The sequence below is a fragment of the Synechococcus sp. HJ21-Hayes genome (assembly GCF_024345835.1).
GTDB lineage: Bacteria > Cyanobacteriota > Cyanobacteriia > PCC-6307 > Cyanobiaceae > Vulcanococcus.
The window spans coordinates 1-45,501 of the sequence record NZ_JAGQBW010000022.1; the positions used below are offsets into that span (position 1 = coordinate 1).

General features: G+C 66.0%; 45 protein-coding genes and 1 rRNA gene. 23 read left to right on the plus strand and 23 right to left on the minus strand.

The features are described 5' to 3' along the window. The coding region (locus KBZ14_RS13980; protein ID WP_488657343.1) for a photosynthetic reaction center family protein at nucleotides 1–515 on the plus strand (515 nt) is incomplete at its 5' end. A 376-nt stretch (nucleotides 516–891) separates the two neighbouring features. On the opposite strand, the gene KBZ14_RS13985 is transcribed toward KBZ14_RS13980, so the two are convergent. The 4 genes from KBZ14_RS13985 to KBZ14_RS14000 are packed head-to-tail and all read right to left on the minus strand — an operon-like array spanning nucleotide 892 to nucleotide 7,285. Then, nucleotides 892–1,857, minus strand: coding sequence for a lysylphosphatidylglycerol synthase transmembrane domain-containing protein (locus KBZ14_RS13985; RefSeq protein WP_255118958.1), 966 nt, complete (start codon nucleotides 1,855–1,857; stop codon nucleotides 892–894). Between the two features lie 24 nt (nucleotides 1,858–1,881). Beyond that, complete coding sequence (locus KBZ14_RS13990) at nucleotides 1,882–3,276, minus strand: glycosyltransferase (RefSeq protein WP_255118959.1); 1,395 nt, start codon at nucleotides 3,274–3,276, stop codon at nucleotides 1,882–1,884. Continuing rightward, nucleotides 3,273–5,732 (minus strand): ArnT family glycosyltransferase, encoded by a 2,460-nt coding sequence (locus KBZ14_RS13995; protein ID WP_255118960.1) that lies wholly within the window; start codon nucleotides 5,730–5,732, stop codon nucleotides 3,273–3,275. The genes KBZ14_RS13990 and KBZ14_RS13995 overlap by 4 nt, the downstream gene beginning before the upstream one ends. Further along, nucleotides 5,732–7,285: an ArnT family glycosyltransferase gene (locus KBZ14_RS14000; RefSeq protein ID WP_255118961.1), complete on the minus strand. Its 1,554-nt coding sequence runs from the start codon at nucleotides 7,283–7,285 to the stop codon at nucleotides 5,732–5,734. Before KBZ14_RS14000 ends, KBZ14_RS13995 begins: the two co-directional genes overlap by 1 nt. Nucleotides 7,286–7,382: 97 nt before the next feature. Between KBZ14_RS14000 and KBZ14_RS14005 the strand changes: the two genes are divergently transcribed. From KBZ14_RS14005 to KBZ14_RS14015, 3 genes are all read left to right on the plus strand, one after another. Beyond that, nucleotides 7,383–9,068, plus strand: coding sequence for an iron uptake porin (locus KBZ14_RS14005; protein WP_255118962.1), 1,686 nt, complete (start codon nucleotides 7,383–7,385; stop codon nucleotides 9,066–9,068). A 227-nt stretch (nucleotides 9,069–9,295) separates the two neighbouring features. Next, nucleotides 9,296–11,077, plus strand: a complete 1,782-nt coding sequence (locus KBZ14_RS14010; protein WP_255118963.1) for an iron uptake porin — start codon at nucleotides 9,296–9,298, stop codon at nucleotides 11,075–11,077. A gap of 152 nt (nucleotides 11,078–11,229) precedes the next feature. Further along, the gene (locus KBZ14_RS14015; RefSeq protein ID WP_255118964.1) at nucleotides 11,230–11,916 is read left to right on the plus strand and encodes a J domain-containing protein; all 687 of its coding nucleotides are present in this window, start codon (nucleotides 11,230–11,232) and stop codon (nucleotides 11,914–11,916) included. A 15-nt stretch (nucleotides 11,917–11,931) separates the two neighbouring features. Here KBZ14_RS14015 and ndhO read toward each other — a convergent pair whose 3' ends face one another. Then, nucleotides 11,932–12,174 carry an NAD(P)H-quinone oxidoreductase subunit O gene (gene ndhO, locus KBZ14_RS14020; RefSeq protein WP_255118965.1) on the minus strand — a complete coding sequence of 81 codons (243 nt, stop codon included), beginning with the start codon at nucleotides 12,172–12,174 and terminating at the stop codon, nucleotides 11,932–11,934. 54 nt (nucleotides 12,175–12,228) lie between these two features. Between ndhO and KBZ14_RS14025 the strand changes: the two genes are divergently transcribed. Then, the gene (locus KBZ14_RS14025; protein WP_255118966.1) at nucleotides 12,229–13,470 is read left to right on the plus strand and encodes a cation:proton antiporter domain-containing protein; all 1,242 of its coding nucleotides are present in this window, start codon (nucleotides 12,229–12,231) and stop codon (nucleotides 13,468–13,470) included. 33 nt (nucleotides 13,471–13,503) lie between these two features. Continuing rightward, on the plus strand, nucleotides 13,504–14,457 hold the full coding sequence (locus tag KBZ14_RS14030; RefSeq protein ID WP_255118967.1) for a TIGR01777 family oxidoreductase: 954 nt from the start codon (nucleotides 13,504–13,506) through the stop codon (nucleotides 14,455–14,457). Here KBZ14_RS14030 and KBZ14_RS14035 read toward each other — a convergent pair. The 4 genes from KBZ14_RS14035 to KBZ14_RS14050 are packed head-to-tail and all read right to left on the minus strand — an operon-like array spanning nucleotide 14,402 to nucleotide 16,821. Continuing rightward, entirely contained in the window at nucleotides 14,402–14,686 is a 285-nt protein-coding gene (locus KBZ14_RS14035; RefSeq protein ID WP_255118968.1) for a DUF8620 family protein, read from the minus strand. The genes KBZ14_RS14030 and KBZ14_RS14035 overlap by 56 nt on opposite strands. Next, the gene (locus KBZ14_RS14040; protein WP_255118969.1) at nucleotides 14,679–15,920 is read right to left on the minus strand and encodes a lipid-A-disaccharide synthase-related protein; all 1,242 of its coding nucleotides are present in this window, start codon (nucleotides 15,918–15,920) and stop codon (nucleotides 14,679–14,681) included. Before KBZ14_RS14040 ends, KBZ14_RS14035 begins: the two co-directional genes overlap by 8 nt. Next, nucleotides 15,905–16,351, minus strand: a complete 447-nt coding sequence (locus KBZ14_RS14045; protein ID WP_255118970.1) for a hypothetical protein — start codon at nucleotides 16,349–16,351, stop codon at nucleotides 15,905–15,907. Before KBZ14_RS14045 ends, KBZ14_RS14040 begins: the two co-directional genes overlap by 16 nt. A gap of 59 nt (nucleotides 16,352–16,410) precedes the next feature. Then, entirely contained in the window at nucleotides 16,411–16,821 is a 411-nt protein-coding gene (locus KBZ14_RS14050; RefSeq protein WP_255118971.1) for a HesB/IscA family protein, read from the minus strand. A gap of 99 nt (nucleotides 16,822–16,920) precedes the next feature. On the opposite strand from KBZ14_RS14050, the gene zds reads away from it, so the two are divergent. The 3 genes from zds to KBZ14_RS14065 all read left to right on the plus strand — a co-directional run bounded on the left by zds (nucleotide 16,921) and on the right by KBZ14_RS14065 (nucleotide 19,362). Then, nucleotides 16,921–18,414, plus strand: coding sequence for a 9,9'-di-cis-zeta-carotene desaturase (gene zds / locus KBZ14_RS14055; protein WP_255118972.1), 1,494 nt, complete (start codon nucleotides 16,921–16,923; stop codon nucleotides 18,412–18,414). An 11-nt stretch (nucleotides 18,415–18,425) separates the two neighbouring features. Then, the gene (locus KBZ14_RS14060; RefSeq protein WP_255118973.1) at nucleotides 18,426–18,875 is read left to right on the plus strand and encodes an SRPBCC family protein; all 450 of its coding nucleotides are present in this window, start codon (nucleotides 18,426–18,428) and stop codon (nucleotides 18,873–18,875) included. Nucleotides 18,876–19,008: 133 nt separating this feature from the next. After that, a complete protein-coding gene (locus KBZ14_RS14065) occupies nucleotides 19,009–19,362 on the plus strand; it encodes a hypothetical protein (RefSeq protein WP_255118974.1) in 354 nt (117 codons plus the stop codon). Here the strand turns inward: KBZ14_RS14065 and KBZ14_RS14070 are convergent. Genes KBZ14_RS14070 through KBZ14_RS14090 form a run of 5 tightly spaced genes read right to left on the minus strand, consistent with a single transcriptional unit; the run spans nucleotide 19,325 to nucleotide 23,642 of the window. Continuing rightward, nucleotides 19,325–20,155, minus strand: a complete 831-nt coding sequence (locus tag KBZ14_RS14070) for a uroporphyrinogen-III synthase (RefSeq protein WP_255118975.1) — start codon at nucleotides 20,153–20,155, stop codon at nucleotides 19,325–19,327. The genes KBZ14_RS14065 and KBZ14_RS14070 overlap by 38 nt on opposite strands. Next, nucleotides 20,156–21,352: a glycosyltransferase gene (locus KBZ14_RS14075; RefSeq protein WP_255118976.1), complete on the minus strand. Its 1,197-nt coding sequence runs from the start codon at nucleotides 21,350–21,352 to the stop codon at nucleotides 20,156–20,158. 49 nt (nucleotides 21,353–21,401) lie between these two features. Further along, nucleotides 21,402–23,030, minus strand: a complete 1,629-nt coding sequence (locus tag KBZ14_RS14080) for a glycoside hydrolase family 3 N-terminal domain-containing protein (RefSeq protein ID WP_255118977.1) — start codon at nucleotides 23,028–23,030, stop codon at nucleotides 21,402–21,404. Beyond that, complete coding sequence (gene rbfA, locus KBZ14_RS14085; protein ID WP_255118978.1) at nucleotides 23,020–23,433, minus strand: 30S ribosome-binding factor RbfA; 414 nt, start codon at nucleotides 23,431–23,433, stop codon at nucleotides 23,020–23,022. The genes KBZ14_RS14080 and rbfA overlap by 11 nt, the downstream gene beginning before the upstream one ends. 2 nt (nucleotides 23,434–23,435) lie before the next feature. Continuing rightward, on the minus strand, nucleotides 23,436–23,642 hold the full coding sequence (locus tag KBZ14_RS14090) for a DUF751 family protein (RefSeq protein ID WP_255118979.1): 207 nt from the start codon (nucleotides 23,640–23,642) through the stop codon (nucleotides 23,436–23,438). 62 nt (nucleotides 23,643–23,704) lie between these two features. On the opposite strand from KBZ14_RS14090, the gene KBZ14_RS14095 reads away from it, so the two are divergent. Beyond that, a complete protein-coding gene (locus KBZ14_RS14095; RefSeq protein WP_255118980.1) occupies nucleotides 23,705–24,415 on the plus strand; it encodes a glutathione S-transferase family protein in 711 nt (236 codons plus the stop codon). Here the strand turns inward: KBZ14_RS14095 and KBZ14_RS14100 are convergent. Continuing rightward, nucleotides 24,412–25,101, minus strand: a complete 690-nt coding sequence (locus KBZ14_RS14100; RefSeq protein ID WP_255118981.1) for a DUF6816 family protein — start codon at nucleotides 25,099–25,101, stop codon at nucleotides 24,412–24,414. The two genes, KBZ14_RS14095 and KBZ14_RS14100, sit on opposite strands and share 4 nt — an antisense overlap. 53 nt (nucleotides 25,102–25,154) lie before the next feature. On the opposite strand from KBZ14_RS14100, the gene KBZ14_RS14105 reads away from it, so the two are divergent. Continuing rightward, nucleotides 25,155–25,418 carry a CRR7 family NDH-1 assembly protein gene (locus KBZ14_RS14105; RefSeq protein ID WP_255118982.1) on the plus strand — a complete coding sequence of 88 codons (264 nt, stop codon included), beginning with the start codon at nucleotides 25,155–25,157 and terminating at the stop codon, nucleotides 25,416–25,418. A 16-nt stretch (nucleotides 25,419–25,434) separates the two neighbouring features. On the opposite strand, the gene KBZ14_RS14110 is transcribed toward KBZ14_RS14105, so the two are convergent. Continuing rightward, the gene (locus tag KBZ14_RS14110) at nucleotides 25,435–26,061 is read right to left on the minus strand and encodes a shikimate kinase (protein ID WP_255118983.1); all 627 of its coding nucleotides are present in this window, start codon (nucleotides 26,059–26,061) and stop codon (nucleotides 25,435–25,437) included. Nucleotides 26,062–26,123: 62 nt separating this feature from the next. Between KBZ14_RS14110 and KBZ14_RS14115 the strand changes: the two genes are divergently transcribed. Both KBZ14_RS14115 and KBZ14_RS14120 read left to right on the plus strand, forming a co-directional pair. After that, nucleotides 26,124–27,065: a 6-carboxytetrahydropterin synthase gene (locus KBZ14_RS14115; RefSeq protein WP_255118998.1), complete on the plus strand. Its 942-nt coding sequence runs from the start codon at nucleotides 26,124–26,126 to the stop codon at nucleotides 27,063–27,065. Beyond that, entirely contained in the window at nucleotides 27,052–27,741 is a 690-nt protein-coding gene (locus tag KBZ14_RS14120; RefSeq protein ID WP_255118984.1) for a RibD family protein, read from the plus strand. The genes KBZ14_RS14115 and KBZ14_RS14120 overlap by 14 nt, the downstream gene beginning before the upstream one ends. Here the strand turns inward: KBZ14_RS14120 and KBZ14_RS14125 are convergent. Further along, nucleotides 27,695–28,087, minus strand: a complete 393-nt coding sequence (locus tag KBZ14_RS14125) for a hypothetical protein (RefSeq protein ID WP_255118999.1) — start codon at nucleotides 28,085–28,087, stop codon at nucleotides 27,695–27,697. The genes KBZ14_RS14120 and KBZ14_RS14125 overlap by 47 nt on opposite strands. Before the next feature lie 51 nt (nucleotides 28,088–28,138). On the opposite strand from KBZ14_RS14125, the gene KBZ14_RS14130 reads away from it, so the two are divergent. Then, on the plus strand, nucleotides 28,139–29,332 hold the full coding sequence (locus tag KBZ14_RS14130; RefSeq protein WP_255118985.1) for a GNAT family N-acetyltransferase: 1,194 nt from the start codon (nucleotides 28,139–28,141) through the stop codon (nucleotides 29,330–29,332). A 50-nt stretch (nucleotides 29,333–29,382) separates the two neighbouring features. Further along, nucleotides 29,383–29,781 carry a DUF4346 domain-containing protein gene (locus KBZ14_RS14135; RefSeq protein ID WP_255118986.1) on the plus strand — a complete coding sequence of 133 codons (399 nt, stop codon included), beginning with the start codon at nucleotides 29,383–29,385 and terminating at the stop codon, nucleotides 29,779–29,781. A 15-nt stretch (nucleotides 29,782–29,796) separates the two neighbouring features. On the opposite strand, the gene KBZ14_RS14140 is transcribed toward KBZ14_RS14135, so the two are convergent. Further along, the gene (locus KBZ14_RS14140; RefSeq protein WP_255118987.1) at nucleotides 29,797–31,407 is read right to left on the minus strand and encodes a B12-binding domain-containing radical SAM protein; all 1,611 of its coding nucleotides are present in this window, start codon (nucleotides 31,405–31,407) and stop codon (nucleotides 29,797–29,799) included. Between the two features lie 149 nt (nucleotides 31,408–31,556). On the opposite strand from KBZ14_RS14140, the gene petL reads away from it, so the two are divergent. Next, nucleotides 31,557–31,649 (plus strand): cytochrome b6-f complex subunit PetL, encoded by a 93-nt coding sequence (petL, locus tag KBZ14_RS14145; RefSeq protein WP_255118988.1) that lies wholly within the window; start codon nucleotides 31,557–31,559, stop codon nucleotides 31,647–31,649. A 40-nt stretch (nucleotides 31,650–31,689) separates the two neighbouring features. On the opposite strand, the gene KBZ14_RS14150 is transcribed toward petL, so the two are convergent. Beyond that, nucleotides 31,690–32,919 (minus strand): MFS transporter, encoded by a 1,230-nt coding sequence (locus KBZ14_RS14150; protein ID WP_255118989.1) that lies wholly within the window; start codon nucleotides 32,917–32,919, stop codon nucleotides 31,690–31,692. Further along, a complete protein-coding gene (gene rimO, locus KBZ14_RS14155) occupies nucleotides 32,916–34,319 on the minus strand; it encodes a 30S ribosomal protein S12 methylthiotransferase RimO (protein ID WP_255118990.1) in 1,404 nt (467 codons plus the stop codon). Before rimO ends, KBZ14_RS14150 begins: the two co-directional genes overlap by 4 nt. Nucleotides 34,320–34,483: 164 nt before the next feature. Here rimO and KBZ14_RS14160 point away from each other — a divergent pair, with 164 nt between their 5' ends. Then, on the plus strand, nucleotides 34,484–35,425 hold the full coding sequence (locus tag KBZ14_RS14160) for a vitamin K epoxide reductase family protein (RefSeq protein WP_255118991.1): 942 nt from the start codon (nucleotides 34,484–34,486) through the stop codon (nucleotides 35,423–35,425). Here the strand turns inward: KBZ14_RS14160 and nadB are convergent. The 3 genes from nadB to KBZ14_RS14175 all read right to left on the minus strand — a co-directional run bounded on the left by nadB (nucleotide 35,401) and on the right by KBZ14_RS14175 (nucleotide 38,374). Continuing rightward, on the minus strand, nucleotides 35,401–37,041 hold the full coding sequence (nadB, locus tag KBZ14_RS14165; protein WP_255118992.1) for an L-aspartate oxidase: 1,641 nt from the start codon (nucleotides 37,039–37,041) through the stop codon (nucleotides 35,401–35,403). The two genes, KBZ14_RS14160 and nadB, sit on opposite strands and share 25 nt — an antisense overlap. Nucleotides 37,042–37,127: 86 nt before the next feature. After that, the gene (gene psbU, locus KBZ14_RS14170; protein WP_255118993.1) at nucleotides 37,128–37,505 is read right to left on the minus strand and encodes a photosystem II complex extrinsic protein PsbU; all 378 of its coding nucleotides are present in this window, start codon (nucleotides 37,503–37,505) and stop codon (nucleotides 37,128–37,130) included. 110 nt (nucleotides 37,506–37,615) lie between these two features. Further along, complete coding sequence (locus tag KBZ14_RS14175; RefSeq protein WP_399219665.1) at nucleotides 37,616–38,374, minus strand: DUF3120 domain-containing protein; 759 nt, start codon at nucleotides 38,372–38,374, stop codon at nucleotides 37,616–37,618. Between the two features lie 113 nt (nucleotides 38,375–38,487). Between KBZ14_RS14175 and KBZ14_RS14180 the strand changes: the two genes are divergently transcribed. From KBZ14_RS14180 to KBZ14_RS14205, 6 genes are all read left to right on the plus strand, one after another. Continuing rightward, on the plus strand, nucleotides 38,488–39,360 hold the full coding sequence (locus KBZ14_RS14180) for an undecaprenyl-diphosphate phosphatase (RefSeq protein WP_255118994.1): 873 nt from the start codon (nucleotides 38,488–38,490) through the stop codon (nucleotides 39,358–39,360). 27 nt (nucleotides 39,361–39,387) lie between these two features. Beyond that, nucleotides 39,388–40,779, plus strand: coding sequence for a TIGR03279 family radical SAM protein (locus KBZ14_RS14185; protein WP_255118995.1), 1,392 nt, complete (start codon nucleotides 39,388–39,390; stop codon nucleotides 40,777–40,779). A 94-nt stretch (nucleotides 40,780–40,873) separates the two neighbouring features. Further along, the gene (locus KBZ14_RS14190) at nucleotides 40,874–42,559 is read left to right on the plus strand and encodes a TolC family protein (RefSeq protein ID WP_255118996.1); all 1,686 of its coding nucleotides are present in this window, start codon (nucleotides 40,874–40,876) and stop codon (nucleotides 42,557–42,559) included. Nucleotides 42,560–42,639: 80 nt separating this feature from the next. Further along, the gene (locus tag KBZ14_RS14195; RefSeq protein ID WP_315856155.1) at nucleotides 42,640–43,992 is read left to right on the plus strand and encodes a BCD family MFS transporter; all 1,353 of its coding nucleotides are present in this window, start codon (nucleotides 42,640–42,642) and stop codon (nucleotides 43,990–43,992) included. Then, a complete protein-coding gene (locus KBZ14_RS14200) occupies nucleotides 43,992–44,798 on the plus strand; it encodes an inositol monophosphatase family protein (protein ID WP_399211291.1) in 807 nt (268 codons plus the stop codon). The genes KBZ14_RS14195 and KBZ14_RS14200 overlap by 1 nt, the downstream gene beginning before the upstream one ends. Nucleotides 44,799–45,416: 618 nt before the next feature. Beyond that, nucleotides 45,417–45,501: ribosomal RNA gene (locus tag KBZ14_RS14205) — 16S ribosomal RNA — on the plus strand; the annotation flags it as partial.

Consider the following 45,501-nt stretch of genomic DNA (forward strand, 5'->3'; position numbering starts at 1 on the left):
TGCTGTTCCTGCAGGGCTTCCACAACTGGACCCTCAACCCCTTCCACATGATGGGAGTGGCCGGCATCCTCGGCGGTGCTCTGCTCTGCGCCATCCACGGCGCCACGGTGGAGAACACCCTGTTCGAGGACTCCGAGCAGGCGAACACCTTCAAGGCGTTCGAGCCCACCCAGGAAGAAGAGACCTACTCGATGGTGACGGCTAACCGCTTCTGGAGCCAGATCTTCGGGATCGCCTTCTCCAACAAGCGCTGGCTGCACTTCTTCATGCTGTTTGTGCCGGTGATGGGTCTGTGGACCAGCAGCATCGGCATCATCGGCCTGGCCCTCAACCTGCGCGCCTACGACTTCGTGTCGCAGGAAATCCGCGCCGCTGAGGACCCCGAATTCGAGACCTTCTACACGAAGAACATTCTGTTGAATGAAGGTCTGCGTGCCTGGATGGCACCGGCTGACCAGCCGCACGAAAACTTCGTCTTCCCTGAAGAGGTTCTGCCCCGCGGTAACGCCCTCTGATTGGCCCCCAACTGTGGCGACATGCCCATCCCACTGGCGCCCTGCGGGGCGCCTTTTTTATTGCCCGCGTTCTGGCACTTGGCCGCTGGGCGCCGCTAGAGTTTCCCAGTCCCGTCAGCAGTGATGTGGAGCCGCTGAATCCCTTGGGTTGAGCCGGTTTCGAATGCATCGCCGGTTGGCAACAATTCCCCAAGGAGGAGGTGCTCATGAGTTCCAGTTGTTCTATGCAGGGTCTGCTGATCGCGGAGAACGCCGGCTGATTTCGGCGACTGATTCCTGATCATTCGGTTCCGCGCCAAAGCGGACCCGGCGAGAGCCCCCGGTGAGCCAGGCCCAGCCTGTGCTCACCGGGGGCATCGTTTTGCAGGCCTTGATATCAGATTGCCCGGTCTGGCTTGGGCTGGCTGGAGCTCGCCACCAGATCCGGTTGACGCATCAGGGCGCCGATGCCCACCAGTGAAGGGAAGGCCACCGTGGCCATGCGCAGCACCAGGGTGACGGCCAGGGCTTCGGAGCGACCGCTGCCGTAGAGCATCGCCAGACCGATGGAGGTGGCCTCGCTGGTGCCGAGGCCCGCCGGCAGCAGTGACACCACCCCACCCAGGCCGGTGGCGGTGCGGATCACAGCGGCGTGTTGCCAGCTCAGGGCCGTTCCGAGGGCCGCATAGAGCCCCACCAGCAGGCCTGCCTCTGCCAGCCAGGTGCTCACCGCCAGCAGGGTGCCCACCAGGAGAGGCCAGGGTTTCATCAGTTGCCGTACCTGGGCCATCGACAGCAGGCCTTCGCGCAGGAGGCGCGTGAGCCCCAGCCAGCGCCCATGGCTTGGCAGGCGCTCCAGCCCCCGCTCCAGCCGTTGCAGCATGCGTGGGTGCGTGAATAGCCAGCCGCCGGCCCCCAGCACGGCCATCGCCACCAGCACCGCTAGCAGCACCTGCCCACCCAGGCCCCAGCTGAGCACCAGCAGGGCGCTGGCGAGATCCCCCAGCCGCTCCGCCAGGGTGATGCCCACCCCCACCTGTAGGGGAAAGCCGTGGCGCCGCTTCAGCCACAGGCCCCGCAGAGCCTCACCGCCTCTGCCAGGCGCTGCGATCAGGGAAAGGCCCGCAAGGTAGATGCGGCCGCTTGCCCGCCAGGCCAGGCCGAAGCCCAGGCGCCGCAGATAAAACTGCCACCGCTGGAACAGCACGGCGTGGCTGAACACCACAACGGCGGGGGCCACCAGCCACCACCCCCAGGGCAAGCGCTGCAGCGTTGATCCCAGCTCCTGAAGGCCAAAGGCCAGGCTGAGGCCCAGGTAGATCAACAGGGCAGCCACCAGTGCCAGCAGCCAGCGCCGCTTCATGGCCGCACCTTCATCGGGCTGCCCTCATGGAATGAAGCGCAGTTTGCGGGCGGCGTAGAGGCACATCCGCGCCAGGATCAGCCCCTCCTTCACGTGGGCAATGTTGGAGCTGCCATAACTGCGCTCTTGATAGCGCACGGGCACTTCCACGATTTTGAGGTTGAGCTTGCTGGCGCCGAACAGCAGATCAAAGTCGCCGAAGGGATCAAAGTCGCCGAAGTAGCTGCGGCCTGCCTTGAGGCGTTCGTAGTCGTGTTTCCAGATCACCTTGGTGCCGCAGAGGGTGTCCTTGAGGCGCTGGCGTAAGAGCCAGGAGAACACGGCGGCAAACAAGCGATTGGCGGCTGTGTTCAGTGGCGGCATCGCATCCCAGCTGCGGGGATACACCAACCGGCAGCCATTCACGAATTCTCCGCGCCCATCGGCCATGGCCTGGGCAAAGCGCGGCAGATCTTCGGGGCGCACGGTGAGGTCGGCATCGAGGATCATCAGCACATCGCCTTCGGCCTGCTCGAAGCCCAGCCACACGGCATCGGCCTTGCCCTTGCCGCTCTGGCGAAACTTGCGTAACCGCAGCGGGCCTTGATAGTTCGCGCAGACCCGTTCGATTTCCGCCCAGGTGTCGTCGGTGGAATGGCCTTCCACGAAAAGCACTTCTGTGAATCGGCCCAGTTCCGGTAGCCGTTCGATGGCCGGGGCGATATTCCCCGCTTCGTTGCGGGCCGGGATTACCACACTCACGCTCGGATCCTGGCGCTCTTGCCGGCCGGGCCGGGCCACCATCCAGTGGGTGAGACCCAGCTGCTCGAGCCCCGGCAACTGGCTCAGCCAGCGGTTGGCGAGTGGTGTGAGCAGCGGCAATCGCCGGGGGAGCAGGCAGCGGTGCCCCTCCTTGAGCACTTCCCAGCCAGCGAGGTCCAGCAGGTTGGCCACATCGCGGGGGGTGAGCCAGCTCTCGGGCGGTTGGGGTTGGCGCTGCCCCAGTTGTTCGGCGGCTTTAAGCAGCGGTTGCCACAGCCAGTTGTGGAAACTCACCACCAATCGGGTGCGCGGGTGGCAGAAGGCCTCCAGCCGCTCCAGCACCCCCTGAACATCCCCCAGGGTGTTGAGGGTGTTGGGCAGCAGGATCACATCGAAAGGCTCGCTCTCGCCGATCGAGCTGGGCGAGATGGTTTCCGCATCGGCCGCCAGGATCCGCAGCTGGGGATGGCGCCGCTGGGCGGCCTTGGCCAGCTCAGGCTCCAGTTCAATCCCCACCCCATGGCCTGGATTCAGGCCGGCCAACAGGTCGCCCATGCCACAGCCGATGTCCAGCACCCGCTGGCCCGTGGGTACCAGCAGCCGATGCAGGCGCTCTAGGTCGTCGTAGTAGGCGCGATTGCGCTGGCGGAAGCGGAGCTGCTGGTTGGATGGCGTCATGACTTGAGCAGGGACATGGCTTGGGGCAGATCCAGCCGCAGAGCGCTGGCCACGATGCGCAAAGTGCGCAGGGTGGGTGTGGTCCCACCGAGCCTGGCAGCCCGGTCGAGGGCCGCCTGGGCCGCCCAGGGTTGAAAGCGATAGAGCTCCACAACGCCAAGGCCCACCAGGGCATGTGGATTGCCGGGATCTCGCTGGGTGATCTGCTGGAGCGTGATGGCGGCATCGCCCGCGTGGCGCTGTAGGGCTTGGGCCAGGGCCAGGGCGTAGAGATCGTTGAGGTTGCCCGGATCACGGCTGAGCCGTGAGCGCAAGATGGCTTCGCCATCACGCAGGTACACCTGATCGGGATCGGTTTGGTTGAGCTGTCCTACCCGCCCGAACAGAGGATCCAGTTCGCCGCGGCGCAGTTGTTGGCCCAGCTCCACAAGCACCGCCACGCGGTTGGTGGCCAGCCCCGTGGTGGTGGCCAGGGGGCCAGGGGCTGCCTGGATCTCCATGGGCTCGGTGGACAGCCGTAGGGGCATGGCGTTGCCCTGGGGGGAGAGCAACACGGCCTGCGGCTGGTAGGTGCCGGCGGGCAGGGAGGCGGGAATCGGCATCGCCAAACGCTCCTGCACGCGCACGCAGGTTGTTCCGCTGAGGTTGTTCAGCAGGAGCAACCCCTGGCCGAGGGCGTGATCGGCCCGCCAGCCGGATTCCCCCGATGTCCAATCCAGCAGCAACCGGGCTCCGCGCAGGCTCTGGCTCGGCCCCGAAAGACTCAGCGCCAGGGGCGCGGTGGCGCCAGCTTCCACAGGAGGGTTTGGATTGATGGCTAGTTCCATGGCCCTGGGCCCGCCGCAGGGCACCGGTTGCACCGCGAGGCTGAGGGTCTGGCGTCGCATCAGCACCGCCGCGCTGCCATCGGGCAGGGGCCAGCGGCCAACCTCCACAAAGGCCGGGGATTGGCTCACCATCCGGCTGAGCTGAGCCTGGCGCTCATCGCTCATCACCCCTTGATCGCCGCCCTTGAGCAGGAACCAGTCGAAGCCGTTGAGGTCGTGATCGAGGCGCTCCAGGGGCGCCACTGTTTGGCGTGCGGCCACGCGGAAGTGCTGCCGCCGCCCCTCGGCCTCCAGGTTGAAGGCATTGAGGGCTTCGCTGTCTGGCAGCACCGCCAGGGTGGAGAGCTGATGGGGGCTCTGCTGGCGGATCGTGGCCACGATCTGGGCTACGGGCCAGCGGGAGTCCCCATTGGGTAAGTGCTGAGGAAAGCCGGTGAGATCGCGTCCCCAGCCGAACTGGTTCCACAGCACCCCGGCTAGCCCCAGGGCCAGCAGACTGGCCTGCCAAGGCCGGCGCCAGCGGCTGTTCACGCTCGCCACCAGAACCCCCAGCCCCAGGGCCAGCTGCGGCAGTAGTGGAAGCACAAAGCGGAAGTCCTTGCTGGTCATCAGCACGGCCACCAGCAGGCCCCCCAGGGGCAGGCTGAGCCACCACAGCAGCCGGGCTCCCTGCTCCTGCCCCACCCGTGGGAGCCGATCAGGCCAGCGACCTTGCTGCAGTTGCTGTCCGAGGGCCAGGGCGGCGCCGGCCAGCACCAGGCCCACCAGGCCACTGCCGGCCATGGTGGGCAACAGTTTCGGGTAATAGAGCCAGCCCTCCAGGGAGTTGGCTTCCAGGCCGTCCTGGTAGGCCACGCCCCACTGACGGGCCTTGTTGATGGTGGAGAGGATCGTGAGCCAGTTCTGGCTGAACCAGGGCCAGCTCACGGCTCCGGCCACCACCGCGGCCAGGCCCAGGTGCAAGGCCGCACCGAAGCGTCCAGCGCGCAGGCCGCTGAGCCCGTGCAGGAGCAGCCACAGCAGCGGCAGCCACAGCAGCACCAGGCCCGTGGGCCTGGTGAGGACCACGGCCCCCAGCCCGAGCCCGCTCAGCCCACTCCATAGCCAGGGGCGCTGCAGTGGGAGCCAGCGCCGGGCGCTGAGTAGCCACCAACAGCTGGTGAGCACGGCCGTGAGGCTGAAGTCGATCAGATAGTCGGTGCGTTGGTTGAGCAGGGCTGGTGCCACGGCGCAGAACCAGGCGGCCCAGAGGCCGGCGCTGCGGCTGTGCATGAGCCGGCCCAGGCCATACACGCTGGCCAGCAGCCCAGCGTTGAACAGGCCGTTGGCGGCCATGGCGCTGCGGTAGCCAGGGCCCCACAGCTCCAGCACGGGCGCCGAAACGATGTAGGTGAGTGGGCCCCGGTACGTGGGCGATTGGTTCCAGAGCTCCTGCCACCAGCTGCCACTCCACGGGGCGGCTTGGCGCAGCACCCGCCAGAAGCCCAGGGCGCGGCTGAGGTGATCGCCCTGATCCCAGGCGGGGGGCAGGTGGTGGCGCTGCAGCCACAGCCCATCGGCCAGTAGGCAGGCCAGCCAGAGCAGCAGCAGCAGGATCCAGTCGCGGCGATCGTGGCGTGAAACGTGCATCAGGGCCGCGCTTGCACCAGCATCCATTCGCCCAGATCATCGCCCGATGCCAACGGCTGCAAGGCCGCGCCCTCGGCACTCGTCCCAAGGCGTTTGGGCACCCAGGCCCGCTGGCCCGGTGCCAGCGCGTTCAGTCCATCCAGGCGAGGGCCCAGCTGGGGCGTGCCCAGGGCCAGCAGGATCAACTGGGCGTGTCCATCACCACTGAGGGGATCCGGCACAACAACCGCTACAGGGCCCTGCTGCAGGGCCTGGCTGAGGGCTGGTGCCGCCAGGGCTTGGCGCATCTGGGGGCTGCGATCGGTGAACAGGCCTGTTTGCACCAGCAGCAGCAGGGCTAACCACGGTCCTGCCAGGCAGGCGATCAGCACGGAGCGGTCCTCGCGCTGCCAGGGCAGGGCCAGCCAGCTGACTCCCAGCCCCAGGGCCGCCAGCCCATAGGGCCAGGGGGCTTGCCATAGCCCAATCACGCCCGCCACGGCCAGGAGGGCTCCAAAGGCGGCGATCAGCCAGGCCAGCCAGCGTGGCCGCGCCTGATCCGCTTGGCTGAACCGCTGCAGGGCCGCCGCCGCGGCAATGGCCAGAAAGGGGGTGATCTGCAGGCCGTAGTAGGGCGTTTTGGTGCGGAAGCAGCTCAACAGCACCACCAGCAACAGGGGAGTGCCAAGCAAGGCCAGCCGCTGCTCCTGGCCCCAGTGGCGCAGGCCCAGCCACCAGCCGGCGGCGGCCGCCAGGCACCAGGGGGCCGTGTTGGCGGGGATGTTCCAGAGGTAATAGAGGGGGCCGGCGCTGTAAACGTCGCTTTTGGAGAGGTAGAGCAGCTTCTGCAGCAGGCCCCCCACCACGGCCGGGCCGTACTGCTGCAGGCTCAGGCCCAGCCACAGCAGCACCGGCACCCAGCCCAGCAGTAGCCAGCCCCAGAAGCTGGGCCGCGCCAGCAGCCAGCGGCGGCGCAGCAGGGTGAAGGGCGCCATCGCGGCCAGGGGCACCGCCACCATGAAGCCCTTGATCAGGAAGGCTGGGCCCACCCAGCTGGCGGCGAGGGCCATGGGCCACCAAGGCCCGTCGGGCCGGGCCCGCACCAGGGCCCAGAAGCCAAGGAGTTCCAGGGCCAGCAGCGGCATGTCCTGGCCGGCCTGGTGGGCGTGATTGATCCACAGCGGTGTGAGGGCCAGCACCAGGGCACTGATCCAGCCGGTTCCCCGGCCCAGCAGCTCCCGGGCCAGGGATGCGGTGAGCACGAGGCAGGCGGCGGCGGCCAGCAGGCTGGGTAGATGGGCCACCCAGGGCTCGGGCCCCAGGAGTTGGCGGGCCGCGGCGATCAACCACTGCAGGCCAACTGTGCGGTCGTAAAGGGGGTCCCCCCACCAGAGGGGGGCTAACCACTGGCCGCTCTCCTGAATCCAGCGGCCCTGCAGGGCGTAGTAGCCCTCGTCGTGGGCGAGAAAGCTGCGGGGGGCTGCCGTGAGCAGCAGAGGTAGAAAGGCCAGGGCTGCCAGGAGGCGCCACCACCGGCCCATCCCCTCGGCCACGTGTCCGGGGCTACGTGTCATTGCGGTTTGTGGCACACCGGGGCTGGGGGGCAGGTGGATCCTGCGTCATCTTCTCCTCAGACGCTCTGCGTCGAAATCCTCTTTTGGTGTGAGGACCATGAAACTGTTCCAGAAGCTTCTTCTGGCGCCTGCTGCCCTGGGCCTGATGGCTCCTGTGGCTGCATCCGCCGCCGACCTGAACATTGCTGGCGTCAGCCAGTACGGCTCCGAGGAGCAGGTGACTTCGATCACCCAGTTCTCCGACGTGCAGCCCACCGACTGGGCGTATCAGGCTCTGAGCAACCTGATCGAGCGCTACGGCTGCGTTGCGGGCTACCCCAACGGCACCTACAAGGGCAAGCAGGCCATGACCCGCTATGAAGCGGCCGCCCTGCTGAACGCCTGTCTCGACCGGATCACTGAAGTGACCGACGAGCTCAAGCGCCTCATGAAGGAGTTCGAAAAGGAACTCGCCGTGCTGAAGGGCCGCGTGGATGGCCTCGAGGCCAAAGTGGCCGAACTGGAAGCCACTCAGTTCTCCACCACCACCAAGCTGAAAGGTATCGCCACCTTCGTTCTGGGCGCTAACAGCTTCGGTGGCACCGCCAACACCGCTCGCAACGGCGGCACCACCGGTAACCAGTACACGGCTGCTAACACGGCTGCGCTTGAAGGTGCTACCACCTTCAACTACGACGTTCGCCTGAACTTCGACACCAGCTTCACCGGTAAGGACCTGCTGCGCACCACCCTGCGCGCTGGTAACTTCGCCGATTCCGCGTTCACCGGCGGTACCAACCAGCTGGAAATCGCCTTCCAGGAAGGCTGCGGCACCGGCGTTGACTGTGGCGACGTCGTCGCCATCAACCGCCTCTTCTACCAGTTCCCCCTGGGCCAGAAGTTCACCGCCACCGTGGGTGGCAAGGTGCGTATCGACGACATGCTGGCCATGTGGCCCAGCGTGTATCCCGCTGACACCGTTCTCGACACCTTCACCTACGCCGGTGCTCAAGGTGCCTACAACCTGAACGCCCTGGGTGGTGGTGCTGGCCTCTGGTACAAGGACGGTGGCTTCAGCTTCAGCAGCAACTACGTGGCTGTGAACTCTGACGCGGCTAACTCGAATCCCGCTGCCTGCATCAACAACGGCACCACCCTTTGCGGTGGTGTTGGCACCGCGGCCAGCCAGTCGGCTTGGGTGAACCAACTCGCCTACTCCGGCAGCAACGCTGGTATCGCTGTGGCTTACACCTATGGCCGCGGCCTGGGTCTGCCCAACGCCACTCCTCTGGCTCTGTCCCAAAGCAGCGCAACCGCTGCCTCCAACTCCGTTGGTGTGAGCGGTTACTGGCAGCCCTCCAAGAGCAGCATCATCCCCTCCTTTAGCGCTGGCTGGGGTATCACCGGTTATACCAACCGCCTCTACACCCAACCCAACCGCTCTGCTGGTTTCAGCAACGGCCGTCAGGCTCAGGCGCAGTCCTGGATGGTGGGCATGCAGTGGAGCGATGTGTTCCTCAAGGGCAACTCCGCAGGTATGGCTGTGGGCCAAGTTCCCTTCGTTACCAGCAGTGGTGTCGGTGGCGTGACTCCCCAAGACCAGAACTACGCCTGGGAGTGGTGGTACAAGTTCCAGGTCACCGACAACATCAGCGTGACCCCCGCTCTGTACTACATCTCCAACTCCAACGGTCAGCTGGGTAAAGGCGGTCTGGCGGCGGTCGGCGGTACCAACACTGCCAACTACGCCACCAACTCTGTCAACAACTTCGGCGGCATCCTCAAGACCACCTTCAAGTTCTGATCCTCGGCAGAACGGGAGCCTTCCTCACACATTCGGGCTCCCAACCACTTCTCACACAGCAACATCTCACCAAAGCCCCGGAATACTCCGGGGCTTTTTTATGGCCTGCCGATGGATGTATCCCAGCGCACGGCTGGTTGTGCTGGTGGTGCGGCGGCCAGGCTGCAGGCTGCCGTAACTTGGCGCCAACTCCCTTAATTGGGAGCTCCTCGATTGGTGTGAGGACCATGAAACTGTTCCAGCAACTGCTGCTGGCCCCCGCTGCCCTGGGCCTTCTCGCGCCTGTGGCTGCTTCGGCCTATGAGATTTCTGCCGCTCCCAGCGGCATGAACGACTACATCCAACAGGGCGACCTGCACAACTTCCGCGTTTGGGCGGATCAGAACCAGGTCACCAGCGTCAGCCAGTTCGCCGACGTGCAGCCCACCGACTGGGCTTACCAGGCTCTGAGCAACCTAGTGGAGAAGTACGGCTGCGTGGCCGGCTATCCCAACGGCACCTTCAAGGGCAAGCAGGCCATGACCCGCTATGAAGCGGCGGCTCTGCTCAATGCCTGCCTTGATCGCGTGACGGAGATCACCGACGAGCTGCAGCGCCTGCAGAAGGAATTCGCTAATGAATTGGCTGTTCTGAAGGGTCGTGTGGATGGCCTCGAGGCCAAAGTGGGCGAACTGGAAGCGACCCAGTTCTCCACCACCACCAAGCTGCAGGGTGACACCTACTGGTCCATCGGTGCGCCTGTGTACGGTGGCAAGAACAACAACCTGACTAACGGCACCCAGCGTAATAGCAGCCTCTTCGGTGCAACCACGTTTAACTACGACCTGCGCCTGAACCTGAACACCAGCTTCACAGGCAAGGATCTGCTCTATACCCGTTTGCGTTCGGGTAACTACGGCAACAGCGCCTTCAATGGCCAGCCTTACAGCTTGATGACGCTGGATCGTGCATTCGGTGGTAACGCCGGCAATGCCAACAACCTGAATAACGTCTTCCAGCTTGATCGTCTTTACTACCGCTTCCCGGTTGGTAAGGAGTTCACCGCGATCGCAGGCCCCCGCGCTCGTAACACCGAGTTCCTGGCGATCAGCCCCTCCTATTACGGCGACTTCCAGGGTCTGGACTTCTTCACCCTGCATGGCGCTCCCGGCACCTACAACAAGGCCACCGGCGGCATGGCTGGCTTGATGTGGAAGCAGTCTGTGAAGAAGGGCAAGCCTTTCTTCGCGGTGTCCACCAGCTATGTGGCCCCGAATGCCGACAACTCCAACACTGGAACCGGCGCCGCAGGATCTCCGACCCAAGGCGGCATTTTCAGCAACAACAGTGGTGGCAGCTGGACCACTCAGTTGGGTTATCAGGCCCAGCAGTGGAAGGCCACCTTCGGCTGGCGTTATGGCCAGTGCGGTCAGTCTGTGAACCGCCGCGGTACTCAGGCAGCCGTTCAAGCTGAGACCTGTGGCACCACGGCCACTGGCACCACCTCCACCGCTTGGTCTAGCACCAACACCAACAACAACTTCGCGCTTGGCCTGGCCTGGCAGCCTAAGAAGGGCGGCACTGTCATTCCTGCGATCAGCGGTGGCTGGGGGTATAGCGCCTACTCCTACACCAACCAGAGCGCTCCGGCTGTGAGCACGTCCAACACCGGTGTGAGTTCCGCTGGCATCAGCAATGCTCTTGCTCCTACCAATATCGCTGCAACCCAGTCTTGGAGTGTGGGCCTGCAGTGGAAGGATGCTTTCGTGAAGGGCAATTCGGCCGGTATGGCCGTGGGTCAGCCCTCCTTCGTGACCAGCACCCGCAACGGCGTGACCCCGTTCGATGGCAACTACGCCTGGGAGTGGTGGTACAAGTTCCAGGTGAGCGACAACATCTCCCTGACCCCGATGCTCTTCTATTTGAGCAACCCCAGCAGCGCTGGTGCTAATGGCGGCACTACTGCTGCTCCGATCAACACCAACGCCAACGTGTTCGGTGGGATCCTCGCCGCTCAGTTCAAGTTCTGATTCTTCAGAACCGCACCACTCCTCACGCGCTCCTCGCGCTCACTCACACACCAGAACAACAGGCCTCCCGGAAACGGGGGGCTTTTTCATGGCTGTGCGTGCGGGCGCGTCTTGGATGATGGGGTGGCTTCCGTTGTGGCGAGCCCCTCGCGATGTCCCTGCCCCCCACTGATCCCTATCAGGTGTTGGGGGTGCCCATCACGGCCAAGGCAGCCGAGATCAAGGCGGCCTACCGGGCGCTGGTGAAGCAGCATCACCCGGATGCGGGCGGTGATGAGCATCGGATCCTGGAGCTCAATGCCGCCTGGGAGGTGCTGGGGGATGCGCAGCGCCGGGCTGATCACGATCGCCGCCATCCCGCGAGCGTTGCCGCCGGGCCTGGGCATGCCGTGGAGGTGGGCCGGGCCGCGCGGCGGGCCACGGCGCAGGCTTCTGCCGTGGATGCCCAGCTGCAAACCTGGCTCCAGCAGGTGTATGGGCCCATCGATCGGCTGCTGGGCCAAGTGATCAATCCCTTCGCTGGGCAGCTCAGGGATCTCTCTGCCGATCCCTACGACGACCAGCTGATGGAAACGTTCTGCCAGTTCCTGGAACAGAGCCAGGCCAAGCTGCTCAAGGTGGACACGCTCTATCGCTCCATGGCGGCGCCGCGATCGGCCCAGGGCTTCAGCCTCAGCCTGTATCACTGCCTCAGCCAGGTGCAGGACGCGCTTACGGAACTCGAGCGCTACACCATGGGCTACGTGGACAGCTACCTGCGCGATGGGCGCGAGATGCTGCGGGAGGCCAAGCAGCGCCGCTCTCGGCTGCATGAGGAGCGGCGCCGCCTGGAGATCTGATGTGGCGCCCTGAATTCAGTACGCCTCCAGTTGATCCAGGCGCAACCACACATCAGGCACCGGGCGGCGGTAGCGCAGCTGGGCATAGTCGCCCTTCATGGCCAGCACCTCGGCGGGCCCCTCGAAGAGATAGCCGGGGGCGGCTGGATCGCTGGCCTGAGCTTCCAGGCTGGCGCTGTAGGCGCTGCGGCTCACCTTCACCAGGCTGCCTTTTTTGATCGGGGCCACCGGCGCGGCGGTCGTCGGTGTGTCAGCCATGGGGAGTGCGAGCAGCAGGGCCAGGCTAAAACGTCTGCAGTTCAGTTTTGGCCCGTGTCCCCAAGCCTGGCCCTGCTGCTGGTGATGTTCGGCGGGCTGTTGCTGCTGGCGATGTTCCTCGATGATCTGGCGGCCGAGATCAAGGTGCCCGGCATCCTGCTGGTGTTGGTGCTCGGCCTGTTGATCGACAACGACCTGAGTCCCGGCGCTGGGGGTTCAGTGCCCCTGCTCAGCTTTGCGGCGGCCGAACAACTCGCCCAGTTGTCCCTGGCGTTGGTGTTGTTTTTCGGTGGCCTCACGGCGAACTGGACGCAGATGAAACCGGTGCTGGGCCCTTCCCTGCGGCTGGCTGTGCTGGGCTCCCTGCTCACGGCGGGCTGCCTCAGCCTGGTGGTGATGGGCTTTCAGAGTCTGCCCGCCACGGCTGTGGATGTGAACGTGCCGGTGGCCCTGTTTGTAGGGGCGATGTTCTGCAGCACCGATGCCTCGGCCGTGCTCAGCCTGCTGCGTCCCCTGCAGGGGCGGCTGCCTAAGCCCTTGCTGGACCTACTCGAGTGTGAGTCGGGCCTCAACGACCCCATCGCTGTGGTGTTGGCGGGGTTGGCCCTGGCCATTGCCGGCGGCGGTGAAGCCCAGGTGGAGCTCTTGATGGTGGCTGTGGTGCGGGAGTTCCTGTTGGGGGCGTTCCTGGGTTGGCTGGGTGGCAAGGCCGCCGCCGGTCTGCTCAGCCGCCGCCAAGCAGCGGCGTATGGCGGTTTGGCGATCGTGCTGAGCATGGCCCTGCTGATGCTGATCGTGGGTGGCTCAGCCCTGGTGGGAGCCAGTGGGCTGCTGGCTGCCTACGTGATGGGTGTGGTGCTGGGCAATAGCCCGGAGGTGAACCGCGCGGCCCTGGAAGAGAGCCATTCGGGGTTTGCCAAGTTGGCCGAGCTGACCCTGTTTCTCTGCCTTGGCCTGGTGGTGATGCCCTCCGATGTGGCGCTCTCCTTCAAGTACGCCCTGGTGCTGTTCGTGGCCGTGCTGCTGGTGCGCTGGCTGGTGGTGCAGCTGTTGCTGGTGCGCAGCGGTTTCCGGCGTCGGGAGCGCACCTTCACCGCCATGGCGGGCCTGCGCGGAGCGGTTCCGATTGCCATTGCGATCCAGGCGGCGTCGAGCTCCGTGCCCTGGGGGCGCGATATGCCCCCCTTCGCTCTGGCGGTGGTGTTATTGGGCCTTGTGCTTCAGGGCTTCGCCCTGGTGCCACTGGCCCGGCGGCTGGGTCTGGTGCGGGCCCCTGAGCCGGAACTCTCTTCTTAACCTGATCAACGAAGCGATGCACTGAGGGGCGACATGCAGATTCTGCTGCTGGGTTGCAGTGGTTTTGTCGGCCGGGAGCTGGTGCCCCTGCTTCTGAAGGAGGGCCACAGCCTCACCTTGATCAGTCGTTCGGGTCAGCCCCTGGCGGGTCTCCAGCACCCGAACCTTCAGCGCATCGCGGCGGATCCATCCCAGCCCGCCAGTTGGCAGCGGCCCGATCTGCAGGGTGCCCTGCAGGCCTCCGATGCGGTGGTGAATCTGGCAGGGGAGCCCATCGCCGAGAAGCGCTGGACTGCCGAGCATCGCCAGCTGCTGTTCGATAGCCGCATTCACACCACCCGTGCGCTGGTGCAGGCCATGGCGGCCTTGCCCGAGGGGCAGCGCCCCCAGGTGCTGATCACGGGCTCGGCCATCGGTTACTACGGCACGAGTGCGGATGGGCGCTTTGAAGAGTCCAGCCCAGCCGGGAAGGATGTGCTGGGTCAGCTGTGTAGCGCCTGGGAGGCGGCTGGTCAGGAGGCCAGTGGCCTCTGCCGGGTGGTAACGCTCCGGATCGGCATCGTGCTGGCGGCCGATGGGGGTGCCCTGGGCAAGATGCTGCCCGTGTTCCGCCTCGGTTTTGGTGGCCCGATCGGCACCGGGCAGCAGTGGATGAGCTGGATCACCCGCCGCGATCTCTGTGGCTTGATTGCAGCCGCCCTGGAGAACTCCGCCTACAGCGGGGTGTACAACGCCGTATCTCCCAACCCCTGCTCCATGGCCCAGTTCGCCGCCGCCCTTGGCCGCTGCCTGGGGCGGCCCAGCCTGCTGCCGGTACCGGCAGCGATCCTGCAGGTGCTGCTGGGGGATGGCGCCAAGGTGGTGCTAGAGGGCCAGCAGGTGCTGCCGGTGAGGCTGCAGCAGCAGGGTTTTGGCTTTCGTGATCCGGAGCTCACTGGGGCGCTCGCCGTTGCCACCAGCCCAGAATCCAGCCCAACACGCCGCTGAGGATGGCGGCCCCCATCAACAGGCCGATGGCCGGCGTGAACAGGGGCTCCCACAGGCTCTGAAACAGGTTCAGCGGGGCCTCGATGTGGCGGCTGTGGCAGAGCACGGCAATGCCGAACCAGATTGCTCCCGCGATCACCACGAACACATCGATCACCAGCAAGGTGTCGATCCAGCCCTTGAGGCGCTGGCCGATCGAGGGCTCCGCTGGCTTGGAGGGCTCAGTCATGGCGGTGGTGGTGCAGGCAGGCCGCGATATCGATGGCCATCCTGGCGGCACCGCCCCCGCTGCCGATGCGCTCGAGGCCGTTCCGTGCCAGCTCTTGTTGCCAGCGCGGTTCAGCGCTGAGGCGTTTGAGCAGCTCGGCGCAGAGGGCTGCCGTGGCGCGCAACTGGGTTTCACTACCACTGGCCCCTTCCGCGCAGAACAGGGCGGGGCCCAGCAGGCGCCGCTGGGCCTCAGCAAAGTTGGGTGTGAACTGGGGGCCGCCCCCCGCCAGCTGCACCACGGGTTTGGCCAGCCCCACGCTCTGTTCGGCGGCGGTGCCGGTCATCGAGAGCAGCAGATCGCACTGCTGCACCACCGCCGGGAACCGGCCCCATTCCAGCTGCAGCTGCAGTGGGCCACGCCTCAGGCTGCAGCGCTCCTGGCTCTCCAGGTTCAACCCCCAACCCAGGCGGCTCGCCAGCGGTGCCACTTCCTGGGGGGTGAGCTTGCCCACCAAGGCCGCATGTAGCCCCAGTCGGGAGGGCTCCCGTAGTTCTGCCGGCAGCCGTTCCAGCACCTGCAGCATCAGTTCCAGGTTGTGGAGGGCTTCCGGCAGTCGGCTGCCCGGCAGCAGCCCAAGCCGCTGGAGAGGGGCTCCCCCCAGGGGGGCGGCGGCGGCCAGGGCACCATCAAAGAATGGGTTGCCAAGGAAGCTCACCGGCCTGCGCAGTTGCACGCTCAGGTCGGCGGCGGTGAGGGCATCGCGGCTGTACACCCGTAGAAAGCGCTGGCTCTGTAGGCACTCGCCGCAGGGCCAGGGCAGCCGCAGCCGCCCCTCGTAATGGCTGGAGTAGGCCACCAGGTAGGTCACGGTGGGCCGCCGGGTGATCCAGGCCGCCAGCACGGGGATCACATCCCCCACCACCAGGATCAGGTCGTAGCGGTGGGCCAGTCGCAGCAGCAGCAGCAAGCGCCGCAGCAGATAGGCCACCTGGCCCTGCAGCACTTCCGTGAGCCGGCCCACCAGGCTGGTGTAGCCCAGGCCGCCGGTGCTGTATTCGCGGGTGCGGCCCAGCCGGCTGAGGCCCGCCTGCTCGTAGGCGCGACCGTGGCCCACCAGGGGGAGTGCCTCCACCTGGTGGCCCAGCTGCTGCAATTGCCGGCCGATCAGGGCTCCACTGAGATCCTCGCCATGCCCATTGCTGAGCAGCAGGATGCGCTGGCCGCTGCCGGTTTGGCTCACCCCTGTAGCCAATCTTTCACCTTCAGCAGGGCCTGCCAGTCGGGGCGCCGCGCCAGGCCGTCCTCCAGGGAGTCGTCGAGTTCCGCAGCCAGTTCCGGGGCCATCACCCGCAGGCGTTGCACCAGTTCGATGTGCTCACGCACGCCCTTGGCATTGGTTTCCAGCATCGCCAGGCTGAGGTTGATGCGGGCCTGGGGATCCTGGGGGTTGAGCTTCACGGCCATGCGGGCAGAGCGCAGGCCGGCCTGGGGCTGGTTGTCCAGCAGCTGCAGCCAGGCCAGGCAGGTCCAACCGGCGGAGAGGCGCGGTTCCTGCTGGGTGATGGCGATGAAATCGTCGATCACCTCCTCCACCGGCGCGCCTTGCTGGTAGCGGCCAATGGCCTGCTCAAACAGCGAGGCGCCGGTGCTGGCGGCGATGGTGGCGGCGTCTGAGGCGGTCATGGCGTGGCTGCAGGCCTGGTCGTGCCCTCAGATTGCCACCCGGGCGGTTCCGGCTGGCCTCACACGGCAAAGGAACTGCCGCAGCCGCAGGTTTGTGAGGCGTTGGGGTTGGTGAAGTTGAAGCCGCCGCCGATCAGGGCGCTGGAGAAGTCCAGCTGCATGCCATAGATGTAGAGCAGGCTCTTGGGGTCGCTCACCACTGTGAAGCTGGGGGCGCCGGTGGGTTCATACACGTACTGCTCGTCATCGCTGCGGATCTCGGCCGCCTCGATGAAATCCATCGTGTAGCTCATGCCGCTGCAGCCGCCCGAGCGCACACCCACCCGCAGCACCTTGGTGTCGCCCTGCTGGGTCATCAGCGCCGCCAGCTGCCTCATGGCGGGCTCCGTGATCAGGATGCCCTTGCCGTCCACGCCGGTGTGGGTGGCCTGGACCTGGGGGGCTTCGGGGCTGGCGATGTCGCTGGTCATCTCGGCCTTCACGCCTGTTGGGCCCACTTTATGAACGCTGCCCGGCCCCTGCCTGGCCGTGCGTCTCCATAGAGTCGTGGCCACCTAGGGAGTTACAGGGTGCGCGTCGCCATCGTTGGTTCGGGGCTGGCCGGGTTGGCGGCGGCAGTGGATCTCGTGGATGCCGGCCACCAGGTGGATCTCTATGAGGCGCGGCCCTTCATGGGCGGCAAGGTGGGCAGCTGGGTGGATGAGGGTGGCAACCACATTGAGATGGGGCTGCATGTCTTCTTCTTCAACTACGCCAACCTCTTCGCCCTGCTGCGCAAGGTGGGGGCCATCGACAACCTGCTGCCCAAGGACCACACCCACCTGTTCGTGAACAGCGGCGGTGATCTGCGGGAGCTGGATTTCCGCTTCGCCCTCGGTGCCCCCTTCAACGGCTTGAAGGCCTTCTTCACCACGCCCCAGCTCGATTGGGTCGACAAGCTGCGCAATGCCCTGGCCCTCGGCACCAGCCCGATCGTGCGGGGCCTGATCGACTACGAGGGCGCCATGAAGGTGATCCGCGAGCTCGATCGCATCAGCTTCCAGGACTGGTTCCTGGGCCATGGCGGCAGCCTGCAGAGCATCCAGCGGATGTGGAATCCGATCGCCTATGCCCTGGGCTTCATTGATTGCGAGGCGATCTCGGCCCGCTGCATGCTCACCATCTTCATGATGTTTGCGTCCAAAACCGAGGCCTCCAAGCTCAACCTGCTCAAGGGTTCGCCCCACCGCTGGCTCACTGGTCCGATCCTCGACTACGTGACCGCCCGGGGCGGCCAGCTGCACCTGCGCCACCGCGTCACCGAGATTCACTACGAGGAACCGGCCACCGGCGCCGGCAATCCCGAACCCCGCGTCACTGGCCTCACCCTCGGCACCCCCGAGGGCGATCGCCGGGTGGAGGCCGATGCCTATCTGGCCGCCTGCGATGTGCCCGGCATCCAGCGCATGATCCCCCAGGCCTGGCGGCGCTACAGCCTGTTCGAGAACCTCTACCAACTCGAGGCGGTGCCCGTGGCCACCGTGCAGCTCCGCTACGACGGCTGGGTAACGGAATTGGGCGATTCCCCCCAGGCCCAAGCCGCCCGCGGCGATCTGAGTCGTCCCGCCGGGCTCGACAACCTGCTCTACACCGCGGACGCCGATTTCAGTTGTTTTGCCGATCTGGCCTTGGCCAGCCCCGAGGACTACCGGAAGGAGGGCCTTGGCTCACTGCTGCAGTGTGTGCTCACCCCGGGCGATCCCTGGATCTCCCAGAAAACCGAAGCCATCGTGGCCGCCACCGATGCCCAGGTGCGGCGGCTCTTCCCCTCCGCCGCCGGCCTCACCCTGGTGTGGAGCAACGTGGTGAAGCTGGCCCAGTCGCTCTATCGCGAAGCCCCGGGCATGGAGCCGTACCGGCCGGACCAGCGCACACCGGTGCCCAATTTCTTTTTGGCCGGTAGTTACACCAAGCAGGACTACATCGATTCCATGGAAGGCGCCACCATGAGTGGAAGGTTGGCCGCTGCGGCGATCCTTGGCCGCCAGGCCGAGCTCGCCAGCAATGCCGCCACTGGTCACTGAAGGAGCGATTCATGGGCCGTTGGCTCGAGCACAGCGTGATCACCGAGATCGAGGCCCCGGCTGAGCGGGTGTGGACGGTGTGGAGTGATCTGGAGGCCATGCCCCGCTGGATGCAGTGGATCGAGTCGGTGAAGGTGGCCCCCAACGATCCAGACCTCACCGATTGGACCCTTGCGGCCCAGGGCTTTCGCTTCCACTGGAAGGCTCGCATCACCCAGCGGGTGGAGGCCCAGCAGCTGCACTGGGAGTCGGTGGGGGGGCTGCCCACGAAGGGGGCCGTGCGCTTCTACCCCCAGGGCGAGGGGCTCACGGCCGTGAAGCTCACCGTGAGTTACGAGCTGCCAGGGGTGTTGGCGCCGTTGATGGAACCCACCATCCTGGGGGGCATCGTGACCAAGGAACTCCAGGCCAACCTTGACCGTTTCAGGGATCTGGTTCAAAGCGGCTATGGCCAGGGCTAGATCAGCCTTGCTGGCGCTGGCCGCCAGCACCTTGGCTACCAGTTGTGCCGGCCCATCGGAGGATGGGGCCACCGTGTTGCCACCCTCGCCCCCGCCAGCCCGATCGGGATCGGTACCAGCTGCCACCCAGCCGGTGCCCACAGCTGGCTTCACGCCCCTGCCCACGCCCCAGCAGGTGGTGGCCCCCCTGGCCACCGGGCGGCCCGATCCCTTTGCTCCGCTGGCGCCAGCGCGGCAGGCCTTGGCGGCGGCGGACCTGCCCGAGGGGCTGCGGTTCACCGGTGTGATCCGTTCCGGCGGCCATGCCCAAGCGCTGATTCAGCTCAAGGATCAAAGCGGCCCCGTGTGCGTGGGGCCGCGGGGCTATTGCCCGGGCGCCGGCCTGCCCGCCTTGCTGCCGCCCGGCTGGAGTGTCACCAGTATCGATGTGCAGAATGGCCGCCTGGACCTCAGGCAGGGGAGTCAGCGGCGGATTCTGAGCCTGTGAGCAGGGCACTGCAGGCGACCACCAGCCCGTTGAGGTCGTAGGGGTTGGCTTCGGCATCGAGGCGTCCCAGCACCTCGCGGCAGGCCCGGCTGGTTTGCGGGCCGATGGACACCACCGCAACCCCTTCCAGTCGCTCCCGCCACGCTGATCCGAACTGCCGCTCCAGCAGGAGGGCCGTGTGGCGCGCGGTCTTGCCGCTGCTGAAGGTGATGGCATCCACCCCACCGGCTACCAGGGCGGCGGCCGCTGCTTCGGGCAGTGCCGCTGGGCAGCGGGATTCGTAGGCCGCCACCTCCACCACCCGCGCTCCGGCTTCGCCAAAGGCCTCCGCCAGCAGGGTGCGCCCGCCGCTCTGCACCCGGGGCAGCAGCAGCCTCAGGCCCCAGCCCGACACCGGGAAGTGTTCGATCAGGCTGTCGGCCACGAAATCCGGTGGCACGAAATCCGCCGGCGCCCCCAGGGCCTCCAGCCGGTTGGCGGTCTTGCGGCCCACGGCGGCGATCTTCAGCGAGGCGGGCCGGCGGGCCAGGCAGCGGCCCTGCCGCTGCAGCCGCTCTTCCACCGCATCCACCCCGTTGCTGCTGGACACCACCAGCCAGTGGAACTCCTCCAGTTCCGCCAGGGCGTCGTCGAGGGGGCCCCATTCATCCGGCGGACCAATCACCAGGGCGGGCAGGTCCAGCACCCTGGCGCCCGCTTGCTCGAACAGGCGCCTGGCCTCCCCGAGCTGCTGTTCGGCGCGGGTCACCGCAATGGTGCGGCCCTGGAGGGGGAGCATCGCCGGGCTGGGCATTCAGGCGGCCTCCAGCTTCACCAGTGCGCCGGCCTGCTGCCGCAGCTGGGTGGCCTCGCTGTCGCGTCCCTGCTCCAGCAGCAGGCCGATCGCCTGGCGGAAGCTGCTGCGGGCACCCTCGATGTCGCCGCCCAGCAGCAGAGCCACCGCCAGGTTCTGGTGGGTCTCGGCATGGTTGGGGCTCAGCCTGCGGGCTTCGCGGTAGGCCTCGAGGGCTCCGCCGATGTCGCCCTGCCGCCGGCGGATCAGCCCCAGGTTGTACCAGCCGAGGCCCACCTCGGGGGCGATGGCCGTGGCCCTGCGGCAAAGTTCTTCGGCCTCCGGCAGGGCACCCTGCTGGAGCAGCAGGGCCGCCAGGTTCAGGCGGGCCGCCAGGCTCAGCCGTGGGGCCATCGGCATGGCCAGGGCCTCGCGGTAGCGGTTCACGGCGGCAGCGGGATCGCCACTGGCCTCGGCGATGGCTAGATGCAGCAGCAGCTCGTAGCGCTCGGGATGGGCCGCGGCAGGGCAGTGCTGCAGGCCCCGCTGCAGCAGCTCCAGCCCTCGCGCGCTGTTGCCCTCCGCCACCTCCAGGCTGCCCAGCTTGGCGCAGGCGTAAGCGTCGTTTGGGCGCTCCAGCAGCTCGGCCTCCATGGCCTCCCGCAGTCGCTGCGCCTTGTGGCCCTGGGCCAGAAGCTCCGGCCGGTATCCGTCGTGGATCAGAGCCGGTTCCGGACAGTCGGCAATGCGCCAGTGGGGTTCGTGTTGCAGCAGCTCCGCCACGCTGTCGTCCACCATTGCGTGGTAGAGCCGGCTCCAGTGGATGGCTGGATGGCGGCGGAACAGCCGGCTCACATTGGAATAGGGCGATTGCACGGCCCCCTGCTCATGGCGCAGCAGGTTGATCACTAGCACGTCCGGTTGCGCCATCAGGGCCCGCAGCGGTTGCCAGGCCTGCGGCAGCAGCTGTTCATCGGCATCCAGCACCAGCACCCAGTCGCCTTTGAGCCACGTGAGCGCCTGGTTGCGAGCTGGGGCGAAGTCGCCTGGCCAGGGGATCCGGTGCACTAGGGCGCCTTGGACCTCGGCGATCGCCACCGTGTTGTCCACCGAGCCGGTGTCCACCACCACCATCTCGTCCACGAAGCCACGCACCGAAGCCAGGCAGGCCTCGAGCCGCTGGGCCTCGTCGCGCACGATCATCGACAGGCTGAGCATGGCGGTGAACCCTTGATCAGGGCTGAGGCTAGGGGGCGCGTTGGCGTGCTCAGTCGGTGAAGCCTCCCTCCAGGGCCGCGGCCTCCAGGCCCAGCTGCTCCAGCAGCAGTGCCTGGGCTAAAGGCATTTGGCCGGGGCTGTAGCCGGCGGGGATCTCCGCCGGCAGCAGGGGCTGGAGCTGCTGCCACACGTAGGGGCTGCCATACACCGCCAGCCCCGCCAGTCGGCCCGCAGCCAGTAGTTGCTGCACCACTGCCGGCCAGGGCTCGTCGCCGCCGGCACTGCCCCGGAAGGGGTTGCCCCGCACGAACAGCTGCAGCAGCACGGGCCCCTGGGGCAGGCGATGCAGGGCCAGGGGTGCCAGAGCATCGCCGCTCCAGGGGCTGGGGCTGCGGCCATCGATCAGGCAGGTCTCGTAGCCCGCTGCCGCTGGTCGCAGCAGGGCCGGGGCCATGGCGGGCAGCTGTGGGCAGTTCAGCTGGGTGTCTAGGCGGATCAGATTCACGCCGCTTGCGCTGGTTGGTAGCGCTCCGCGGGGTTCCGGCTGCCGCTGGTGTTCCAGGCTGAGCACCACCAACTCCCGAGCCAGCTGCTGCTCCTCGGTGCTCACCAGCCCATCCAGGGCCTCTTGGGCGCTGGCTGGGGCGCTTTGGGTGCTGGCCAGGGCCCGCTGGCGCCGCTCCAGGCTCTGGTTCAGCCGTTGGCGGGAGATGAGCCCCGCTTCGACGGCCGCCACCAGGCCATCGATCGCCGCATCGGCATCGGCGGGCATCAGGATCAGGTCGGCCCCCGCGGTGAAGGCCAGCACAGCCGCGTCTGCCGGTCCGTGGTGGCGGCTGATCGCCTCCATCACCAGGGCGTCGGTGACCACCAGGCCGTTGAAGCCCAGGTGGCGGCGCAGCAGCTGATTCAGCACCGGCGCCGAGAGCGTGGCCGGCTGTTCGGTATCCAGGGCCGGCAGCTGCAGGTGGGCAGTCATCACCGAGGCCACACCGGCGGCGATGGCTTGGCGGAAGGGGGGCAGCTCCACGGCCTCCAGCCGTTCACGGCTGTGGGGCAGCACGGGCAATTCCAGGTGGGAATCGCTGCTGGTGTCGCCATGGCCGGGGAAGTGCTTGGCACAGGCCAACACCCCCTCGGCCTGGCAGCCCTGCACAAAGGCGGCGGCTAGGGCCCCGGCGCAGGCGGGATCTTCGCCCCAGGCCCGCACATTGATCACTGGGTTGGCGGGGTTGTTGTTCACATCGCACACGGGCCCCAGCACCCAGTTCAGCCCCAGCCGCCTGGCCTGACGGCCGGTGCACTGTCCGTACTGGCGTGCCAGCTGCACGGCTCGATCGGGATCCTGCCCATGCAGCCGCCCCAGGGCCAGGGGCGGCACCAGCCAGCTGGTGCCCTCAAAGCGCTGGCCCACCCCCTCTTCCACGTCGGCGCAGATCAGCAGGGGCTGCGGCGCCCAGCTCTGCAGGGCATCGGTGCGCAGCCGTAGCTCGGCGGCACTGCCCCCCAGCAGGATCACCCCGCCCACGCCGTCGGTTAGCAGCCGCTGCAGGTGGGCATTGGTGAGTTCCCAGCGGGGATAACGGCGCTGGCTATCACTCCAGTGGCCACTGCCGCGCACCACTAGCAGGCTGGCCACCTGGCGCCGCAGGTCGGACCTGGAGAGCTCAGTCGGCATCGGCTCCTTCGAGGACATCACTGCCCTCCGGGATCTCGCCCCGTTCCTGCCGCTGTTCCTCCAAGCGGTTCAGCAGCCCCAGCACTGTGGTGCCCTTCTCAATGCCGCGGTCGAGATGGAAGATCACCTCGGGGGTGCGGCGCATGTTCAGGCGCCGACTCAGCTCGCCCTTCACGTAGTTAGAAGCCGAGCGCAGCCCCGCCAGGGCCTGCTGCTGGTCGTCGGGGTTGCCATAGATGCTCACGTAGATCTTGCAGTGCTGCAGATCACCGGCCACCTCCACGTTGGTGACGCTCACCATGCCGAGGCTGACGCGTTCATCCTTGATGCCGTTCACCAGCAGCTCGCTCACTTCGCGGCGAATCAGGGCTGCCACCCGCTCGACGCGCCTGCCCTGTGCCATCTCTATGCGATCGGTGCTGGGCTCACCATGGCACGCAGGATCAGCCCCATGCTCAGCATGCCGCTCACCAGGGCTCCGATCAGGGCCACGGCGGTCACCGGGTTGCTGCGGCGCTGGGCCAGGGGCTCCACCACCGAGTTGAGCACGCCCAGTCCGAAGGCAATCAGGTAACGCGGGTAGCGCGTCACGTTCACGAAGAAGTCCCGCATGGGGCGAGCGGCGTTGGTCGGAAGGTGCTGGCTACTCTGCCGCCAAAGGCTCTGCCCTGCCGATGCTGGCGCTTCATCAGTTCCGCCACTCCGCCTTCTGCGAGAAGGTCCGCCTGGTGTTGGCGGTGAAACAGCTCGCCTATGAGGTGGTGGAGGTGACCCCGGGGCTGGGGCAACTCGAGCTGTTCCGGCTCTCCGGCCAGCGCCAGGTGCCCGTGCTGGTGGATGGCGCGGAGGTGATTGCCGACTCCACGGCCATTGCGGCCTACCTGGAGGCCAAGGTGCCGGAGCCCGCTCTGCTGCCGGCAGATCCAGGCCAGCGGGCCCAGGTGCTGCTGCTGGAGGACTGGGCGGATACGGCCCTGGCCGCTGGAGCTCGGCTGGCCCTGGTGCAGGCCGCGGCCGCCGATGCGGTGTTGCGGGGCGCCCTGTTGCCCCAGGCCACCCCCACGGCCCTGCGTTCCCTCGTGGACGCCCTGCCCAGCGGGCTGCTCTCGGGAGTGAGTCAGGTGATCGACCATGGCGGCCTGCAGCAGCTGCGCTGCAACCTCGAGCAGCTCACCGCGTTGGTGGGGAGCCGTAGCTACCTGGTGGGTGAGTGCCTCAGCCTGGCGGATCTCGCGGTGGCGGCGCAGTTGTCGTTGCTCCAGTTCCCTGTCTCGGCAGGGGCCCCCCTGGTGGGACGCGGCGTGGCCGGCATCGCCGACGATCCCCAGTTGACGCCGCTCTTTGCCTGGCGCGATCGCATCGCCGCGGAGGCCGGGCGGGGCTAGTTGGGTAGGCGCTCCAGGATCAGGGTGCCCTGCCAGCTGCTGCGGCTCCTGGCCTTGAGTCCCTCGGCTGGGGAGGCATAGCTGCCCTGCCACTGCTCGGCGGCGATCTGCCCTGGATTCAGCTGCTGATAGCGGCTCAGGGTTTCCACCCGACTCACCCTGGGGTCCCCGGGGCCATGTAGCACCTGCAGGGCCAGTTCATCGGACAGAAAGGTGTCGCCGCTGGTGGCGCTGGTGCGCCGGCCTACCACCGTGGATTCCAGCTGCTGATCCCCGGCCAGCAGGGCCAGCTGCCGATTGGGATTGAGCGGGTCGTTCTGCACGCTCAGCAGCCGATCCCCCAGCAGGGCCCGGCCGATGGCGCTGGCATTGAAGGCGCGATCGCCCACCACAGCCCCCTGGTCATTGCGCTGGAATCGCACCGTGTAGCTGATGTCTGCCTGATGGCCGCTGAGGTCGTGACTGCTCACCTGCCAGGTGCCTTCAAACCAGGCGGGGTAGTTCAGATCGTGGTTGCCGGGCCTTGGTAGCGGTGCCGGCAGGCTCCAGGCGGGCCACTGGACCAGCCGCTGCTCCAGGGGGTCTGAGCTGGCGGCGTGGAGCGGCGCTGGGGCCAATCCCAGCAGCATCAGCACCAGCACCACGGAGAGCAGCAGCCTGGCTGATCGGTGCTGGAGTGGCGGCATACGCGCGGGGGTCCATGGCAGGCTGCGGCAATCCTGGCGTGGCGGCTCAGCACGTGTCCGATCCCTTGATCCGCGAGCTCGATCACTATGTGGTGCTGGAACCCGGCGTGGCTGAGCAATTGCTCACGGCGCTCGAAACCCGCCATTGGCTGATGGCCCAGCTGGAGCGCCTACAGGAGGTTCCCGCCGACCTGGCCCATCTGCCTGGCCCCGCAGAGCGGGCCGAGCGCTTGCTGGAAACCGCCTGTGAGCTGGAGCTGGAGCCGGGTGTGGCGATCCAGTGGTTCGCCATCCGGTTGGAGCCGCCAGAATCCTGACGGCCGCACCCTGGCTTCAGTTGATTGAGGAGCCGATCTCGCCGGCTTCATCGCACACATGGAATGGCCCTTTGGGGGGCTGGGTGCGCTCCTTGAGGATGCTGGGCAGCGCTTCGAGCAGTTGCTGGGCCACCAGCTCCGGAGCCCGGCCGTCCTGCTGTAAGTGCAGATCGGCCTGGGCGTAGAGGGGGCGGCGTTCCGCCAGTAGTGCCTCCAGGCGCTCGGCGGGCTTCGGGCTCGCCATCAGCGGCCGCGATGTGGGGTCAGCGGCCAGCCGCTGCAGCAGCAGTTCGTTCGGGGCATCCAGCCAGATCACCACCCCCTGCCGCAGCTGGCCCCAGTTCTGCGGGCGTGTCACCACGCCTCCACCGGTTGCCACCACGAGGGAGTGCCAGGAGGCGATCTGGTTGAGCACGGCGGCCTCCAGGTCGCGGAAGCCCGGCTCACCATCGCTGGCGAAAATCTCCGCAATGCTGCGCCCTGCCGCCTGCTCCAGGGTGCTGTCGGCGTCGATGAAGCGGTAGCCCAGGGCCTCGGCCAGGTGACGACCGGCGGTGCTCTTGCCGCTGCCCATCATTCCCACCAGGTAGAGATTCAGCCCCTCGAGGCGCTGGCGCAGGTTGCCGGGGGTGAACTCCACCATGACAGAGAGCAACGTTCGTAGGATGTTGCCTCACGATTTGCGCTGCCATGACCCCGCCCGTGATGGCGGCGCCCCCGGCGAACCCGGCGCCCGCCACAGGTCTTCGCCCCCATGGGCAAGGCCGCCCTTGTGTGATCACCCGCCGAGCCACCTTCAGCGCCAGCCACCGCTACTGGTTGCCCGAGCTCAGTGCGGAGGAGAACCAGGCGCGCTTTGGTGCCTGCACCATTGCCCCAGGCCATGGCCACAACTATGAGTTGATCGTGGCCATGGGCGGTGGCCTCGATGCCGATGGGATGGTGCTCAATCTCTCGGATGTGAAGCACGCCATCCGCGACCAGGTGACCGGCCAGCTCGACTTCCGCTGCCTCAATGAGGCCTGGCCTGAGTTCGACCTCAGTCGCCCTGAAGGCACGCTTCCTACCACTGAGGCCCTGGTGCATGCCATCTGGACTCGCCTCGCCCCGCATCTGCCCTTGATGGGCCTGCGTCTCTACGAAACCGACAAGCTCTGGGCCGACGTTGTCGGCGATTCCATGGAAGCCTTCCTCACCATCCGCACCCATTTCGCTGCCGCCCATCGCCTCGCCCGGCCCGAGCTGAGCCAGGAGCAGAACGACAGCATCTATGGCAAGTGCGCCCGGCCCCACGGCCACGGCCACAACTACCTGCTGGATGTCACTGTGCGCGGCTCCATCGATCCCCGCACCGGAATGGTGTGTGATTTGGCGGCTCTGCAGCACCTAGTGGACGACTTGGTGGTGGAGCCCTTTGACCACACCTTCCTCAACAAGGACGTGGAGCACTTCGCCACCACCGTGCCCACCGCCGAGAACATTGCGCTTCACATTGCGGATCTCCTGAGTGAGCCGGTCGCGGCGGCCGGGGCCGCGCTGCATAAGGTGCGCCTGCAGGAGAGCCCCAATAACGCCGCCGAGGTGTTTGCCGAAGTGCCCCAGCTGGGCATGAGGCCCCACGCCCTCGAAGCCCTTGCTGGGGCCTGAGGTCAGGCTGGTCCTGGCGGTGAGCCTGGATGGTCGCCTCGCCCCGGCCCATGGGGGCCCCGCCCAGCTGGGCGGTCGCGGCGATCGCCGGGCCCTGGAAGAGGCTTTGTGCTGGGCCGATGGCTGTCTGATCGGTGGGCGCACCCTGCGCCTGCATCGCACCACCTGTCTGATTCGTGATGCCGATCTGCTCGGGCAACGGCAGCGGGCTGGTTTGCCGCCCCAGCCGATGGCGGTGGTGGTGAGCCGGCATGGCCATTTTGATCCGGCCCTGCCCTTCTTCTCCCAACCCTTGCGGCGCGGCCTGCTGCTCTCCGGGGCTGCTGCCGCTGCAGGCACTCCTCCAGGCTTTGGTCTCCACTGGCCTCTGGAGGCTTGGCCCCAAACCCTGGGGCAACTGCAGGCGGCAGGTTTGCAGCGGCTGGTGCTGTTGGGCGGCGCCCACCTGGCCGGTCAGCTGTTGGCGGCGGGTGTGGTTCAGGAGTTGCAGCTCACCCTGTGCCCGCAAGTGCTGGCGGGGCCCCACAGCTGGGTGCCGGAGCGGGCGATGCCGCCAGTCCCAACCGGCTGGCAGTTGCTGGAGCACCGGGCGATCGGGGATGGCGAGCTGCTGCTGCGTTATGGGAGCCCTACAGCGCCCCCGTCAAGGCCGGATCCTTGCGAAAGCGCTTGCTGAGCTCCTCTAGGGGCACGTCCTTGAGGCTGTCCGGCGCCAGGCCGAGCAGCCGGGCGGCGCAGCGCTTGATCACCACGGTGCTGTCGTTGCCAAGCTGCCCCCTCAGCAAGTCCTGCATCACGGCAAAACTGCGGCCACTGCGTTCGGTTTCTTCGATCAGGCAGCGGCTGGTGGGCCCCGCCAGCTGGCGGCAGGGTTGTTCAAGGCTGCGTCGCAGCTCCTCACTGCCTCCGCCCGCCCAGGCTTGGCATTCCCGGGCCAGGCGGTTTTCCAGTTGGGGCTGCATTAGGCCCAGCAGCGGCCCCAGCAGCCCCGCCTGAACCGCGCCGGCCTGCAGGCTCAGCACCAAGCCGGAAACGCCCGTTAGCGTTGCCGTCCACCGGCACGTCGCACCGTTATGGCCGAGCCCCAGGGGCAACTGGAGGCCCGCTGGCACCGTGCGATCGCGGAGATTCCTGAGGCTCAATGGCAGGCCCTCACCGCTGCATCGCCACTTCCGTTTTACTCGTGGCGCTGGCTGCATGGGCTTGAGGCTTCCGGCAGCATTGCTCCCCGCGAGGGTTGGCAGCCCATGCACCTCGGCCTCTGGCGGGGGGAGCAGCTCCTGGCGGTGGCTCCCCTCTATCTCAAGGGCCACAGCTACGGCGAGTTCGTCTTTGATCAATCCTTCGGGCAATTGGCGGGCCATCTGGGGCTCCGCTACTACCCCAAGCTGCTGGGCATGAGCCCGGTGAGTCCGATCGTGGGCTACCGCTTCCATGTGGCCCCCGGGCAGAACGAGGCGGCTCTCACGGCCGTGATGCTCGAACTGATCGATCAGTTTTGCCGTGAGCACAGCATCCTCAGCTGCAACTTTCTCTACGTGGATCCGGCCTGGAGGCCCTTGGCTGAGGCGGCGGGCTGTGCCACCTGGCTGAATCAGCAGAGCCTTTGGACCAACAACGGCTACCGCCATTTCGACGACTACCTCGCCAGCTTTAACGCCAACCAGCGCCGCAACATCAAACGGGAGCGCAAAGCTGTGGCGGCGGCGGGGCTCACGGTGACGCCTGTGGTGGGGGAGGAGATCCCTGAGGGGCTCCTGCTGCGCATGCACGGCTTCTACGAGCAGCACTGCAGCCGCTGGGGGCCCTGGGGCAGCAAATACCTCACCGAAGACTTCTTTCACTACGCCGCCAGGGAGCTGCGCCGGCATCTGGTGCTGTTCAGCGCCCACCGCGGCGATCCTCTGGACCCCGTGGCGATGTCCCTGTGTGTGCACACCCACCAGGGCCTATGGGGGCGTTACTGGGGCAGTGATGAGGAGATCGAGAACCTCCATTTCGAGGTTTGCTACTACGCGCCGATCGCCTGGGCGATTGGCCGCGGCATCCAACACTTCGATCCTGGGGCCGGCGGGAGCCACAAGCGCCGCCGCGGCTTCATCGCTCGCCCCCACGCCAGCCTGCACCGCTGGCAGCATCCCCGCTTCGATGCGATTGTGCGCCGCTGGCTGCCTGAAGCCAATGCCCAGCAGCTGGAGGAGATCGAGGTGATCAATGCGGAGCTGCCCTTCACGGCCGCGCCCCTGAGCCTGCAGGACCTCACCTGACCCGGCTGGAGCTCTGCAAAGGCCGGCCTCTGGCTTCTTACCATCGGCTGATGGTTGTATCCCCCTCCACCTTCAGCTCAGAGCAGCGTCGGCTGCTGGATGAGCAGCTCTCTCAGCGCTTCATTGGCCTGGATCCCTCCGGCTATTTCCTGATCAAGCTGGATCGCCAGGCCGGCGAGCTGATTGCTGAGCATTACGGCAACGGCATCGATGACCGGGGCTTGGCCACCGACCCTGACACCGGCGAGGTGATCAGCTGCAAGGGGGGAGGTCCGCGGAAACCCCTCGCCATCTACCGAGGCCGGTCGGCGAAGGAAATTGGCATGGCTCTCACGGAAGGCGTGGGGCCCTTCCCCCTGAGTTGCCTCGATCACGCCCTCTACCTAGGCCGCGAACTGCAGAAAGCCGAGCGCTGCCTCGATGACGGCAGCGATTACGTGCAGGACTGAATCGCCCGCTGGAACTCAGACGGGTTGCAGTTCCCGCGTGGAGGCGGCCATGGTCGGTGGCGGTTCGGGGGGCAGGGCCGCCAGCTGATCCTTGATTTCTCGGGTCACCACACTGCGGTACTCCTGGAAGTGCTCGTTGTGGGCGAGGGTCACCAGGAACTGCTCGAGGTTCGCGGGGTTGCGCCGGGCGATCTTCGCCAGGGCTTTCCAGAAGCGTAGCCGGGTGTCTCGCTTGAGCCCCTGGCGCCATACCACGGTGGTGAGGGCCCGCACGTCGGTGAGGCTTGGCAGGCTCGACTTGTCCGAGGCCTCGGGCTTGAAGAAGGCCCGCCACCGGGGCTTGCCCATCTTCAAGTAGTAGTGAGTGACCCGATCGATGTAGGCGTTCGGTTCATACAGGCGGCAGAACGCGTCGACGTACTCATTGGCGATGTCACGGATCGGCCGGGTCGGTACGAAATTGAGCAGGTTGGTTTGGTTCACGCCCTTGGCGTCAGCCTTTTCCTGTACCAGGCGCCCTTCCTTTTCAAGGCGATGCCATAGCCCGGTGTTCGGCAGGGCCTGCAGCATCCCCATCATGGCCGCGGGGATGCCTGTGCGACTCACAAAACGCACGATGCGATCGCCGGCGCCTGTTTTTTCGCCGTCAAAACCGATGATGAAGCCAGCCATCACCCGAATGCCATAGGAGGTGATCCGGTCCACGGATTCCTCGAGGGAGCTGCGGGTGTTCTGGTGTTTGCCGGCCACCGACAGGCTCGCTTCATCTGGAGTTTCGATGCCAAGGAACACGGCCTCGAAACGGGCTTCTCCCATCATTTGCATCATCTCGTCGTCGGACGCGAGATCCACGGAGGCCTCCGTGGTGAAGCTGAAGGGATAGCCACGCTCGATCTGCCACTGCTTGATGGCTGGCAGCAGCAGCTTGGCGTTGCGCTTGTTGCCGATGAAGTTGTCATCCACTAGGAAGATGGCGCGCCTCCAGCCCAAGTCGTAGAGGGCCTGGAGTTCGGCCACCAGTTGTTCGGGGGTCTTGGTGCGCGGCTTGCGGCCGTAGAGAACGATGATGTCGCAGAACTCGCACTGGAAAGGGCACCCCCGCGAGAACTGCACGCTCATCGAGTCGTAGGCCTCGAGCTGCAGCAAGTCGAAGCGGGGTACAGGGGTGGATGTCACATCCGGCTTTTCGCCGTTGGAGCTGAAGCGGCCGCTGACATCCCCGCGCTCGATTGCCTCGATGAACATCGGGAGGGTGATCTCACCCTCATCGAGGATCTTGAAATCCGCGAGGTCGAGCTCAGGGGCATCGGGGGTGGAGCTAGCGAAGGGGCCTCCCACCGCAACGGGCAGATGGCGCTGCTTCGCCTCCGCGATCTGCACGGCCATGTCGGCCTTCTGCACGATCATCCCCGAGATCACCACCAGTTCGGCCCAATCCCACTCGGCCTCGGTAACCTCACGCACGTTGCGATCCACCAGCTTCATGTCCCACTGCTGGGGGAGCAGGCCGGCCACGGTTACGAGCCCCAGGGGAGGGAGCAGTACCTTGCGGTTCACCAGCTCGAGGATCTTCTCGTAGCTCCAGAAGGTCTTCGGGAACTCGGGATAGATGAAGAGGGTGCGCATGCCGATCGCGGTGGGTTCGTCCTGACGGGTTGCGTGGGAGCGGCACGGCCCTGGATGGGGGAACCGTAGTCGTTACGGAAGCCTAGGCCTGTTGTGCCTGAGCTTGCCGGCTTTCTGCTCTAATACCCACTTCATCTTGTGTTCCAGCCATGGGCCCCGTGATCTATCTGGCACTGGTGGGTGCTGGTCTGGTTGCCGCAGCTTCCATCTCCTTCGTGCTGCGCGGCGTCAAGCTGATCTGAGGCAGATCTGGCTCAGGTGTGCACCACCGGCGGCTGGGCGTTAGCCCAGCTGCATTTCCCGTTTGTTCGCTAGCTCCCAGGCTCCCAGGGCGAGGCCCAGGCTTCCGAGCAACCCGAAGCAACCCCATACCCCCATCTGGATGGTGAGTCCAGCGGCGGCTAAACCGCTGATACCACCGCCACCCAGGAAAGCGATTTGCCCCAGGCCGGCCATACGCCCCCGCAGCACCTGGGGTGCATGCACCTGAATGATCAGATTGGTGCCTGAGAGCAGGCAGGCCGTGCCGGCGCCGATCAGGAACGCCATGGCCAGCCCCCAGGCCTGCGGCCACTGCAGGGCTAATCCCAGTTGGGCCAGGGCTGTCAGCACGGTGCTCACCCCCAGCAACACACCGGGCTGCCGGCTGAGCACAGCGGCCCGCCGCTGCAGCACCACTCCGCCGGTGATGCTGCCGGCTGCAACCACGCTGGTGAACAGGCCCAGGGCCATCGGGCTTGGGCCCAGCAGTTCGGCGGCCATCAGCGGCGCCAGGCCGGGATGGAAGAAGCCCACAAGGCAGGCCAGGGCTGTGAATACCAGTACATGGCGCAGATCGGCACCGCAATTGCGCCAGGCCGTCGCCAGGCTGGCGGCCTGGCCTTTCTCGCTGCGTTGCTCCCGTTCCCGGTAGGGGGCCATCAGCCACAGCAAGCTGGCGATGGGCACCAGATAGGTGGCTGCATCCAGGGCGAGAGCCAGGGCTGGGCCGGTGGCGGCCAGCAGGAAGCCCCCCAGGGGCGGCCCCACCAGCTTGCCCACGTTGAAGATCACCGAGAAGCTGGTGAGATAAGGCCCGAGCTGCTCGGGTTCCTCCACCAGCAGGGCCACGTACTTGTTGCGGGCTGTGAGTTCGTAGGCGCTAGCCGTGCCAATGCCCAGGGTGCTGAGTAGGAGCAGGCCGTCCTGTACCCGGCCTGCGCTGATGGGGATGGCGATCGCCCCCAGCACGGCGGCGGCGAACAGGGCCCACTGGGCCCGGATCAGCACCCGCTCACTGCCCACCCGGTCGGTCAGTACGCCTGCAGGCCCACTCACCGCCAGGGTGGGCAGGGTGAGCAGGGCGAAGTGCAGGGCCAATAGCAGCGGATTGCCGGCCCCCTCCATCAGGAGCCACCCCTTGGCCGTGAGGCCGGCGAACGACCCGGCCGTGCTCAGGCCTGAGGCCAGCAGGAACGTGGAGCGCTGGTGGTGGGTGAGTTTGCGCCGTAGCCGCTGCAGGGCCTGAATCAAGCGCCCGTCCGCCGGCCCGCGAGGGCATCGCCCACCATGGCCTTAGCCCCCACCACCTCACCGATCAGGTCGTAGGTGTCGGCGGCGGTGATGCGCACGGGCACGAGGGTGCCTGGGGCGGCGCAGAGGCCGCCAACGCCGGGCTTCACCCGCACCTCGCCATCCACCTCCGGGGCATAGCGGGCACATCGGCCCAGCATCTCGCCTGTGCTCGGGTTCTCCTGTTCGATCAGCACATCCACGATGCGCCCCACCCAGGTGCCATTGCGCTCGGCGGCGATCGGTTGCTGCAGGGCCATCAGCCTGTCCTTGCGTTCGGCGGCCACCTCCGCCGGCACCTGATTCGGCAGGTCTGCCGCAGCGGTTCCCTCCTCAGCAGAGAAGGTGAACACGCCCACGTGGTCGAAGTGTTGCTCCGCCACAAAATCCAGCAGGTGTTGGAAGTGTTCCTCGGTTTCGCCCGGGAAGCCCACGATGAAGGTGGTTCGCAGCACGGCCTCGGGGAGCTGCTCGCGGATGCGCTGCAGCAGGCCCGAGGTCACATCTGCCTGCCAGGGGCGGTTCATGGCCCGCAGCACGTCGGGGTGGCTGTGCTGCAGGGGCAGATCCAGATAGGGCAGCACATTGGGCACCTCTCGGTAGGCCGCCAGCACCTCGGGCGTCAGCCCGGTGGGGTAGGCGTAGTGCACCCGAATCCAGGGGATCTCCACCTCCCCTAGGGCCCGCAGCAGTTGGGCCAGCTGGGGTTTGCCATAGAGATCCAGGCCGTAGTTGGTGGTGATCTGGCTGATCAGTACCAGTTCCTGCACCCCCTGGGCGGCCAGCTGCTGCGCCTCGGCCACGATGCTCTCAATGGTGCGGGAGCGCTGGTCGCCCCGCAGTTTGGGAATGATGCAGAAGGCGCAGCGGTAGTCGCAGCCCTCGGCCACCTTCAGATAGGCCACGGCCTCGGAGGTGGTGCGGTAGCGAGGCAGGTGCTCATCGCCAACGAAGGTGGGGTTGGCACTCACCTGGTTCACCCGTTCGCCGGCTTCCACCCGCTCCAGCACGCTCACGATGTGCTGGTAGTCGCCGGTGCCCACGATGGCCTTGGCCTCCGGTAGGGATTCGAGAAGTTCCTCCTGGAAGTGCTGGGCCAGGCAGCCGGCAATGATCAGTTCCTTGCCTTGTTCCGCTAGCTCCACCAGGGTTCGCACCGATTCCTCCCGCGCGTCCTGAATGAAGCTGCAGGTGTTCACCACCACCACGCTGGCCTCGCTCTCGTCGGCACTCACCCCGTAGCCGGCCTGGGCCAGCAGGCCGAGCATGTGCTCGGTGTCCACCCGGTTCTTCTCGCAGCCGAGGTGGGCGAAAGCAACCGTCTTGCGGGGCGCTGCGGTGCTGGGTGGGGTCTGGGTCATGGGATCGGGCTAGAGGGTTTCTTGCTGCTGACTGGACTGATGGGGCCGCGCGCCGGCCAATCGATCACCCTACTGAGAGGCATTGATGCCCTCTCCCTTAGCGCCCCTCCACTGGGTGCGATCGGGCAACTGCTGCCACAATCCCCCCAGATGGCGATGGCCCCGTGACCTCCTCCCGCTTGAGCGAACGCCTGGGCAGCAGCCGGCGCCGCAGCGACGCCGGCCGTAAGTGGGTGCGGGTGGTGATGGCGGTGCTATCCACCATCGGCGTGATCGACACCGGCTCGATCACGCTCAAGTCTTGGGGGTTGCTTGGGGCCCTGAGCTGCAGCAGCCAGGGCTTGTTCGGTTGCAATGGCTGCGAAAAGGTGCTCTCCAGCGCCTGGGGCAGTGTGCTGGGACAACCCCTGGCCCTGTTTGGTTTCCTCTCCTACGGAGCCATCCTGTTGATGGCCGTGGTGCCCCTGGTGCTCCAGGGTGAGGCCAGGGCCAGCCTCGGCCAGCGCAGCTGGTGGGGACTATTCCTGCTCAGCACGGGAATGGCGGTATTCAGCGCTGTGCTGCTGGGGGTGATGGCCTTCGGCATCCGGGATTGTTGTCCCTTCTGCATCCTGTCGGCGGCGCTGAGCCTGGCTCTGTTTGTGCTGAGCCTCGTGGGCGGCGACTGGGACGATCGCGGCCAACTGGTGTTCCGCGGGGTGATTACGGCCCTGGTGGTGGGCGTGTTGAGCCTCGGTTGGGCTGCCTCCGTGGGCAAGCCCGCTGTGGAGACCGGCAAGGGTGTGGCACCGGCCGTCCAGGCGGAGAGCTCCGCGGCCAAGGTGGAGTTGGCCAGCCACCTCACCGCCAGTGGAGCCAAGCTCTACACCGCCTACTGGTGCCCCCATTGCCATGAGCAGAAGGAGCTGTTTGGCCGCCAGGCCAGTGACAAGCTCACGGTGATCGAATGTGCCCCTGATGGCCGCAACAGTCAGACAGCGCTCTGCGAGGCCAAGAAAATTGATGGCTATCCCGCTTGGGAAATCAACGGTGAGGTGGATTCGGGTGTGAAACCGCTTGAAAAGCTGGCCCAGCTGAGCGGTTACAACGGCCCACGTAACTTCTGATCCGAGCCGCCGATCGGCTCTGTGTGAATGGTCCGGTTCTTCTGCTGCAGGGTGTGCCGCTGCCAGAACGGCTGGGTGGCCTGGCAATCCAGCCGATAGTGGCCTCCCCGGCTCTCCTGGCGGAACAGGGCGGCTTCCAGGAGCAGTTCCGCCAGGCTCAGCCGTTGGAGCAGTTCATGGCCCCTGAGCAGCACTTGCAGCTGCTCGCCGGGGATTCGGGTGCCGGATGGCATCGCCATCAGGCCTCGCTGCCGCTCCAGGCTTGCCCGCTGCCGTTGCACCTGCCCCAGGCTCTGACGCAGGGCTGTGGGCTGCCTTTCCACACCGGCCACGGTCCAACAGCGTTGCCGAAGCGCTTCGATTGCAAGGGCTGGAGCGGCCCTATTGGCCGTGTTCATGGCCCCTTCCGAACCCGCTGGCGGCTCTTCAGCCCGCAGCTCCCCCAGCTGGATATGGCGCAACTGCCGGGCAAACACCAGGCATTCCATCAGGGAGTTGCTGGCTAGGCGATTGGCCCCATGCACCCCGGTGCTGGCCGCTTCACCCACGGCATAAAGGCCGGGAATGCTGGTGGCGGCATGCAGATCCGTGCGGATCCCGCCCATCCAGTAGTGGGCAGCGGGTGCCACGGGGATCGGCTCGGCCATGGGCTCGAGCCCCAGCTCGCGGCAACGGCCGAGGATGGTGGGGAACTGCTGTTCCAGCCGTTCCCGCCCTACGGGCCGCAGATCCAGCCACAGGTGTTCCACCTGCAGTTCCCGCATGCGGCGGACTAGGGCCCGGCTCACGGCATCGCGAGGAGCCAGGTCGCGGCCAGGCAGATCGGCCACAGGGCTGGCGCCTGAAGCGTCCACCAGGCGGGCTCCCTCGCCGCGCACTGCTTCCGAGATCAGAAAATGGGGTGCCCCCGGCAGCATCAGGGCGGTGGGATGAAACTGAACGAACTCCAGATCACGGATCGCCGCCCCCGCACGCCAGGCCATCGCCACGCCATCACCACTCGCCTGAGCTGGGTTCGTGGTGTTGGCGAAGAGGTGCCCTCCACCTCCAGTGGCGAGCACCACGGCCCTGGCCCGCAACCACTGCACCTGCCCGTGGTCTACCACTTGCAGGCCATGGCAGCGGCCATCCGTCACCCAGAGCTGCAGGGCAACGCAGCCCTGGCGGCGCTCTAAACCTGGCCGCCGCAGCACTTCCCGCTCGAGGGCATCCACGAGGGCGCCGCCGGTGCGGTCCTGGGCATGGAGCACCCGCCGATGGCTGTGGGCTGCTTCCAAGGTGGTACTGAGGCCGTCGTTGGCACGGTCGAAATCCATGCCCAGCTGCAACAGCCGGGCCACGCAGGAGGGAGCTGTCTGCACCAGCAGTTCCACGGCCGCTGGCTCGCAGAGGCCGCCCCCAGCGCGGATGGTATCGGCCACATGGCTGTCGAAGCTGTCCTCCGGCCTGGTGACCGCCGCAATCCCCCCCTGGGCCCAGCGACTGGCGGACCGAGGCGCCTGTTCCTTGCTGAGCAGCATCACGCTCAAATGGGCAGGCAGTTCCAGGCAGGCCATCAGGCCAGCGGCACCGCCTCCCACCACCACCACGTCCCAGTCGCGCTGCAGCTCAAGCATCGAGCGAACCAAGGGCAGGCCAACAAAAAAGCCGCCGGAAGGGCCCGACGGCTTTCACCATTTCACCAATCTAAAACCTGAAGGAATCAGCGGTACTGACCATCGTTGATCCTGTCAAAACCCTCATTCAGGGCAATGGACGGAGGCGTCACGGTGAAGTTCTCCTTGTACTTCTCAATCAGCTCCTTCTGGCGGGTGCTCAGATCGAGATTGAACAGGTCGTCAACGCTGTTGTAGGGGCCGCCCAGGACGATCTTGCCGGCAAGGGTCGGATACATGCCGGGGTAGGCCTGGAAGCGACGCACCGAGCAGTTGTTGAGGTCAACCTTGCCATCCCGCTCGGCGATCTTCTCGTCCGCCACATTGCGGGGCTCGGCGGCCTGCGCCGAGGGGGCAATCATCAGGGTGAGCAGCAGGCCAGCCAGCAGCACTCCACTCATGAGCCACGAAACCAGCCGTTTCATCGAACACTCCGTCTGAACGGGAACCACAGGGCTGCCAGGCAGCTAGCCCTGCAAACCTACAGGTGAGCCGTCAGCGGCCAGCAGTTGTTACGGCAGGCTTTTGCAGTTCTTCAGATCAGACCGCTGAGCTGGGGGGCCCAGAGTGCTGCCGCCAGGAAAAGCCCGTCCACTGCCAGGGTTGTGGCGAGGGCAGAGGCCGCCAGTCGCCAGGCGGGGTCGGCATGGTCCCAAGTGCGCCAGCAGAGGGCCGAGAGCAACACTCCTGCGCAGGCCGTGATGACCAGGGGAAGCGGCTCCAGCACGCCCAGGGCGGCTTGATGCAGCAGTTGGGGTGCTTGCTGGATCGGGGCTTCGAGCACCTGAACCCACCAGCCCATCACGCCTGTGAGGGCCATCACGCCGTCGGTACATGCGGTGCCCAGCAAGGAGGCCAGGTAGAAGCTGGCCGCCAGCCGCCAGCGGCCCTGTAATCCGCCGATGGCGAGGGGCAGAGCAAAGGCTTCGATCGGCAGGTGCCAAACGGGGTGAAGCCGGCACCAACCCCAGAACAGGCAACCGGCCAGCCAGCTACCGCTGAATCCCACCAGCAGAGCACCGGCGCTGCACCATCGGGGCCGCTGGCTGCGTTCCAGCAACAGTCCGGCCAGCAGCAGCGGGGCGGTGAACAGGGTGGCGCTGAAGGGGGCCATCCGAACCCAGGGGGCCTGCAGGAACACAGGAAGGGCCACCAGGAGGGCTCCTGCCAGTGCCAGAGGCCAATCGCCAGCCAGTGTGGGGGTCCAGCGAGGCCCTTCTACACGCGAGGCGTTGCCGGGGCGCAGGGCAGGGGCTAGCGGTCTGGCGGCAAAGCTGGGAGGGGCCCCGAGCACCTGGTTGTGAAGAAAGGTGTTCAACCTTAAGGGAGCTAGCGGCTGGGTTCGGTGCTGGTCAAGGGCCTCGAGCCGCCATAGGGTCTGCCCCATCCCCGTTTCACCCCCATCGCATGGCTGCATTGGTCCCACCTGAGCAGCTCGGGGCCCTAGAGGCCTGCTGGCACTACTTGGTGCTTGGGGTGGTTCAGGGACTCACCGAATTTCTGCCCATCAGCAGCACGGCGCATCTCAAGGTGGTGCCGGTGCTGCTGGGCTGGGGAGATCCTGGGGTCTCGGTCACCGCCGTGATTCAACTGGGCAGCATCGTGGCGGTGATTGCCTTTTTCCGCCGAGATCTGCAGAACGTGGCCGTTGCCGTGGGCGAGGCCCTGCGCAGCCGCCGTTGGGATGACCCTTCGGCTCGCCTGGGGCTGGCGATTCTGCTGGGAACGGTGCCGATCGTGCTGGCTGGTTTGGCGATCAAGCTGTTCGTTGAGGACTTCGACCATTCCCCCCTGCGCAGCCTCTTCTCGATTGGTGTCGTGTCCGTGCTGATGGCTCTGTTGCTGGCTCTGGCTGAACAGCTGGGCCGTCGTCATCGGCTGTTGGCCGATGTGCGCTTCAGGGATGGACTGCTGGTGGGTCTGGCCCAGGCCCTTGCGCTTATTCCTGGTGTGTCCCGCTCGGGCAGCACCCTCACCGCCTCTCTGTTTGATGGCTGGCGGCGTGCTGATGCTGCCCGCTTTTCCTTTCTGCTGGGCATTCCTGCCATCACCTTGGCTGGCTTGGTGGAACTCAAGGACGCCTTCAGTGAGCCGGTGTCGGGCGGCGTGGTTCCTCTGCTTGTGGGCATCGTCGCGGCGGCTGTGGTGTCCTGGCTGGCGATTGCCTGGCTGCTCAAATTTCTGCAGAACCACAGCACTTGGTGGTTTGTGGGCTACCGCCTGTTCTTTGGGGTGTTTTTGATCCTGTCCGCCGGTCGTCTCGGCGTGGGCTCAAACTGAGAGCACCCTTGTCTTCGTTCGGCTTCTGTGTGGAAAGAACCCTCTGCGGGCGTTGCCCTAGCTGAGTTGAGCGGCGAGGCTCGCGTGCCCCAGCCTGCTGTGGTGGACACCGTGGAGCCGGACTCCATTGGGGATGAGCTGGGCATCCAGCCCGGCGACAAACTACTCAGCATCAATGGCGTTCGCCCTAGGGATCTGATCGATCTCCACTTTCTGGTGGGCGAGGAGGAGCTCACCCTCGAGGTGCAGGATCCGGATGGATCGATCCATGTGGTGGAGCTGGAGAAAGATGCCGATGAGGGGCTGGGCCTGGGTTTCACCGAAGCCCTGTTCGACGGCCTCAAGCAGTGCAACAACCACTGTCCCTTCTGCTTTATCGATCAGCAGCCTCCCGGCCATCGCCGCAGTCTCTACTTCAAGGACGATGACTACCGCCTCAGCTTTCTGTATGGCTCCTATCTGACCCTGACCAATCTCACCGCCGCCGATTGGCAGCGGATTGAGGAGCAGCGGCTCTCCCCCCTGTTCGTGTCGGTGCATGCCACGGATCCGGCCTTGCGCTCGCGGCTGTTGGTGAACCCGCGGGCGGCCTTGCTGATGGATCAACTGGCCTGGTTTGGCCAGCGCCAGTTGCAGATCCATGCCCAGGTGGTCGTGTGTCCAGGCCAGAACGATGGCCCAGCCCTGGAGCAGACCCTCCACGACCTCGCCAGCTTTGCGGCAGGCGAGTGGCCCGCCGTGCTCTCGGCTGCGGTGGTGCCCGTGGGTTTGACCCGCTACCGCCCTGATGGGGATGGCCTGGTGCCCGTGGATCGGGAGTGCGCTCGGCGGGTGATTGCCCAGGTGGAGCCCCTCCAGCGCCGCTTTCAGGAGCAGTTGGGCAGCCGCTTTGCCTGGTTGTCCGATGAGTGGTACCTGATGGCAGGGTTGTCCCTGCCCCCTCGCGACGACTACGAAGACCTGCCCCAGGAGGGCAATGGCGTGGGCAGCATTCGCTCCTTCCTGGAGGCCATGGATGCGGCCACGGTTGCGTTGCCCTTGGCGCTGGAGCAGCCTCGCCGCGTCAGCTGGGTGGTGGGCCAGCTGGTGGCCGAAGCGCTGCGGCCCGCTGTGGAGCGCCTGAATGCGGTGGAAGGGCTGGAGGTGATCCTCCACGGCCTGCCCAGCCCCTATTGGGGGCAGGAGCAGGTGGTCACTGGTCTGCTCACGGGCTCTGACCTGCTCACCGGCCTCGCCGATCGCGATCTTGGTGCGGAATTGCTGCTCCCTGCCGTAATGCTGCGGCAGGGAGAACCGGTATTTCTCGATGATCAGCGGCTGGAAGCCGTTGCAGCGCAGCTACCTGTGTTGGTACGGCTGGTGTATGGGGCGGATGACATCGTGGCTGCCTGCCTGTCTGAGCTGGGGAGCAGTCCCTAAACTCTGGCGATCGAATAAAGCGAGCGCAGCATCGGTGGCAGGGTCTTTCAAGGCATGGATTGCGGTCGCCGGAGCTTTTGTGTCCCCTCTGGCCATGCCTGCTCTGCAGGCCCAACAGCTCGCTGCCGCTCCTCCGGTGGGATCGGCTCAACCCGCCGCTAGCCCCCAGCAATCTCCCCCCCCCAGCCTGGATCCTGTTCCCCAAGCGCTTCCGCTAGCCCCTGCCGTGAAGGGATCGCGGCCCAAGTCCAACCCCTCTTTGCTGCCTCCTGCTGCCAAGACGTTGGATTCGGGCTTAGGGCGGCTCGCGTCACCCGCCAGCCTCGCCCTGCCCACGAAGGTGGAGGAGGTGCGTATTCAGGAGCTCAGGCCCCTCAGCCTCAAGAATGTTGAAAACCTGGCTGAAGTCAACAATCCGAATCTCAAGGCGATTGCCAGCCAGGTGGATCAAGCCCAGTCTAATTTGCGGGCTCAGATTGCTTCCTGGTATCCCACGCTGAGCCTGAATGCTGGAAGCCTCCCCGCCTACACCGGCGGTTCTCAGCGCACCAGCTTCGATCCGGATGCTAATCAGGGGATCATCGGCAATCTGATTGACGATCCGATTGCAACCAGCTCGACGAGTACCAGTCGCTGGGCCTTGGCTGCAACGCTCACAGCGCAGTGGGCCTTAATTAATCCCCAGCGGGTGCCCCAGGTTTCCGCTGCCCGCGACCAGTTCGAGCAGGCCAAGAACCAGTATTTGATTGCCCTGCGAGAGCTGCGCCTGCAGGCAGCCCAGGCCTACTTCCAGTTGCAGCTGAGCGATGATCGCGTGCGCATCGGCCAAGAGTCTGTGCGGGCCTCGCTGGTGAGTTTGCGAGATGCCAAGGCTCGCTTCCAAGCTGGCGTTGCCACCAAGCTGGAGGTGCTTGAGGCTGAAACCCAGCTGGCTCGCGACCAGCAGCTCCTCACCGATTCCCTCTCCGAGCAGAGCATTGCCCGCCGTGATCTGGCCCGGATCCTCGACCTGCCCCAAAACATCACCCCAACGGCGAAGGAGCCCCTGCGCCCGCTGGGGGTCTGGATTCCCTCGATTCAGGAAAGCATTATTGCGGCGTATGCCTTCCGCGAGGAACTCGACAACGCCATCCTCTCGATTTCTGTATCGAATAGCCAGGCCAACAGTGCCCTGGGTTCAGTTCAGCCCTTCCTGAATGTCTTTAATTCGCTTGTTACCAACCGCTACACCGGTAATCAAGGTGTGTTGGTTGATTTGCCCGGCAGCTCGGGATGGGCGGTCGATAACTCCGTGGGCATGAATCTCACCTGGAATATTTTTGACGGTGGTGCCGCACGCGCCCAGTACCGCCAGTCCAAGCAGAGGGCCCAGGAGAACTCCTTCAATTTCGCGCGAACCCGCGACCAGATTCGCTTCGATGTGGAGCAGAGTTTTTACCAACTTGGGCGTGCCAACCGCAATATCCAAACCACCTCTCGCGAGGTGGCCTCGGCTCGGGAATCCCTGCGCTTGGCTCGCCTGAGGTTCCAGGCTGGGGTGAGCACCCAGCGCGAAGTGGTGGACAACCAACGTGACCTCACCCAGGCCGAGGTGCGTTATTCCAATGCCTTGGCGGACTACAACTCCAACCTGGCTCAGCTGCGCCGCCGCACAGGTTTGGATCAAGTGGCGATCTGCCAGCCTCCCGCCTTGTCTGCCACGAAGCCTATTGGGGATGTAACGGTGCCAGTACCACCCGAACCCCTGCAGCCGGCTTGTCAGGCCAGCAGCAAGGGCTGACCCGTTTAAACCACCGGCGGGGGACCTAACCTCTTTGCTCAGCGCTGGATCATCCGCTGGCTCTTCCCCTCCCTCGCCTGTTGCGCCTTGGTCTGTTCCAGGGTTGCCTCGGCTGCCTGGCGGTGATCTTTGCCGGGCTTTTGAATCGGGTGATGCTCACAGAGCTCGAATTTCCCGGCCTGCTGGTGGGCGGTGCTCTGGCCTTCGAGCAGTTCATGGCTCCGTCCCGGATCCTGTTCGGTCAGCTGTCCGATGCCCATCCCTGGGCGGGGCGGCACCGCACCCCTTACATCTGGCTAGGCACGGCCGTGTTCAGCGTCCTGGCGGTGCTCTCGATCCCGCTGATCTTTCGCCTGCAGGCCGCCTTCAGCACAGGCCAGCCCTGGGCGATCGGCTTGGGTGTGGCAGCCCTGTGCGGCCTGTTCGCCCTCTACGGCCTGGCGATTTCCTTGGCCACCACGCCCTATCTCGCTCTAGTGATCGATCTCACCGAGGAGCAGGAGCGCCCTCGGGCCGTGGGCCTGATCTGGTGTTTGCTCACCGTGGGCATCGTGGTGGGAGCCATCGCCACGGCGGTCAGCCTTAAGGGGCTGGATGGCGTGTCCGACCCCAGCGTGCTGCAACCCGTGTTGTTGGCCTTCATGTTGCGGGTGTCGCTGGCGGTGCTGGCCCTCACCGTGGTGGCCACCTGGGGTATGGAACCGGCTGAACCTGGAGGGCGGCTCAGTTCTGGAGCCAATCGCGATGATGCCATCAGCCTGCGGCAGGCCTGGCAGTTGATCACCTCCAGCCCCCAGGTGCTGGTGTTCTTCACCTTTCTCTTGACCTTCACCCTGGCCCTGTTCCTGCAGGACCCGATCCTGGAGAGTTATGGCGCTGAGGTGTTTGGGATGCCCATTGCCGCCACGGCAGCGCTGAGCGCGCTCTGGGGCGTGGGAACCCTGGTGGGCCTGCTTCTGGCGGGGTTCTGGCTGGTGCCGCGCCTTGGCAAATTCGCCTCTGCTCGGCTGGGCTGCCAGATGATTCTGGGCTGCCTGCTCCTTCTGGTGCTTGTTGGGCTCTCCGCTCAGGCCAATCTGCTGCGCATCGTGATGGTTCTGTTCGGGCTGGCTTCGGGGATAGGCACCAACAGCACCCTGTGTCTCATGCTGGATCTCACCTTGCCCCAGGCAGCGGGAACCTTTGTTGGGGTCTGGGGTTTGGCCCAGGCCCTGTCCCGTGCCATTGGCAAGCTGTTGGGTGGAGGATTGCTGGATCTGGCCCGCTGGCTACAGCCGGACGGACCGATCTACGGGTCTTACGCCGCCGTGCTGCTGGTGGAGGCTGCCATTGCCTTCTTGGCGCTCACCCTGTTGAGTCGCCTCAATCTGCGTCAGTTCCGTGAGGACACGGGTCGCAGTCTTGATCGTGTTCTTGCCGCTGAGCTCGGATGATGACCCGCCTCTCTGACTTGCCTGCGGATCTGGGGCCTCTGGAGGTCTTGATCGATCGGGTTGCGGAGCGCCAGCGCCAGGATTTTGGCCAGCTGGATTCGGAAGCCAAAGCCGACGGCAGCTTGATCACCGCCTGTGACCGGTGGAGTGACGCCACCCTCGTGCAGGGTCTGGCCGAGCTCTACCCCGGGGAGGGCGTGCTCAGTGAGGAGGGCAGCCAGTCGGTGCCGGGTAGCGAGGCCTATTGGGTGGTGGATCCCCTCGATGGCACCACCAACTTCGCGGCGGGCATTCCCTATTGGGCCATCTCCATCGCCCGCTTTGAGCGGGGTGTGCCTGTGTTGGCCGTGCTGGATGTGCCGCCGCTGCGGCAGCGCATCGTGGCCGTGCGTGGAGCGGGGGCCTGGCGCAAGGGCAAACCCCTCGATCCCCCATCGGCCCGTCAGCAGGTGGCCGGTTGTACTTCCCTATGCAGCCGTTCCATCGGCGTGCTGCAGAAGCTGCCGAACCAGCGCTTCCCCGGCAAGATTCGGCTGCTGGGTGTGGCCAGCCTGAATCTGGTGAGCGTGGCGCTGGGGCAAACCGTGTCTGCGCTGGAGGCTACGCCCAAGATCTGGGATCTGGCGGCCGCCTGGCTGGTGCTTCATGAATTGGATTGCCCGATCCGTTGGCTGAGCCGTGATCCGGGTGCGCTGCAGCCCGGTGAAGATCTAGCCCAGGCCGATTTCCCAGTGCTGGCGGCCCGGGATCAGGCCACCCTCTCCACCTTCCTGCCCTGGGCCGAAGCCCTTGTGGGCCGTGTGTAAAGCACGGGGTTGACTGGAGAGCGGTATCGGGTGTTATGGTTTTGGACTGCGCAGGAGCCGAAAGGCGAGAGCGCAGAGCCAAAAAGCCTGAGAGGGTTTTGCGGCGACTTGCAACGGAGGAGGCGCGAGCCGACGGTGTTGTAAGTTTTCTGAGCGGCCGACGAGGTCGCCGAACCGGAAGCCCGAGAGGGCGGAAGGAGAACCTGGACAACCGAAAAGTTTAGGAACTGACGCTTTCACTGCGTCATGCGTTCCGAGGAGCCTGCGACACCTGCTCACTTGAGAGGGAGGTTGTTGGAGCTCGGGAGTGTGGCCGTAAGTGCAGTGAAGGTGTGAGGTCCCGTCAAAATATTTTAGTAGGACCACCCATTGGTGTTCAAGTTAGTTTTTCACGAGACTGGTTTGATGGTGTGCCGATGGGAGCGGGACTACGACCGGATCTGAGATTCGGGAAAGTCAAGAGGAAAGAGATTTCTAATTGCACTCTTTGCAAGCTTCTGTCAGAGGAAGTGGCTCCAACTGTAATTTTAACGCCAGTTAGATTATGGGTGATGAGCAAGCCAAGTTGAGGTTAATTCTAGCTTTTTTAAGTTAGGGTTTAATCAAGAGGACTGGTCTACAACGGAGAGTTTGATCCTGGCTCAGGATGAACGCTGGCGGCGTGCTTAACACATGCAAGTCGAACGAACCTTCGGGTTAGTGG

Excerpts from the sequence above, each read along its gene's own strand:
- KBZ14_RS14200 (WP_399211291.1), top strand. The coding sequence starts at position 43,992 with ATGACCCGCCTCTCTGACTTGCCTGCGGATCTGGGGCCTCTGGAGGTC.
- KBZ14_RS14095 (WP_255118980.1), top strand. The coding sequence starts at position 23,705 with ATGCTGGCGCTTCATCAGTTCCGCCACTCCGCCTTCTGCGAGAAGGTC.
- psbU (WP_255118993.1), bottom strand. The coding sequence starts at position 37,505 with ATGAAACGGCTGGTTTCGTGGCTCATGAGTGGAGTGCTGCTGGCTGGC.
- KBZ14_RS14030 (WP_255118967.1), top strand. The coding sequence starts at position 13,504 with ATGCAGATTCTGCTGCTGGGTTGCAGTGGTTTTGTCGGCCGGGAGCTG.
- KBZ14_RS14060 (WP_255118973.1), top strand. The coding sequence starts at position 18,426 with ATGGGCCGTTGGCTCGAGCACAGCGTGATCACCGAGATCGAGGCCCCG.
- nadB (WP_255118992.1), bottom strand. The coding sequence starts at position 37,041 with ATGCTTGAGCTGCAGCGCGACTGGGACGTGGTGGTGGTGGGAGGCGGT.
- KBZ14_RS14035 (WP_255118968.1), bottom strand. The coding sequence starts at position 14,686 with ATGACTGAGCCCTCCAAGCCAGCGGAGCCCTCGATCGGCCAGCGCCTC.
- KBZ14_RS14090 (WP_255118979.1), bottom strand. The coding sequence starts at position 23,642 with ATGCGGGACTTCTTCGTGAACGTGACGCGCTACCCGCGTTACCTGATT.
- KBZ14_RS14075 (WP_255118976.1), bottom strand. The coding sequence starts at position 21,352 with ATGCTCAGCCTGTCGATGATCGTGCGCGACGAGGCCCAGCGGCTCGAG.
- KBZ14_RS14140 (WP_255118987.1), bottom strand. The coding sequence starts at position 31,407 with ATGCGCACCCTCTTCATCTATCCCGAGTTCCCGAAGACCTTCTGGAGC.
- rbfA (WP_255118978.1), bottom strand. The coding sequence starts at position 23,433 with ATGGCACAGGGCAGGCGCGTCGAGCGGGTGGCAGCCCTGATTCGCCGC.
- KBZ14_RS14050 (WP_255118971.1), bottom strand. The coding sequence starts at position 16,821 with ATGACCAGCGACATCGCCAGCCCCGAAGCCCCCCAGGTCCAGGCCACC.
- KBZ14_RS14005 (WP_255118962.1), top strand. The coding sequence starts at position 7,383 with ATGAAACTGTTCCAGAAGCTTCTTCTGGCGCCTGCTGCCCTGGGCCTG.
- petL (WP_255118988.1), top strand. The coding sequence starts at position 31,557 with ATGGGCCCCGTGATCTATCTGGCACTGGTGGGTGCTGGTCTGGTTGCC.
- KBZ14_RS14190 (WP_255118996.1), top strand. The coding sequence starts at position 40,874 with ATGCCTGCTCTGCAGGCCCAACAGCTCGCTGCCGCTCCTCCGGTGGGA.
- rimO (WP_255118990.1), bottom strand. The coding sequence starts at position 34,319 with ATGACCCAGACCCCACCCAGCACCGCAGCGCCCCGCAAGACGGTTGCT.
- KBZ14_RS14100 (WP_255118981.1), bottom strand. The coding sequence starts at position 25,101 with ATGCCGCCACTCCAGCACCGATCAGCCAGGCTGCTGCTCTCCGTGGTG.
- KBZ14_RS14070 (WP_255118975.1), bottom strand. The coding sequence starts at position 20,155 with ATGCCCAGCCCGGCGATGCTCCCCCTCCAGGGCCGCACCATTGCGGTG.
- KBZ14_RS14180 (WP_255118994.1), top strand. The coding sequence starts at position 38,488 with ATGGCTGCATTGGTCCCACCTGAGCAGCTCGGGGCCCTAGAGGCCTGC.
- KBZ14_RS14110 (WP_255118983.1), bottom strand. The coding sequence starts at position 26,061 with ATGGTGGAGTTCACCCCCGGCAACCTGCGCCAGCGCCTCGAGGGGCTG.
- KBZ14_RS14000 (WP_255118961.1), bottom strand. The coding sequence starts at position 7,285 with ATGACACGTAGCCCCGGACACGTGGCCGAGGGGATGGGCCGGTGGTGG.
- KBZ14_RS13985 (WP_255118958.1), bottom strand. The coding sequence starts at position 1,857 with ATGAAGCGGCGCTGGCTGCTGGCACTGGTGGCTGCCCTGTTGATCTAC.
- KBZ14_RS14045 (WP_255118970.1), bottom strand. The coding sequence starts at position 16,351 with ATGACCGCCTCAGACGCCGCCACCATCGCCGCCAGCACCGGCGCCTCG.
- KBZ14_RS14010 (WP_255118963.1), top strand. The coding sequence starts at position 9,296 with ATGAAACTGTTCCAGCAACTGCTGCTGGCCCCCGCTGCCCTGGGCCTT.
- KBZ14_RS14080 (WP_255118977.1), bottom strand. The coding sequence starts at position 23,030 with ATGCCGACTGAGCTCTCCAGGTCCGACCTGCGGCGCCAGGTGGCCAGC.
- KBZ14_RS14015 (WP_255118964.1), top strand. The coding sequence starts at position 11,230 with ATGTCCCTGCCCCCCACTGATCCCTATCAGGTGTTGGGGGTGCCCATC.
- KBZ14_RS14130 (WP_255118985.1), top strand. The coding sequence starts at position 28,139 with ATGGCCGAGCCCCAGGGGCAACTGGAGGCCCGCTGGCACCGTGCGATC.
- KBZ14_RS13990 (WP_255118959.1), bottom strand. The coding sequence starts at position 3,276 with ATGACGCCATCCAACCAGCAGCTCCGCTTCCGCCAGCGCAATCGCGCC.
- KBZ14_RS14135 (WP_255118986.1), top strand. The coding sequence starts at position 29,383 with ATGGTTGTATCCCCCTCCACCTTCAGCTCAGAGCAGCGTCGGCTGCTG.
- ndhO (WP_255118965.1), bottom strand. The coding sequence starts at position 12,174 with ATGGCTGACACACCGACGACCGCCGCGCCGGTGGCCCCGATCAAAAAA.
- KBZ14_RS13995 (WP_255118960.1), bottom strand. The coding sequence starts at position 5,732 with ATGCACGTTTCACGCCACGATCGCCGCGACTGGATCCTGCTGCTGCTG.
- KBZ14_RS14115 (WP_255118998.1), top strand. The coding sequence starts at position 26,124 with ATGGCGGCGCCCCCGGCGAACCCGGCGCCCGCCACAGGTCTTCGCCCC.